Source organism: Spirosoma soli (assembly GCF_042684525.1).
GTDB lineage: Bacteria > Bacteroidota > Bacteroidia > Cytophagales > Spirosomataceae > Spirosoma > Spirosoma soli.
The window spans coordinates 1-56,920 of record NZ_JBHULN010000025.1 but is presented as its reverse complement, the minus strand read 5'-3'; the positions used below and the strand labels follow the sequence as shown (position 1 = coordinate 56,920).

53 protein-coding genes and 2 pseudogenes are annotated in these 56,920 nt (G+C 49.1%); 23 read left to right on the top strand and 32 right to left on the bottom strand.

Going from position 1 to position 56,920, the window contains the following annotated elements:
* Positions 1–57: 57 nt before the first annotated feature.
* Positions 58–1,368 carry a serine hydrolase domain-containing protein gene (locus tag ACFSUS_RS26540; protein WP_381527654.1) on the bottom strand — a complete coding sequence of 437 codons (1,311 nt, stop codon included), beginning with the start codon at positions 1,366–1,368 and terminating at the stop codon, positions 58–60.
* 34 nt (positions 1,369–1,402) lie between these two features.
* Positions 1,403–1,906, bottom strand: coding sequence for a hypothetical protein (locus ACFSUS_RS26535; RefSeq protein ID WP_381527652.1), 504 nt, complete (start codon positions 1,904–1,906; stop codon positions 1,403–1,405).
* 397 nt (positions 1,907–2,303) lie between these two features.
* Between ACFSUS_RS26535 and ACFSUS_RS26530 the strand changes: the two genes are divergently transcribed.
* A complete protein-coding gene (locus tag ACFSUS_RS26530) occupies positions 2,304–3,395 on the top strand; it encodes a hypothetical protein (RefSeq protein WP_381527650.1) in 1,092 nt (363 codons plus the stop codon).
* Between the two features lie 10 nt (positions 3,396–3,405).
* Here ACFSUS_RS26530 and ACFSUS_RS26525 read toward each other — a convergent pair whose 3' ends face one another.
* A complete protein-coding gene (locus ACFSUS_RS26525; RefSeq protein ID WP_381527648.1) occupies positions 3,406–3,876 on the bottom strand; it encodes an RES family NAD+ phosphorylase in 471 nt (156 codons plus the stop codon).
* A 4-nt stretch (positions 3,877–3,880) separates the two neighbouring features.
* A complete protein-coding gene (locus ACFSUS_RS26520; protein ID WP_381527645.1) occupies positions 3,881–4,183 on the bottom strand; it encodes an antitoxin Xre/MbcA/ParS toxin-binding domain-containing protein in 303 nt (100 codons plus the stop codon).
* A 191-nt stretch (positions 4,184–4,374) separates the two neighbouring features.
* Here ACFSUS_RS26520 and dnaE point away from each other — a divergent pair, with 191 nt between their 5' ends.
* On the top strand, positions 4,375–8,010 hold the full coding sequence (gene dnaE, locus ACFSUS_RS26515) for a DNA polymerase III subunit alpha (protein WP_381527643.1): 3,636 nt from the start codon (positions 4,375–4,377) through the stop codon (positions 8,008–8,010).
* Between the two features lie 140 nt (positions 8,011–8,150).
* On the opposite strand, the gene ACFSUS_RS26510 is transcribed toward dnaE, so the two are convergent.
* Positions 8,151–9,092: a glycosyltransferase family 4 protein gene (locus ACFSUS_RS26510; RefSeq protein ID WP_381527641.1), complete on the bottom strand. Its 942-nt coding sequence runs from the start codon at positions 9,090–9,092 to the stop codon at positions 8,151–8,153.
* Between the two features lie 394 nt (positions 9,093–9,486).
* On the opposite strand from ACFSUS_RS26510, the gene ACFSUS_RS26505 reads away from it, so the two are divergent.
* Both ACFSUS_RS26505 and ACFSUS_RS26500 read left to right on the top strand, forming a co-directional pair.
* Positions 9,487–10,539, top strand: a complete 1,053-nt coding sequence (locus ACFSUS_RS26505) for a glycosyltransferase family 4 protein (protein ID WP_381527639.1) — start codon at positions 9,487–9,489, stop codon at positions 10,537–10,539.
* 67 nt (positions 10,540–10,606) lie between these two features.
* On the top strand, positions 10,607–12,445 hold the full coding sequence (locus ACFSUS_RS26500; RefSeq protein ID WP_381527637.1) for an ABC transporter ATP-binding protein: 1,839 nt from the start codon (positions 10,607–10,609) through the stop codon (positions 12,443–12,445).
* Positions 12,446–12,496: 51 nt separating this feature from the next.
* Here ACFSUS_RS26500 and ACFSUS_RS26495 read toward each other — a convergent pair whose 3' ends face one another.
* Positions 12,497–13,726 carry a glycosyltransferase family 4 protein gene (locus ACFSUS_RS26495; protein ID WP_381527635.1) on the bottom strand — a complete coding sequence of 410 codons (1,230 nt, stop codon included), beginning with the start codon at positions 13,724–13,726 and terminating at the stop codon, positions 12,497–12,499.
* A gap of 457 nt (positions 13,727–14,183) precedes the next feature.
* Between ACFSUS_RS26495 and trxA the strand changes: the two genes are divergently transcribed.
* Positions 14,184–14,528, top strand: coding sequence for a thioredoxin (trxA, locus tag ACFSUS_RS26490; protein ID WP_381527633.1), 345 nt, complete (start codon positions 14,184–14,186; stop codon positions 14,526–14,528).
* A gap of 124 nt (positions 14,529–14,652) precedes the next feature.
* On the opposite strand, the gene ACFSUS_RS26485 is transcribed toward trxA, so the two are convergent.
* Positions 14,653–16,479: a pyruvate dehydrogenase complex dihydrolipoamide acetyltransferase gene (locus ACFSUS_RS26485; protein ID WP_381527631.1), complete on the bottom strand. Its 1,827-nt coding sequence runs from the start codon at positions 16,477–16,479 to the stop codon at positions 14,653–14,655.
* A 239-nt stretch (positions 16,480–16,718) separates the two neighbouring features.
* A complete protein-coding gene (locus ACFSUS_RS26480) occupies positions 16,719–17,915 on the bottom strand; it encodes a class I SAM-dependent rRNA methyltransferase (protein ID WP_381527629.1) in 1,197 nt (398 codons plus the stop codon).
* A gap of 146 nt (positions 17,916–18,061) precedes the next feature.
* On the opposite strand from ACFSUS_RS26480, the gene ACFSUS_RS26475 reads away from it, so the two are divergent.
* Positions 18,062–18,931 (top strand): sugar phosphate isomerase/epimerase family protein, encoded by an 870-nt coding sequence (locus tag ACFSUS_RS26475; RefSeq protein ID WP_381527627.1) that lies wholly within the window; start codon positions 18,062–18,064, stop codon positions 18,929–18,931.
* Positions 18,932–19,020: 89 nt separating this feature from the next.
* Here the strand turns inward: ACFSUS_RS26475 and ACFSUS_RS26470 are convergent, their stop codons facing one another.
* Positions 19,021–20,049 (bottom strand): zinc dependent phospholipase C family protein, encoded by a 1,029-nt coding sequence (locus tag ACFSUS_RS26470; protein ID WP_381527625.1) that lies wholly within the window; start codon positions 20,047–20,049, stop codon positions 19,021–19,023.
* Positions 20,050–20,152: 103 nt separating this feature from the next.
* Between ACFSUS_RS26470 and ACFSUS_RS26465 the strand changes: the two genes are divergently transcribed.
* The 3 genes from ACFSUS_RS26465 (at position 20,153) to radC (ending at position 21,809) form a co-directional block, all read left to right on the top strand.
* Positions 20,153–20,551, top strand: a complete 399-nt coding sequence (locus tag ACFSUS_RS26465; protein ID WP_381527623.1) for a Dabb family protein — start codon at positions 20,153–20,155, stop codon at positions 20,549–20,551.
* A 104-nt stretch (positions 20,552–20,655) separates the two neighbouring features.
* Complete coding sequence (rpsT, locus tag ACFSUS_RS26460) at positions 20,656–20,922, top strand: 30S ribosomal protein S20 (RefSeq protein WP_381527621.1); 267 nt, start codon at positions 20,656–20,658, stop codon at positions 20,920–20,922.
* Between the two features lie 191 nt (positions 20,923–21,113).
* On the top strand, positions 21,114–21,809 hold the full coding sequence (gene radC, locus ACFSUS_RS26455) for a RadC family protein (protein WP_381527619.1): 696 nt from the start codon (positions 21,114–21,116) through the stop codon (positions 21,807–21,809).
* A 21-nt stretch (positions 21,810–21,830) separates the two neighbouring features.
* Here radC and ACFSUS_RS26450 read toward each other — a convergent pair whose 3' ends face one another.
* From ACFSUS_RS26450 to ACFSUS_RS26425, 6 genes are all read right to left on the bottom strand, one after another.
* The gene (locus tag ACFSUS_RS26450; RefSeq protein WP_381527617.1) at positions 21,831–22,421 is read right to left on the bottom strand and encodes a pseudouridine synthase; all 591 of its coding nucleotides are present in this window, start codon (positions 22,419–22,421) and stop codon (positions 21,831–21,833) included.
* Between the two features lie 4 nt (positions 22,422–22,425).
* Complete coding sequence (locus tag ACFSUS_RS26445) at positions 22,426–22,866, bottom strand: DUF29 family protein (RefSeq protein ID WP_381527614.1); 441 nt, start codon at positions 22,864–22,866, stop codon at positions 22,426–22,428.
* Positions 22,867–22,896: 30 nt separating this feature from the next.
* Positions 22,897–23,679, bottom strand: coding sequence for an exodeoxyribonuclease III (locus tag ACFSUS_RS26440; protein WP_381527611.1), 783 nt, complete (start codon positions 23,677–23,679; stop codon positions 22,897–22,899).
* An 11-nt stretch (positions 23,680–23,690) separates the two neighbouring features.
* Positions 23,691–24,044 carry a hypothetical protein gene (locus ACFSUS_RS26435; RefSeq protein WP_381527609.1) on the bottom strand — a complete coding sequence of 118 codons (354 nt, stop codon included), beginning with the start codon at positions 24,042–24,044 and terminating at the stop codon, positions 23,691–23,693.
* A gap of 124 nt (positions 24,045–24,168) precedes the next feature.
* On the bottom strand, positions 24,169–24,366 hold the full coding sequence (locus ACFSUS_RS26430) for a hypothetical protein (RefSeq protein WP_381527607.1): 198 nt from the start codon (positions 24,364–24,366) through the stop codon (positions 24,169–24,171).
* 75 nt (positions 24,367–24,441) lie between these two features.
* Positions 24,442–25,662 carry a nucleoside permease gene (locus tag ACFSUS_RS26425; protein WP_381527605.1) on the bottom strand — a complete coding sequence of 407 codons (1,221 nt, stop codon included), beginning with the start codon at positions 25,660–25,662 and terminating at the stop codon, positions 24,442–24,444.
* A gap of 190 nt (positions 25,663–25,852) precedes the next feature.
* On the opposite strand from ACFSUS_RS26425, the gene ACFSUS_RS26420 reads away from it, so the two are divergent.
* Together ACFSUS_RS26420 and ACFSUS_RS26415 are read left to right on the top strand one after the other, a co-directional pair.
* Positions 25,853–26,590, top strand: a complete 738-nt coding sequence (locus ACFSUS_RS26420) for a LolA family protein (protein ID WP_381527603.1) — start codon at positions 25,853–25,855, stop codon at positions 26,588–26,590.
* A 125-nt stretch (positions 26,591–26,715) separates the two neighbouring features.
* Positions 26,716–28,908, top strand: a complete 2,193-nt coding sequence (locus ACFSUS_RS26415; RefSeq protein ID WP_381527601.1) for a M28 family peptidase — start codon at positions 26,716–26,718, stop codon at positions 28,906–28,908.
* A gap of 72 nt (positions 28,909–28,980) precedes the next feature.
* On the opposite strand, the gene ACFSUS_RS26410 is transcribed toward ACFSUS_RS26415, so the two are convergent.
* The 5 genes and pseudogenes from ACFSUS_RS26410 to mutS all read right to left on the bottom strand — a co-directional run bounded on the left by ACFSUS_RS26410 (position 28,981) and on the right by mutS (position 33,138).
* On the bottom strand, positions 28,981–29,481 hold the full coding sequence (locus ACFSUS_RS26410) for a Rad52/Rad22 family DNA repair protein (RefSeq protein ID WP_381527599.1): 501 nt from the start codon (positions 29,479–29,481) through the stop codon (positions 28,981–28,983).
* A 42-nt stretch (positions 29,482–29,523) separates the two neighbouring features.
* Positions 29,524–29,724, bottom strand: a pseudogene (locus ACFSUS_RS26405) (DUF2442 domain-containing protein); the annotation flags it as partial.
* Between the two features lie 54 nt (positions 29,725–29,778).
* Positions 29,779–30,135, bottom strand: coding sequence for a helix-turn-helix domain-containing protein (locus tag ACFSUS_RS26400; protein WP_381527597.1), 357 nt, complete (start codon positions 30,133–30,135; stop codon positions 29,779–29,781).
* The gene (locus ACFSUS_RS26395) at positions 30,132–30,473 is read right to left on the bottom strand and encodes a type II toxin-antitoxin system HigB family toxin (protein ID WP_456243010.1); all 342 of its coding nucleotides are present in this window, start codon (positions 30,471–30,473) and stop codon (positions 30,132–30,134) included. The genes ACFSUS_RS26400 and ACFSUS_RS26395 overlap by 4 nt, the downstream gene beginning before the upstream one ends.
* Positions 30,474–30,492: 19 nt before the next feature.
* On the bottom strand, positions 30,493–33,138 hold the full coding sequence (gene mutS, locus ACFSUS_RS26390) for a DNA mismatch repair protein MutS (RefSeq protein WP_381527595.1): 2,646 nt from the start codon (positions 33,136–33,138) through the stop codon (positions 30,493–30,495).
* A 107-nt stretch (positions 33,139–33,245) separates the two neighbouring features.
* Here mutS and ACFSUS_RS26385 point away from each other — a divergent pair, with 107 nt between their 5' ends.
* Positions 33,246–33,794, top strand: coding sequence for a PH domain-containing protein (locus tag ACFSUS_RS26385; protein WP_381527593.1), 549 nt, complete (start codon positions 33,246–33,248; stop codon positions 33,792–33,794).
* Positions 33,795–33,808: 14 nt separating this feature from the next.
* Here the strand turns inward: ACFSUS_RS26385 and ACFSUS_RS26380 are convergent, their stop codons facing one another.
* Complete coding sequence (locus ACFSUS_RS26380; protein ID WP_381527591.1) at positions 33,809–34,576, bottom strand: tyrosine-protein phosphatase; 768 nt, start codon at positions 34,574–34,576, stop codon at positions 33,809–33,811.
* 243 nt (positions 34,577–34,819) lie between these two features.
* On the opposite strand from ACFSUS_RS26380, the gene ACFSUS_RS26375 reads away from it, so the two are divergent.
* From ACFSUS_RS26375 to ACFSUS_RS26365, 3 genes are all read left to right on the top strand, one after another.
* Positions 34,820–35,359 (top strand): RNA methyltransferase, encoded by a 540-nt coding sequence (locus ACFSUS_RS26375; RefSeq protein ID WP_381527589.1) that lies wholly within the window; start codon positions 34,820–34,822, stop codon positions 35,357–35,359.
* Between the two features lie 62 nt (positions 35,360–35,421).
* Positions 35,422–35,904 (top strand): hypothetical protein, encoded by a 483-nt coding sequence (locus ACFSUS_RS26370; RefSeq protein ID WP_381527586.1) that lies wholly within the window; start codon positions 35,422–35,424, stop codon positions 35,902–35,904.
* 195 nt (positions 35,905–36,099) lie between these two features.
* Positions 36,100–37,026: a sensor histidine kinase gene (locus ACFSUS_RS26365; protein ID WP_381527583.1), complete on the top strand. Its 927-nt coding sequence runs from the start codon at positions 36,100–36,102 to the stop codon at positions 37,024–37,026.
* Positions 37,027–37,135: 109 nt separating this feature from the next.
* On the opposite strand, the gene ACFSUS_RS26360 is transcribed toward ACFSUS_RS26365, so the two are convergent.
* The 4 genes from ACFSUS_RS26360 to ACFSUS_RS26345 are packed head-to-tail and all read right to left on the bottom strand — an operon-like array spanning position 37,136 to position 43,468.
* On the bottom strand, positions 37,136–40,960 hold the full coding sequence (locus tag ACFSUS_RS26360; protein ID WP_381527581.1) for a PVC-type heme-binding CxxCH protein: 3,825 nt from the start codon (positions 40,958–40,960) through the stop codon (positions 37,136–37,138).
* Positions 40,961–40,973: 13 nt separating this feature from the next.
* A complete protein-coding gene (locus ACFSUS_RS26355) occupies positions 40,974–41,414 on the bottom strand; it encodes a GNAT family N-acetyltransferase (RefSeq protein WP_381527579.1) in 441 nt (146 codons plus the stop codon).
* Positions 41,411–42,529 carry a Gfo/Idh/MocA family protein gene (locus ACFSUS_RS26350; RefSeq protein WP_381527577.1) on the bottom strand — a complete coding sequence of 373 codons (1,119 nt, stop codon included), beginning with the start codon at positions 42,527–42,529 and terminating at the stop codon, positions 41,411–41,413. The genes ACFSUS_RS26355 and ACFSUS_RS26350 overlap by 4 nt, the downstream gene beginning before the upstream one ends.
* A 57-nt stretch (positions 42,530–42,586) precedes the next feature.
* Positions 42,587–43,468: a sugar phosphate isomerase/epimerase family protein gene (locus tag ACFSUS_RS26345; RefSeq protein WP_381527575.1), complete on the bottom strand. Its 882-nt coding sequence runs from the start codon at positions 43,466–43,468 to the stop codon at positions 42,587–42,589.
* A 137-nt stretch (positions 43,469–43,605) separates the two neighbouring features.
* Between ACFSUS_RS26345 and ACFSUS_RS26340 the strand changes: the two genes are divergently transcribed.
* Complete coding sequence (locus tag ACFSUS_RS26340) at positions 43,606–44,508, top strand: AraC family transcriptional regulator (protein ID WP_381527574.1); 903 nt, start codon at positions 43,606–43,608, stop codon at positions 44,506–44,508.
* A 56-nt stretch (positions 44,509–44,564) separates the two neighbouring features.
* On the opposite strand, the gene ACFSUS_RS26335 is transcribed toward ACFSUS_RS26340, so the two are convergent.
* Positions 44,565–45,443, bottom strand: a complete 879-nt coding sequence (locus ACFSUS_RS26335; RefSeq protein WP_381527572.1) for an alpha/beta fold hydrolase — start codon at positions 45,441–45,443, stop codon at positions 44,565–44,567.
* A 106-nt stretch (positions 45,444–45,549) separates the two neighbouring features.
* On the opposite strand from ACFSUS_RS26335, the gene ACFSUS_RS26330 reads away from it, so the two are divergent.
* Positions 45,550–46,053, top strand: a complete 504-nt coding sequence (locus ACFSUS_RS26330; protein WP_381527570.1) for a DinB family protein — start codon at positions 45,550–45,552, stop codon at positions 46,051–46,053.
* On the opposite strand, the gene ACFSUS_RS26325 is transcribed toward ACFSUS_RS26330, so the two are convergent.
* Complete coding sequence (locus tag ACFSUS_RS26325; RefSeq protein WP_381527568.1) at positions 46,030–46,806, bottom strand: NRDE family protein; 777 nt, start codon at positions 46,804–46,806, stop codon at positions 46,030–46,032. The two genes, ACFSUS_RS26330 and ACFSUS_RS26325, sit on opposite strands and share 24 nt — an antisense overlap.
* A 10-nt stretch (positions 46,807–46,816) precedes the next feature.
* On the bottom strand, positions 46,817–48,202 hold the full coding sequence (gene radA / locus ACFSUS_RS26320; RefSeq protein ID WP_381527566.1) for a DNA repair protein RadA: 1,386 nt from the start codon (positions 48,200–48,202) through the stop codon (positions 46,817–46,819).
* A 215-nt stretch (positions 48,203–48,417) separates the two neighbouring features.
* Between radA and ACFSUS_RS26315 the strand changes: the two genes are divergently transcribed.
* Positions 48,418–49,092, top strand: coding sequence for a porin family protein (locus ACFSUS_RS26315; protein ID WP_381527564.1), 675 nt, complete (start codon positions 48,418–48,420; stop codon positions 49,090–49,092).
* A gap of 160 nt (positions 49,093–49,252) precedes the next feature.
* Here the strand turns inward: ACFSUS_RS26315 and ACFSUS_RS26310 are convergent, their stop codons facing one another.
* Together ACFSUS_RS26310 and ACFSUS_RS26305 are read right to left on the bottom strand one after the other, a co-directional pair.
* On the bottom strand, positions 49,253–49,672 hold the full coding sequence (locus tag ACFSUS_RS26310; protein WP_381527562.1) for a LytR/AlgR family response regulator transcription factor: 420 nt from the start codon (positions 49,670–49,672) through the stop codon (positions 49,253–49,255).
* 254 nt (positions 49,673–49,926) lie between these two features.
* Complete coding sequence (locus tag ACFSUS_RS26305; RefSeq protein WP_381527559.1) at positions 49,927–50,358, bottom strand: LytR/AlgR family response regulator transcription factor; 432 nt, start codon at positions 50,356–50,358, stop codon at positions 49,927–49,929.
* A 368-nt stretch (positions 50,359–50,726) separates the two neighbouring features.
* Between ACFSUS_RS26305 and pheS the strand changes: the two genes are divergently transcribed.
* The 5 genes from pheS to ACFSUS_RS26280 all read left to right on the top strand — a co-directional run bounded on the left by pheS (position 50,727) and on the right by ACFSUS_RS26280 (position 56,097).
* Positions 50,727–51,767: a phenylalanine--tRNA ligase subunit alpha gene (pheS, locus tag ACFSUS_RS26300; protein ID WP_381527557.1), complete on the top strand. Its 1,041-nt coding sequence runs from the start codon at positions 50,727–50,729 to the stop codon at positions 51,765–51,767.
* A gap of 108 nt (positions 51,768–51,875) precedes the next feature.
* The gene (locus tag ACFSUS_RS26295) at positions 51,876–53,087 is read left to right on the top strand and encodes an exodeoxyribonuclease VII large subunit (protein ID WP_381527555.1); all 1,212 of its coding nucleotides are present in this window, start codon (positions 51,876–51,878) and stop codon (positions 53,085–53,087) included.
* A 112-nt stretch (positions 53,088–53,199) separates the two neighbouring features.
* Positions 53,200–53,388: an exodeoxyribonuclease VII small subunit gene (xseB, locus tag ACFSUS_RS26290; protein WP_381527553.1), complete on the top strand. Its 189-nt coding sequence runs from the start codon at positions 53,200–53,202 to the stop codon at positions 53,386–53,388.
* A 167-nt stretch (positions 53,389–53,555) separates the two neighbouring features.
* Entirely contained in the window at positions 53,556–54,926 is a 1,371-nt protein-coding gene (locus ACFSUS_RS26285) for a DUF937 domain-containing protein (RefSeq protein WP_381527551.1), read from the top strand.
* A gap of 130 nt (positions 54,927–55,056) precedes the next feature.
* Positions 55,057–56,097: an SDR family NAD(P)-dependent oxidoreductase gene (locus tag ACFSUS_RS26280; RefSeq protein ID WP_381527549.1), complete on the top strand. Its 1,041-nt coding sequence runs from the start codon at positions 55,057–55,059 to the stop codon at positions 56,095–56,097.
* 160 nt (positions 56,098–56,257) lie between these two features.
* Here ACFSUS_RS26280 and ACFSUS_RS26275 read toward each other — a convergent pair whose 3' ends face one another.
* Entirely contained in the window at positions 56,258–56,773 is a 516-nt protein-coding gene (locus tag ACFSUS_RS26275; RefSeq protein WP_381527547.1) for a hypothetical protein, read from the bottom strand.
* Positions 56,774–56,810: 37 nt separating this feature from the next.
* Positions 56,811–56,920, bottom strand: a pseudogene (locus ACFSUS_RS29190) (IS982 family transposase); the annotation flags it as partial.

Sequence of the window (56,920 nt, the reverse complement as noted above, 5' to 3'; positions counted from 1 at the left end):
GGTAAACTTTGAACAGAATCTGCTCAATCCATAAATCTGTTCAATCCCGGTTCAGCCTTATTTCACAATCGCCTGGTACACCAGCACCTTAAATTTATCGGTTAAATCACCGTAGCTGTTGGGTACTTTCTGGGTGTATAGCAAGGCCACAATGCCTTCTTTAGGATCAGCCCAGTACGTGGTACCGAAGAACCCACCCCAGTCAAACGTCCCTTCTGACACAGGAAGCCGGGCCGCGCTCCGCTCCGAGGTGATGGCGAAGCCCAAACCGAATTTATTGAGTCCCTGATTCAGATCGCCGATTTGGTTCGTCGTGATCAGGCGCACGGTGGTCGGGCTAAGCAAACGCTTACCACCGTATTCCCCGCCGTTCAACATCATTTGCAGGAAAATAGCGTAGTCGTACAGGGTGGAGGATAAACCAGCGCCACCGGAATAATACGTTCCGGCTTGTTTCGGATAATCCTCCGAAATTCCCCCTTGTGCGGGTAGCCGCCGGAGCGCCCTGGTCGAGTCCTCGGTGTACACGCGAGTCAGCCGATTTTGCTTGCCAGCAGGTAAATAAAAATACGTATCATTCATACCGAGCGGCTCAAACAGTCGGGTTCGTAAAAACTGATCGAGCGACTGACCCGATAAGACTTCAATCAATCGACCGACTACATCAACACTCAGACCGTAGGTCCAGCGATCGCCGGGCTGGTGCATAAGGGGCAAAGCCGCCAGTCGATTCATGGCGTCTTCGAGCGTACCGCCTGGCGTACCGATGCCACTGGGAATTTTGTACTTAGCGTAAATGGCCACCGCTTCTTTAGTGCCAATGGCCGGGTAGCTTATACCCGAAGTGTGAGTTAACAACTGACGAATGGTGATTTCCCGTTTGGCGGGAACGGTGGTGAACGTCGTATCTTTTTCGTTAAACTTATCCAGCACCTTGGGGCTCTTAAACGCCGGAATATACTTCGAGATTGGATCATCGAGCAGGAATTTGCCTTCCTCGAACAGCAGCATTAAACCAATGCTGGCAATGGCTTTGGTTTGGGAAGCAATCCGAAAAATGGCATCGCGTTTGAGCGGTGTTTTCGCCTGAACATCGTCCTGACCATAGGCTTTATGATAGACGATGCGCCCATTACGCGCCACCAGCACCCCAACACCTGCCTGCCGACCGTTAGCGATATATTCGTTGATAACAGCGTCCATCCGCTGAAGCCGTTCGGTGCTCATGCCAACCGTTTCGGCCGAGCCTTCCTGCAAAACAGTTTGATTGGCAACATTGGCGTTGCGAGCCGAACGAGTGGTGGGTGTTTGGGCAGGGGCCGACAGAAAAAAACCGACCATCAGGCCGGTTAGTACAAATGATTTCATATAAACCGGAAGTTAGGAACCGGTGCGAAGGTAGCTATTTCTTCGTACCTGTAATGTCACCTCGCTTTGTCAGTGTAACCCCTAATTGAAGCGTTTCTGCGGTTGTATTGAGGGTTATTTTGTTGTCTTTCCGAACGAATTGCCCTTGAGCGGTGTATTGAGCGTCGTATGTCTTGCCACCAAAGGCAAGTGGTTCGCTTTTCTTATCAATAACTATGAAAGTTGAATCCGTAAGCTCTGCGGTCAGATTTTGTTTTGTCGTGTTATTAAACAGGAGTTCGAGATACATCTGCTTTGCGGTCTGGGCTTTTGTGACAGTGATTTGGACTATACCGGGCTCTGGATCACTGGCAGGAAGACTGTTGTTAATATACGTTGTAGACGTGTAAGAACCATCGTAAACCCCTACGTATTGATCACGCGGGTCAATGTCGGAATCGGGGCCACCAGATTTTTTACAAGCTGTTGTTAATGAGCCAACGACAAGCAGAGCAATAAGCAAATTAAGGAGCGACTGAACGGCATTACGCGTAGCCATGGTTTTGTTAAGAAGTGGGTCTAAGTTCTCGTATCTTCTATCAAACGCCGTGCCGGGTTTGTGAAGTATAAACATACAAGAAAAGGGCTGATTTGCGTAGGTTTACACGGGGTAAAGACGATATAAAGTTAAGACCCAAAGGATTAGATACAGTTTGAGTTGGCGAACTTAGTACCCCGTAGGGGTTGAACAGCATAGCGTTGGTAGCCCAGGAAAAGAAGGGGCTCTCTCAGCGTGCCGTAGGTACTGTTAGCGTACCTACGGCACGCTGGGGAGCCTACGAGACTATTGGTGCTACCAACGCTATGCTGTTCAACCCCTACGGGGCGCGAAGCAGAAACTCAAATAGCGTCTTGGCTTCTTCACACATTCTTCGGATTATACACTTAACTACATTATGGCAACCAGTGAAAATCGTCCGAATCTTTTCTCATACGCAACCAGTGAACTGTCACAGGATGCTTTCATATGCTGGCTTGCAGCCTGGGCTGATCCAAAGTGGAAGAATGCGGATACCAATTTGCATCAAACGGCCATTGAGTTTGTCGTTTCTATGATTCGCAAAGTGAAGCCAGATTATAATTTGGCAGCTATCAAAACTGTCGAGGTACGTCGGCAGGTTGAAAAGCTAGACATTTTAATAGAAGTTAATAAAAACTTACGAGAGGACAGACTAGCAATTCTAGTTGAAGATAAGACGCATACTGATCATCACTCGGGTCAGTTGCAGCGTCATTTCGACAATGCTGAGAAACATTACCCAATTGATCAAATCATTCCTATCTACTTCAAAACAGGTTATCAGTCAAAGTTCGATGTTAGTCAATATAAAACGTACTTGCGTAAAGAGTTCTTACAACTATTGCAGAAAGGTAGCCAAACCGTAAATAATGCCATATATAGTGACTTTTTAACCCATTTAGAAGGGATGGAAGCAGCTGTTAGCCAGTTCCTTTACAAACCACTAATATCAGATAATGGCGAGTCAGCATGGGGCAATAATGACCGCCGTGGCTTTTTTATGCATTTGTATAATATTTTCAGCACAACCGACAGCAAAGCAGACTGGGGTTATGTGGCAAATGCATCTGGCGGTTTTTTCGGCTTTTGGTGGGATTTTGAAGACCATGACCAGGGAGATTATTGGACTTATTTACAATTAGAAGGCGATAAACTGTGTTATAAAATTGGCTTCTCAGATAAGGCGTACAATACTGAAAATTGGAAGACCAAAGCCCAAGCGCTTAAATTAGCGTGGGCAGGTATCTTAATTAAACTTGATCATGAACTAACTGATAAGTATACAAAAATTGGTAAGACTATGACTATCGCTAGAAAGGCAGACGGAGTCAAATACCTCATTGTAAAAGCTGACGGTACGTTGGACTTAGACAACACCGTTGGAAGACTACGTAAAGCACAAGAAATTATAAAAAAAGCGCGTCAATCATTTACGATTTTCCTACAGCAATGGCCAACTGATTCCTAATTGCCTAGTATCATTTCAACAACACTTTCCCAAACGCCCGTTTATCAAAACTGAATGGATTGACCGATTCTAGAACGGCTTCGGTAAATAGCGGATGCGCTGGATTGATTAAATAATTGCTTTCCTGCTCAATAATAGCTGACGGCACCTGCATTACTAAATGCTCATTTCGCTCAATCCAGTCGTCGGTCAAGGCATGTAGTCGGCTGTTGTCCTGTCCCTGAAGTTGAGCGGACAGTTTGGGGGCGATTTTCAAAACTGAATGGTCAGGGATTTGAATAGTAGCGACAGAGAAGGCATTTTGCTTCAACGTAACCGTGTCAGGCAGATGGACCCAGTACTCCCAGGCACAAAGAGCAATGCTGCTTCCGGTATACAGCACAGCAACGCCTTCGCGGTTCCAGCGTCCGCCGTTGAGTTTTGCACCATAGCCCGATAGATCGTGAACGAACTCGTTTGTAGCAATCCGGTAAACAAGCATCCTCTTACGCCATGATGCCGTGTTCCAGACGACCTAACAGTTTGTTCACCACCTGATGACCTTCTCCGTCGCCGAGCATACTTATAGGAGTACGTTGCTGTATGGCCTGGTTTGGGGTATTCAACCACAAGCTAAAGTCCGACTCGGATGCGAACAATTTGTGGGCTTTTTCCCGCCAAAGTACACCGGTACGCTCCTCAACCAAGCTTCGCTCGCTCTGCTTAATTTCCTGAACGAATGAAAACTTCTTCAGCAGTTCGATCACGAATGGCCCTTCCTTATCCTCTACCTTTATCGTCAGCTCCATATATGTGTTAAAAGCGTAAAATACGATTATTCCACATATAATACAACAGCCAAGAAAGCTCCTTAGTTACCCAGCCTACATTTACCCTTTCAGGGTCAGCCGCTTACCAATACTTATTTAAAATTTCCCTTACATCGTTACCTGTTGCCGACTTATAGTACCTATTTTTAAGCCAGTAAACCGCGTAACGTATGCAATTCTCCCACCTCCACTGCCATACCCAATACTCCCTGCTCGACGGACAGGCCGATATTAAGAAGCTGGTTAAGAAAGCAAAAGCCGACAATATGCCCGCCGTTGCCATTACCGACCACGGCAATATGTTCGGGGTGTTTGAGTTCGTAGCCGAGGCCAGTAAACAGGGCATCAAACCCATTGTAGGCTGCGAATTCTACGTTGTGGACGACCACCACAAGAAGCAGTTTACCAAAGAACAGAAAGACATTCGGTATCACCAACTGCTGCTGGCCAAGAACCCAACGGGTTATAAAAACCTGACAAAGCTTTGCTCGCTGGGCTATATGGAGGGGCTGTATGGCAAGTACCCGCGCGTTACGAAGGAGTTGATCGACAAGTATAAAGAAGGTCTGATTGCTACGACCTGCTGCATCGGGGCCATCGTTCCAAAAACTATTCTGAAAAAGGGCGAAGAAGCCGGGGAAGCTGAATTCAAATGGTGGCTCGACCGGTTTGGTGACGATTATTACGTTGAATTACAGCGCCACGAGATTCCCGACCAGATCAAAGCTAACGAGGTGCTGGTCAAGTTTGCCAAGAAACATAACGTCAAGATCATTGCGTCGAACGATTCGCACTATGTAGATCGCGACGACTGGGTAGCTCACGATATTCTGCTGTGTGTGAACACGGGCGAAAAACAGAGTACGCCGTCGATGAAGGAGTTCAACGACGAGGAAGCCATGCCCAAAAACACGCGCTTCGCCTTCTTCAGCGATCAGTTCTATTTCAAGAACACGCAGGAGATGTCGACGCTGTTTCAGGACATGCCCCAGGCGATCGACAACACCAACGAGATCGTTGATAAGGTCGAAACCCTGAAGCTCAAGCGGGACATTCTCCTACCTAATTTCCCTATTCCGCAGGAGTTCCAGTTGCACACCGACGACGTAGCGAACCAGTGGGAATACCTGAAACACCTGACCTACGAAGGAGCCCGAAAACGTTATGGCGAAATCGAAAGTCATGTACAAGAGCGCCTTGACTTCGAGTTGTTTACCATCAAAACGATGGGCTTCGCGGGGTATTTCCTCATCGTAGCCGACTTCATCAAGGCCGGGCGTGACCTCGGTGTGATGGTGGGTCCTGGGCGCGGTTCGGCGGCCGGAAGCGCCGTGGCCTATTGCATCGGCATTACGAACATCGACCCCATTAAATACGACCTGCTGTTCGAGCGATTCCTAAACCCCGACCGGAAGTCGATGCCCGATATCGATACGGACTTCGACGATGAAGGCCGTCAGCGGGTTATCGATTACGTCGTGCAGAAGTACGGCAAACAGCAGGTTGCCGCCATTGTGACGTATGGTACAATGGCCGCCAAATCGGCCATTAAGGACGTATCGCGGGTGATGGATTTGCCGCTTAACGACGCCAACGCCCTGGCCAAGCTTGTGCCCGACAAGCCGACCTATAACATGACCCTTCGCCGAATATTCGAAGATCCGATTGACGGTCCAGGTGGCTTAGCGAACATTATTCAACCCGAAGAGGTGGATAACGTCAAAAAAATGCGGGCGCTCGAATCGGGTGATCAGAACGTGGGACGGGCCATGAAACTGATCGATACCGAGAAGGTACAGAACGTACTACAGCAGGCGCGTCGGCTGGAGGGAACCGTACGGAACACGGGCGTTCACGCGGCTGGAATCATCATTGCTCCCGACGACCTGTCGAACATCGTTCCCGTTTCAACCTCGAAAGATACGAACCTTATTATTACCCAATATGAGGGGAAAGTCATCGAGGATGCAGGCGTTATCAAGATGGACTTTCTGGGGTTACGTAACCTCACTATCATTAAAGAATGCCTGCGGCTCATCAAGCAAAATCACGGCGGGTTCTTTGTCAACGGCGTCGAAACCGACATTGACGATATTCCATTAGACGATCCTAAGGCTTACGAGCTGTTCCAACGGGGCGAAACGAACGCTATTTTTCAGTTCGAATCCGACGGCATGAAAAAGCACATGAAGGACCTCAAGCCCGACCGCTTTGAGGACCTCATTGCTATGAACGCCCTCTACCGGCCGGGGCCAATTGCCTATATCCCGAACTACATTGCCCGTAAACACGGCCGCGAAGAGGTTAAGTATGACCTTCCTGAGATGGAGGAATACCTGGCTGATACCTATGGCATTACAGTGTATCAGGAGCAGTTAATGCTGCTTTCGCAGAAGCTCGGCAACTTTACCAAAGGTGACGCCGACGTACTGCGGAAGGCAATGGGTAAGAAGCAGAAAGACGTTCTCGACAAGATGAAAGGTAAGTTCATGGACGGCTGTGCCGCCAACGGACTAAACCTGAAAATCTGCGAAAAGGTCTGGACCGACTGGGAAGCCTTCGCCAGTTACGCCTTCAACAAGTCGCACTCCACTTGCTACGCTTTCGTGGCGTACCAGACAGCCTACCTGAAGACGTATTACCCATCCGAATACATGGCGGCCGTTTTGACGAGCTGCTTAGGTAACATCGAGAAAATTACGTTCTTCCTCGAAGAGTGTAAAAATCTCGGCATTCCGGTACTCGGTCCCGACGTGAACGAATCGGAGCGCGTATTTGGCGTCAATCAAAAGGGTGAAATTCGTTTTGGGCTCGGTGGTATCAAAGGCGCAGGCGATGCGGCTGTGGAAGCCATTATTGAAGAGCGACGGGCGGGTGGTTTCTACAAAGATATTTTTGACTTTGCGATTCGGGTTAACCTGCGGACAGTCAACAAGAAAACGTGGGAATCGCTGGCCTACGCGGGTGCCTTCGACAGCATCGATGAATACCACCGGGCGCAATATTTTGAAATGGCCGATGGCGATACCTCCCCGTTCCTGGATAAGGTAATCCGATACGCCAACAACTACCATGCTGAGAAGGCCGCTGCGCAACAGTCGCTCTTTGGCGCCATGATGGGCGGTGAACCCATGATTGCGCGCCCGAAAGCGCCAACCGTGCCTGAATGGAACCAGATCGAGAAGCTTAAGCACGAAAAAGACGTGGTCGGCTTTTACATTACGGGCCATCCGCTGGACGAATTCAAGCTGGAGCTGGATGGCTTCTGCAACTGTACACTCGACAAGATTTACGAGGTAAAAACGCCCGAGATTAAAGTGGCGGGTATCGTTTCCTCGTTGCAAACAAAGGTGGCCAAGAACGGAAATCCGTTCTGTATCTTCAAGATTGAGGATTACAGCACCTCTATTGAATTGGCGTTGTTCGGCGATGATTACGTTCGGATGGGTCAGTACGTTGAAGTTGGGCGATTCCTGCACATCACGGGCAAGACGCAAAACCGCTGGAACTCCGAACAGCTTGAATTCAAACCAACCAATATCCGGTTACTATCGGAGATGCGCGAAAAGTTCTGCAAAGAGTTGCGTGTGTCGTTAACATTGGATGCCTTAAACGCTCAATTCGTCGCCAAAATTAACGAACTGGTCAACGCGCACCCCGGCACCTGTACACTGTCCTTGAACGTGGTTGACCCAAATGAGCGCATCGAAGTATTTATGCAATCGCGTACGCTGAAGATCTTCCCGGCCAACTCACTGCTACGAGCGCTCGAAGCGATGGATGGGGTAACGTGTAAGGTGGCGTAGGCGGTTATCCTGCTGCTATTTAATCAATTAAACTTTCTACAGTCCCGCAATCGAAGCGCTTCGATTGCGGGACTTTGACTTACAGATGGATAGTACCCCCATTAGCCAGTTGTATAATTGACGTTCCAGGAAACAATCTATTACATAAGCGACTCATAAACAGACAAGTACTGCCTGGCACTTTCCCGCCAGTCGAAACGTGCTGCGTTCTTAACAATAGCCTCAGCCAGCGCTGGGTTTTCATACGCTTTCATACCTCGGCTATATATCTCCTGAATGGTGTCGGGGGCGAAGTCAGGAAAGTAAAAAGCGGCCTCTCCCCCTATTTCGGGCAACGAAGTAAGCGTCGATAAGAAGACAGGCTTACCAAATTGCATGGCTTCAATTACGGGCAAGCCGAAACCTTCTGCCAGGGAAGGATGCAACAGCGCCTTGCAATGGCTTAAATACCAGCTCTTCTCTTCCTCGGAGACGGTACCCAACAAGTGTACCCGCGTTTCTACACCCAGGCTCTGCGCCCGTGTTTTCATTTGTGTTACGTATTCCGGATCGTCGTGACGGCCAATTATAATCAGTTCCAGATCGGGGTTGGCCTGTAGTAAGGGGAGCAGCACGTGAAAATTTTTTTTACTGTTCAGATACCCTACCCCTAACAGAAACTCGCGCTCAGGCTGAAAGGAGGGCGGCTCACTAACCGAGTTTGGCGCTTTGTTAGCACCATTATAAATCACATGCAGGGGTTTATTACCGACGTTGCAGTTAGCCAGTACATCTTTCCGAGTAAATTCTGAAACACAGACGATTGCGTCACTTTGATCAATCAATGACTGGGTATGGGCAAGACTTTTTTGCTGATACGCTTCGGGTTTGCCTTCATGCAGTACGTTCAAGTCGTGGATTGTCAATACGACTTTCATGTTAGGGTACCTCTTTTTGTTAGGCACAATCCGTCCGGATTGGAAAGGAGCATGCCATACTCGACAGTCGTTGAGGAATGGGGTAAACAGTTTGTGCCACCGTTGCTCGACCAGATGATAAGGTTCGGGGGGTAGTTTTAGCTTCCTCCGCGGAGGAAGGTACATTTGTAGTAAGGGTTGGTGCTCCTCAACCAGCAGCTTGTTGATAGTCTCTCCCAGATTCTGACAATAGTAATACAAACCAGAATGTGGGTATTTCATCAAGTTGCAATCCAATATTTTACGGAACATAAATCAGGATCGTGCGTGAGCCATAAGCTCTACATCACTTTTTTTCAATTAGGGCAACATTAACTTTATAGAGCAGGTATTATACATAGCTATTCGAACCCTCTGCTCCATTAATCGGTCCTTCATTTAGCATGAACAGCATGAGATGTTTCGCTAGTGGGCAAGGGACACATCTATTGAACCGTTATAAAGGTGCATTTATTTTTTGTGCGTACGCATGCGTTAAACTTTTCTTTCAGCTAAAACAACCTTGTAAGGGGGTTCTGTTATGAATCAAATCATCTTCGATTGCGAGCGAATGAAGTATGCCAACACCGGACTGTACTACTTTTGTCTCAATTTGGGGAGAGCCCTTCAGCAACGTATGGCTCAGGAACGATTAGCGGTATTTATGCCCCGTCATATTCCGTCAGCGTTTGGCTCCTCAGTACCCGTTTTCCCTCAACATTCTTTGCAGAAGTTTTTTATGCCATCAGTCAGTCGATTTCAACTATGGCATTGTACCTACCAGAACTCTAACTATGTACCACGGCGCAACAGAAAAATAAAAGTGCTGCTCACTATACATGATCTTAATTTCCTTTATGAGGATAAGCCCCAGCGAAAGAAAGAGCGATCACTGAGGCATCTACAGGAAAACATAAACCGCAGTGACGCTATTGTCTGCATTTCGGAGTTTACCAAAAACGACGTACTAACTCACTGCAACCTCGGAAATAAGCCGATTCATGTCATCTATAACGGAACGAACGGGCTGCCTCATCCGGCGCTGGAAGAAAAATCGTACCGGCCAGCGGTTCCCTTTCTGTTCAACATTGGTGCCATTGCCCGCAAAAAGAATCAGCATCGAATTTTACCTTTGCTGCAGAGTAACCCGAGTTTAGAACTGGTGCTGGCTGGCCGACATGAGGATAAAGCTTACGCCCACTTTATTAAACAGCACGCATCGGACCTGAACGTAGAGGACCGGACGCATCTGGTGAACGAAATTACGGAAAACGAGAAGTCCTGGTATTACCACAACTGTCAGGCGGTGGTGATGCCATCGCTGGCCGAAGGATTTGGCTTACCCATTACCGAAGCCATGTCTGTTGGCAAACCAGTGTTTATATCAAAGCATACCGCCATGACCGAGATAGGCAAGGACTTAGCCTTTTACTTTGATGATTTCGATACTATGCACGACGACTTTAGGATTGGAATGCAGCATTATAAAAAGGCAGGTAGCCAACTCAAAGAAGCACTGAAAGCCCACAGTGCTACGTTCAACTGGGAGGACTCTGCTAAAAAATACATTGAAGTGTACCGCTCACTGCTTTAATAATCCGGGGCGTTCAGGCCTGTTTATTAATAGCAGAGAGGGTTCTTATTTATGTTAACGTCGACGAATGAAGATTTACAGGCGATTAATGGTCTACGCCAGGCCTTATGGAAAGTTTATCATTCCATTTTTTATTTTCACTATCATTAGTGTGTTTTTCAACGTCTTTCAGTTTACGTTGATCATTCCGCTGCTTAATTTCTTATTTGATCCGATCAACACGGCCGATGCCGCAAAGTACGCGGTCACCCCAACCTTCCGGCTATCGCCCGAGTATTTTAAAGATGCGTTTTACCATCTGATTTACACCTTCAAGACCACCAATCCGGTTCACGCGCTGTACTTTTTGGCGGGTATGATTGTGGTGGCAGTAGTCCTGACGAACCTGTTCCGGTTCCTGGCGCAGCAGTGCCTCTTGGGAGCCAGAACCTTGTTGGTCAAACGCCTTCGCGAAGCCCTGTTCGAAAAGATTAACCATCTGCATCTGGGGTATTTTACCAAAGAGCACAAAGGTGACCTGCTTTCCCGGCTCAACGGCGACGTCTATGCCATAGAAAGCGTAGCGGGCAGTTCCATTGAAGTCGTGTTCAAAGAACCCTATATGCTCATTGGCTATTTTGTGGCCTTGTTCCTAATCTCCGCTAAGCTGATGTTGTTTACGCTGGTCATTATTCCGATTTCTGCCGTCGGAATAGCGGCCGTAACTAAAAAGCTCAAAAAAGAAGCGAAAGACGTACAATCATCCATGGGGCGCATGCTTACGCTGATGGACGAAACGCTGATGGGCATGCGCATCATTCGTTCCTTCAACGCGACCCCATTTGTGCTTCGGCGCTTTAGTACCGAAAATGACTTTTACCGGCGGGCCAGTCTGGAAGGCTTCAAGCGCCGGGAGCTGGCCCCTGCCTTTTCCGAAGCCTCGGGGGTGTTTGTGGTAGCCTGCATTCTGGTGTACGGAGGCAGTTTAGTGCTCAGCAACGAGAGCAACCTACAGGCGAGTTCATTTATCGCCTTTATCGCTATTTTCTCACAGGTCATTCGTCCGGCCAAAGCCATTGTAGTGGCCCTGACCAACATTCAACAAGGGCAGGCCGCCGGGGAACGTATTCTTGAACTCTTGGATAAGCCAATCGAAATTCAGGACAAGCCAAATGCGATTGTAATGAAGCCTTTCCAGCGGGATATTGTTTTTGACAATGTAAGCTTCCAGTACGGCGACAAACCCGTTCTGAAAAACATCAGCTTCCGGATGGACAAAGGCCGAAAAATCGCGTTGGTGGGCCCGTCTGGTGTTGGTAAATCGACCATTGCCGACCTCATCCCCCGCTTTTACGAACCCACGCAGGGAAGCGTCAGGATCGACGGTGTTGATGTTAGCGACTACACAATGGAGTCGCTACGTAAGCAAATGAGTTTTGTAACCCAGGAGATTATCCTATTCAACGATACGATATTCAACAACATCGCCCTGGGTCAACCAGATGCCCGGCTGGAAGACGTCATAGAAGCGGCTAAGGTGGCCAATGCTCATGCCTTTATCATGGAAACCGAAGATGGCTACAACACCAACATCGGCGACCGGGGCATACGGTTAAGTGGCGGTCAGCGCCAGCGATTGAGCATTGCCCGCGCCGTATTCAAGAAACCGTCTATCCTGATTCTGGATGAAGCCACGTCGGCGCTGGATGTCGAATCAGAAAAATCGGTCCAGGAAGCCCTCGATAACCTGATGGAAGGCCGAACTACGCTGGTGATTGCCCACCGCCTGAGTACAATTAAAGAAGCCGATGAAATTTTGATTATGGAGGGTGGCCAAATCATAGAACGAGGCAACCACTACGACTTGATCAACCGGCACGATAGCGCTTACAAACGCCTGAATATGATGCACGAAGTTGTTAGGTAGCAGCTTCTCATCCGCTATTCATTAAATAGTGCGACTACGAACGTTTCCTGCTTAGCTTGACACGTAGTCAACGGCTTTGGTAAACGTAGCCAGCACGTTGTTCCAGGTGTAATACTGGCGGACATAAGCCTGCGCATTAGCTGCCATTACCGACGAGTCCTGTTGTATGACCAGATCGACGGCCTCGGCAAAGTCAGTATAGTTGTGAAACAGGAAACCGGCTTTACTGGAATCGATATGGTCGCGGAGCACGGCACAGTCCGCGTTGGCAATAACCGGAATACCAGCGGCAAAACTTTCCAGCGTCACCATGGACAGGCTTTCGTAGGGCGACGGCATTATGAGCGCTTTTGCCCCCTTCAGTAAAGTTGCTTTCGTTGGCTCATCGACGAAGCCAACCGCCAATACGTCAGGATGCTCAGGTATAGGCATAAACGCTTGCCCAACCAACACCAGCTTCAACTCTGATGGATTCGCGTCTTTGTAGCGTATGAAATTGGCGAACAGCATATCGCAGCCCTTCGCCGTGTCGATTCGCCCGATGTACAGCAAATAATCAGCGCTAGTACCAAGTATGTCTTTAACAGACTTATCGGCTACAGCATTAGCGGGTTCAATGCCTACACCGACTACGTCATTATAGATCGTTTCATTGTGAAACAACTGATGAACAAAGCGTTGCTCGGCCGGGGTCAGGAATAAGATTGCTCGGGGCTTCTGGAATACCGGTCGGAACACCGGCAGGTAAATAGGCACTTCGTCGTGCGCCGTTGGAATAAATATGGACTTTTTAGGTGCAATGTTTAACCCGGCCGTAGTAGGATAATACAGGTACGTAATGAAGATCAGAGCGTCATACTGGTGGTGGTTCCGTTTCAGGTACGCAATAAGGTCGGGGGTATAGGGACCTTGATACATGGACCACAACCGACTGTAGCGCCGGATGCTCTTGCCTACCAGTGCACGAGCCCACATTTTGAGTCGGCCCAGTCCCTGCCACTGCTCGGGTCGGGACCATTTTTTCAGTTTATGCTCAACTCTTGACGCTTGCTTTACCTGCCGCTCGAATTGCGTGGCAAAACGGTGGACCCGCACGCCGTGTAGGGTTGTGGTCTCGGCCGGATACCAGTTGGCCCAGACAACGTATTCCAGTGCGCAACTGGTCAGCACATCAACTTCGTACGTACCGGCCAGCCGTTCGGCCATCAACCGACAGTAATATTCGGCCCCACCATTCACCTCTTCGCCGTACCGCTGAACTATAAACGCTATTTTCTTCATGTACTCAAAGCTAACGGATAAGGTAACGTACAGGTATATGCCAGGACCGTTTTGGCATAAAACGACTCACTCGAACGAATTGTATCATTAGCAAGCCTCTTCTACTGGTTAGTGGCATCCATGCAAATCAGACAAAAATATCGGTTAACCTCAGTCATTCAGCAACTCAATACGTCTTCATGGCTTTTTTCCAGTTGATGGTCTGATTTAATCTAAAGCTCCAAGCTTAGTCCTGGAAAGTTGACTATGCACTAGCTTTTATTTTTCAGTCTCATTGCCGCTATATAATCTACCACTGGTAGTTAATTAAAACGCAAATGAGCTATCTAATTGAAAGTAAGGATAGGTTCAAGCCCCGAGCAGCAGAATGGGCAAGCCAGTATAATTTCGGAACTAATCCGCTCCTATCTGGTTTATACGTCTGAAACAAGTTCAACTTAATAAACTCATTTCACCCATGGCAGCAGGATCACTTGCCGTAGAAGCGACCGACGCGAACTTCAACGAACTTATAAATTCAGATAAACCAGTATTGGTAGATTTTTGGGCCGAATGGTGTGGTCCTTGTAAGATGATTGGCCCCGTTGTTGAACAACTCGCTAATGACTACGATGGTAGAGCCATTGTTGCCAAAATGGACGTTGACCAGAACGCTCAGGTGCCCGCCAAATTCGGTATCCGTAGCATTCCAACGCTGATGGTGTTCAAGAATGGTCAATTAGTTGACAAAGTAATCGGTGCCGTTCCGCGCAACGTGTTAGAGCAGAAATTACAAGCTGCTATGGAGCCGGCTGCGTTATAATTCTACTTTACTCCTACAAAAAAACCTCCCGAGTACTCGGGAGGTTTTTTTGTGTGTCTTGGACGGCTACGTCTGGGTATGGGTAGCAAAACTATCTCACGCCCGGACGTAGCCGTCCAGGATACTAAACAAGCATACGCATTGGGTTTTCCAGCAGTTCCTTAAACGTTTGCAGGAAAGCAGCTCCGGTAGCTCCATCGACAACGCGGTGGTCGCAGGAGAGCGTTACTTTCATAACGTTCGTTGGTTTTGCAACTTCGCCCTCAAACTTAACGCTCGGCTTGATAGCGCCAATCGCCATGATACAGGCATCAGGTGGATTGATGATAGCCGTAAATTCGTCGATGCCAAACATACCGAGGTTCGAGATCGAGAACGTGCTGCCTTCCCAATCCTTCGGTTGCAGCTTCTTCTCCTTCGCCTTACCCGCCATTTCCTTTACTTCCGCAGCAATCGTCGATAGCGTTTTCTGATCAGCGTTACGTACAACCGGCACAAGTAAGCCCTCATCAACCGCAACCGCTACGCCGATGTTGACGTATTTATACCGCCGGATTTTGTCGCCCAACCACGACGAATTGACATTCGGGTGTTGCTTGAGTGCTACAGCAGCGGCTTTAAGCACAAAGTCATTGAACGAAATCTTCACCGGGCTGATGCCGTTGACCGTACCACGTAGCTCCATGGCCTTGTCCATGTTGATTTCCATGGTCAGGTAGAAGTGCGGAGCGGTAAACATACTTTCGCTCAGTCGACGGGCAATTGTCTTCCGCATCTGGCTAACGGGCACATCCTCAAAGTCGCCCTGGGCAACAGGGGCTGGGGAGGGCTGAGGAGTAGCCGAAGCCTGGGTCGGTGGGGCGGCTGGTTGTGCTGGAGCACCAGCCGGTTTTTGCTGAGGTGTAGCTGGTACGTATGACTCAACATCACTTTTCACGATGCGGCCTTCGGGTCCAGTACCTTTCACCTGATTCAGGCTAATGCCTTTTTCCTCGGCAATACGTTTAGCTAATGGTGAAGCCTTTACACGGCCATTTGATTCGGTTTCCTGCTCGCCTTTTTCTCCGCTATAGGAAAGGTCGGTGGCGGCATTGGCGGGTTGGTCGGCCTGAGGATTCTGCTGAGCCGTTGCGTTACCACTCGGTCCTGTTGCCGCTGGAACTCGACCGGTTTCTGCATCGCTACCGGTTGTCTGTGCTGGAGCAGCGGCTGCTCCGGCACCACCGCTAATCAATACTTTAAAATTAGCACCTTTTTCGCCGACAACCGCAATGATATCGTCTACGGCTACTGATGATCCTTCTTTTACGCCGACGTACAGCAACGTACCTTCTTCGTAAGCTTCAAGATCCATCGTTGCTTTGTCGGTTTCGACTTCAGCCAGAATATCACCCGATTTAACCGTATCGCCTTCTTTCTTGTGCCAGGTAACAATGGTGCCCTCGGTCATGGTGTCGCTCATCTTCGGCATCCGAATGACTGAGGCATTGACATTCTCGGCGGGAGCCGCTGAAACCGCTTCTTTATCGGGCAGGTTTGTGGCTACCTCGTCTTTCTTGGCGTTACCACTCGGCGCGGGTGCCCCACCGGATGGTGCCCCACCGGATGGCGCAGCCCCGTTAGAAGATGGTGCTGACTGAGGAGCTTCAGCCGCGGGTGCTGCCTCCTGGCTACCTCCGCTCGACCCATTGAGCAACGCTTTGTAATCTTCACCATCGGCGCCGATTACTGCCAGCACTCCATCGACTGGTACTGACGAACCCTTCTCAACACCAATATAGAGCAACGTACCTTCCTCGTAGGCTTCGAGGTCCATTGTTGCTTTATCGGTTTCGACTTCGGCTAGTACATCGCCACTTTTCACCTTATCGCCCACCTTTTTGTGCCACTCTGCAATGACGCCTTCGGTCATGGTGTCACTCATCTTGGGCATTCTAATTAATTCAGCCATATTCAGCTATGTATGTATCGGGTTATACAAAGAGACAGATTGGAGGTACTGATTTCTCCAGCGGCACAATATCATCAGATGAATTGGGCAAACAACCGGCCAAAATTAACGGAAAGCGGCCAAGGTTGTATCGTTAGAGATTGTTTTCTCTATCAACAAGCAATGTGGGTGTTCGGTTAATTGATTATCTCCAACCAGGGGCACAAACAGAAACTTCTTTTGTGCAACGTCACCCGCCCCTATTCAACCCAGAGGACCAGACCTTTGAGATACCCCCCCTCTGGATGAAATAAGCTGACAGGATGATCTGCCGGCTGACTTAGGTGATGCAAGACCCGTACTTGCCGTCCGGCTTCAATGGCGGCCGCCACAATGGTGTTATAAAACAGCTCACGGTCAACTACCTGCGAGCAGGAGAACGTAAATAAAATACCTCCTTTAGCCACCCGACGCATTCCTTCGGCGTTTAGTCGTTTATATCCCTGTACCGCCCGGTGCCGTGCTGATAAGCTTTTAGCATAGGCTGGCGGATCAAGGACAACAACGTCATACTGATGATCATGAGCTTTTAAGTACTGCATTACGTCTTGGGCGAAGGCTTCATGATTACCGCCATCAGTCCCAAAGTTGGCGGCAATGTTCTGATTGGTAAGATCAATGGCCTTTTGCGACACATCTACTGAGTGCACCTGGCTAGCTCCGGCTTTAAGCGCATACACCGAAAAACCACCTGAATAACAGAAAGCATTTAAAACCTTTTTCCCTTTGGCATACTGAGCCAGCAGTGCCCGGTTATCGCGCTGATCGAGAAAGAACCCCGTTTTTTGGCCGGTGATCCAATCAATCAAAAACGTATTGCCGTTTTCCTGAACAGGATGAGGCACGGGAGTTCGCCCAAACAGGTATCCATTCGTTACGGTAGCTCCGTATTCGTCGGGCAACGTATCGGCACTTTTATCATAAACGGCCTTTAATTCTTCGCCAAAAACCGCTTTGAGGGCTTCGGTGATCACTTGCCGCTCGCGATGCATGCCAATTGAATGAGCCTGAAAAACAGCAACGCCATTATACATGTCCACAATCAGGCCGGTACAGCCGTCGCCTTCGCCATGAACGAGCCGATAGCAGTTTGTATCGCCAGTGACAATGGCCTGACGTATGCTCCGAATGTGCGTTAGTTTTTGCGTCCAGTACGGCAAATCAGGGGTAACGGGTCCGCCAGCGGTGGCTCCAAACGAGAAGATACGAACCGCAATGCTACCGTCGTGATAGTGGCCCGTGGCTAGATATTTTTTCTTACTGTCAAATACCTCAACTACGTCGCCGTCATTTAAGTCGCCCTCATAGCGGCCAATGGCCCGTGAGAATACCCAGGGATGAAAGCGTCGAACTGCTTCATCGCGACCGGCTTGTAGAAATAATTTAGAAAATGTCATTCGTATTAATGAAAGCAACAAAGATACGTCGGTGGCTACGGTTTGTCATGCACGGTTTCGCACAAGCAACTTGAAACAAAAAAGAAGTCGTCTATTACGTAGAAGCGGCCCATCTTTGCGTTTTAGTGTAGCAAACCTTTTACATCATGCAACGACGCAGTTTTCTAAAACAATCTGGCCTGCTCACGGCCGGCGCTTTTACCCTTAGCCAAACCGGTTTATTAGCCAACGCCCCTGCGAAAACAATCGACCCATTTGGGGTCCAACTGTACAGCGTACGTGACGTGCTGCCCAAAGACCCTAAAGGCATTATGACCCAGTTAGCTCAGATGGGCTACAAACAATTTGAAAGCTACAGCGGTCAGCAGGGCTTTTTGTGGGGCATGGAACCTAAAGAAATCAAATCGTTCCTGGGCGATTTAGGCGTAAAGATGATCAGTACGCACTTCAACTATGGCGGGCAGGCCGGAAAACCAGCCGAGCTACAGAAAAGCATTGATATGGCCAGCGAAGCCGGACTGACGTATCTGCTTTGCCCTTACATCGGTGCTCAGAAGTCGTTTGACGACTGGAAACGTATTGCCGATGGCTTTAATACGACGGGCGAAATGGCTCGCAAAAGCGGATTGAAATTTGGTTACCACAACCACGATTACTCGTTTAAACCACTTGATGGTAAAATCCCGCAGGAGTATCTGTTAGCGAACACCGATCCTCAGAACGTAATGTTTGAGTTAGACCTGTGTTGGATTGATGTAGCCGGTCAGGATACGATTGCTCATCTGCAGAAATACGGCAAGCGTTACGAACTGTGCCACATTAAGGATTACAAGAAGGAGAATGGCAAACCTGTCCAGAATGACCTGGGCAAAGGAGACGTCGATTTCAAAAAGACGTTACGTGCTGCCATGGACAATGGCATGAAGTATTTCATTGTCGAACAGGAAGAATACCCGCAGGCCGTCATGACCAGCATGAAGAACGATGCGGAGTATATGAAGACGTTCAGCGTCTAAACAAGTCAGAACCGGGATTTAGCTGATTTTGCTAATCGTTGCTGTAAAAAGCAAAATCAGATTAATCCTAAAATCAGCTAAATCCCGGTTCAGAATTCCTCCCTCGCCGAGAACAGGCGCTTTAGCCAGCTTTTCTTTTCCTCGGCTTCCTCTTTTTGCTCCTGCTCAGTGAGTTGGTATTTGGCTAAGGCCCTCAAGTCAGGCTGGCCAGCATCGACCCAGCAAGTGTACCAGAAGTCGCCAACCATTTTTACCGACGCCCGCATCTGGCGTTCAACCTGTCCGCGTAGCTGTTCATGGTACTGCCGCGAAAAATCGGCGGAATATACCTTGGTGGTAATACCGTTACGCTCTTCAAACCCGTACTTACGGGTTTCGCCCACCTTTTCGGTAAGTTGACGCTCAAAGCGAAGCACCGAATCTAACGCCGTGTGTGCATTAAACACCGCTCGCCAGGCGGCTTTCTGCGGTGAATACACGTATTCCGCTTGCCCCGTCAGGAAGTCATAATCAGCGCTGAACAACTCCGGCAAGCGAGATTCCCAAAATCCGTGAATTCCCTGTTGGTTCGTCAACTGACCATTGTAATTACGCGTGGTGTGAAGCGGCACATTTGCATCGGCAATGTAATGACCTAAATCAGCCGCTACGCGCAGAATCCGCCGAACATCGCGCTGCTTAAATGCTTCTGTCAACTGGTATTTTGTAAACTGAATATGCCACGGCACGAGCCCATGCAAGGCTAACGTATCTTCCCCGTAGCGGTCAGCGGCATCTTTATAGTAACGGGGCAGTGTTGCGGCTGACGTATCGGCGTAAGCATCCAGATCAATAAAGTGACGAGGAGCCTCCCCTACTACTGCATATCGGCGCCGGTCAGGGTTAACAGCATTATCGGTTAAGAAACCAATATGCTTCTTAAAAAACGGCATCATCTCGGCAGGTAAGGTGAAAACCGCCAGCCGATTTATCTGCTGATGCGCATAGAATCCCCAGACAGGACGCTGCTTCTGAACTCGATCGCGAGCAGGCCATTCGGCATAAGCGCACGTACCGATCAGTAAACTTCCACAAAAAATAATACAGAAAACAAACTGCCAAATAAATCTGTTGTACATTTGACAAATCATGGTACTTTATAAGCAATAAATTTAACTATTCAAATTAAAGTGCCACGTAAATAAAATAAAATTTGGTTTAATAAATAAAACGCAAATAATCATGAATGGTAAGTCACGGGGCTATGCCTTAATTGTTGTGCTGATGTGTGCTTTCGCTTTAACAATATACGGTGCGTATTCACCCGCAAGAAAAGCCCAAAAACAGCAAATTGTATGCATAAAATTCAAAAATGGGGTTGAAAGTGCAGCAGTTGAACAGCATATGAACGGTTTTGCAGCCCTAAAACACGAAATTCCACAGATCGTAGGTTATACGTCGGGCAAGACAATTTTGCCAAATCAGGCCGTTGCCAGCTACGATGTTGTGCATTATTTAACGTTCCAGAGCGAAGCTGATATCAAACTATTTGAGCAAAGCAAAGCCTACAAAGAGTTTGTAGCTCAGAATAACGGTGTTTGGGAAAAGACGTTGATTGTCAACGCCGATATTCGGCCGTAAAGGGTAAAACTTAAGAGAATTTCGGGGGGAACTATTGGTTGTTTCATCCGAAATTCTTATTTTTGCGCCCTCTTATCGCGACAACGATTTCATTTTACATACCGATGGCAAACCATAAGTCAGCAAAGAAAGCAATCCGGTCGAGTGCCAAGAAGCGGCTGTTGAACCGCTACCAGCACGTAACGACCCGGAACATGGTGAAAAAACTACGTACTACAACCGACCACGCAATGGCCGTTGAACTGTTCAAATCTGTATCGTCAGCTCTGGACAAGCTTGCTAAGCGTAACATTATTCACAAAAATAAGGCTGCTAACAACAAGTCGAAACTGGCTCGTTTGGTGAATAGCCTCAAGCCAGCAGCCGCTTAGTACAACTACTTCGGCTCACAGCAATCAGGAAACCTTACCTTTTTCAGGGTGAGGTTTTTTTATGCCCTAAAATATCAGATATTGCCTTGTTTGATCTTAAAACACAGAAGCACTGGGACACTGGGCATATCCATTTTACGAGCTCTGAGGGTTCTGTGTCTCTGTGGTTAACTTTTATAATTTCCCCCGTAATGACCTACGAAACTTCTGGAAACATTCAAAGCTGGGCCGAAGAAGATCGCCCCCGCGAAAAACTCATGCTCAAAGGCAAAGCAGCCCTGTCGGAAGCTGAGCTTATTGCTATTCTGATTAACTCGGGCACTGTCGATCTGACCGCCGTCGACGTGGCCAAAATCATTCTTAAGAGCGTTGGCAACAACCTCAATGAACTGGCCCGACTCAGCATTAAAGACTTGTCAAAATTTCGGGGTATCGGTGAAGCCAAAGCCATTAGTATCGTGGCAGCCCTCGAACTAGGCCGCCGACGAAAGGAGCAGGATCGCCCGCAACGTGCTCGCATCACCTGCTCTCGAGACGCCTACAACGAGATGATTCCGCACCTGATTGACAAACCGCACGAAGAGTTCTGGATTTTACTCATGAATCGCGCCAACGAGGTGCTACGACCGGTGCAAATCAGTGCCGGGGGCGTATCGGGTACAGTAGCCGACCCTAAGATTATTTTTAAGCAGGCTATTGAGCATCTGGCTTCGTCAATGATCTTGCTGCACAATCATCCGTCAGGAAATCTCACGCCTTCGCAGGCTGACAAAGACTTAACCCGCAAGCTTAAAGATGCCGGCCGTCTGCTGGACATTCCCGTCCTCGATCACCTTATTTTCACGGATAAGGCATACTACAGTTTCGCCGACGAAGGAATATTGTAATAACGGGCGAGACGCACGTTATTACAACTTCAATCCCTGCATAACTTCTGCCCAGCTCAGTTCACGGACCTCACCAGCTATCATGCCTTCGGCGGTGAAATCTTCAATAGCCCAGCGCACAAGCCGGAGCGTCGGAAAGCCTACTGCCGCCGTCATTTTGCGAACCTGACGGTTTTTTCCTTCGTGCAGCGAGATAGATAACCAGGATGTTGGAATAGTAGCCCGATAGCGAATCGGTGGATTACGCTCTGGCAATGTTGGTTCCTCAATGGGCTGTGCATTGGCGGGCAATGTATGGTAGGATTTACCGTCTACCGATATACTGACGCCCTCCGAAAGCTGACGACATGCTTGCGGAGTCAGTGCTCCATCTACCTGCACATAATATGTCCGGTTGTGGCGAAACTTAGGATTGAGCAATCGGTGGTTGAGTTGCTTATCGTTGGTGAGTAACAGCAAACCCTCACTGTCGGCATCGAGCCGGCCAACTGGATACACATCACTGGAAAATGTATAGTCCAGATCCGCTAGTGTTGGTTTCTCGCCCTCCTTGGAGAACTGCGAGAGCATCAGGTAGGGTTTGTAGATCAGGAAATAGCAGGAAGTGCTCAATCGTTCAATTTTTGGTTAAAACTGAGTACTCTTCCTCAAATACTTCTTCCCAGGTTAGCGTGGTTAGGTTGGTACGGCATTGCGTTTCTTCTTCTGCCTTACGAATAGCCTGTTGTACTGTTTTATCCCAAATTTCTTCTATAAAACGTCGGTTGAGGCTTGGCTTTTCCTGGATGATTTCTTCGATGTTTTCACGGGCATCTAAAATTGACACAGCCCAACTACCTGACCGCTTTGCGGGCTGAATTTTCCATTTGATCACATGCATCATCAAGCGAGACAATTGGCTACGTAATGCCCGCTTCAATTCCTGCGACATACTATCTAGTAACGTTTGTAAGCCCTCCGAAACTTGCTCATAGTCGTTTTCGGCTAGGGTACTTTGCAGTTCAGCCACTGTATCGATATAAGAGGTTGCCGTTAATTCTTCCCAATCCCGTTTCATAGCAAGGGGTATTTAGTAAGCTAAGATACGTTAAAAAACGGGTTGCTTTTTTATGTTCAACGTCAGCCAGACCGGACAGTGGTCGGCGTGGACGGCGTCGGGAAGCATCCGACAGTCTATAATCTGATCGCGGAGGTTATCGGTTACCGATGCGTAATCAATCCGCCATCCTTTATTCCCGCTGCGGGCACCAGCGCGGTAACTCCACCAGCTATAGGCTACTTCTCCAGGGTGTTTGAAGCGGAAGCCGTCCGTCATACCTGATGCAAACCAGCGATCCATCCAGGCTCGTTCGTCGGGCAAAAAACCCGTGGTATTCTTGTTACGCACGGGATCGTGAATGTCAATGGCATTGTGAGCAATGTTGTAGTCACCCACGACGATCAACTTGGGTCGGGTTTGGCGGAGGTTCTGAACGTAATCGTAAAAATCGCTCAGAAACTCCATCTTGACGCCCTGACGCACTTCGCCAGTCGTTCCAGACGGAAAGTAGCAGTTAAGCAGCGTTACGTCGTCGAAGTCAGTACGAAGAATTCGTCCTTCACAGTCATACGCCTGAATACCGCAGCCGAGTACGACATTGGTAGGCATAATTTTAGAGAATGTAGCCACGCCCGAATAGCCTTTCTTTTCGGCAGCATGCCAGTGGTATTGATAGCCAAGAGCCTCAAACGGCTTCAGATCCACTACGTCTGTGGTGGCTTTAACCTCCTGAAAGCAGAGAACATCAAATGAGTGTTGCGCCAGCCAGTCAATCAACCCGTTCCTCATGGCAGCCCGGATACCGTTTATATTGTAAGAGATAAGTTGCATTAAAATGAAGCTCAATCTAGTGAGTTGCCCTGCTTTTTAACCTCCTCAATGATTTCATCAATCATAACAATGTCATTCAGATCTTTTGTGCGACGAGCTAGGACTTTAGTCTCACGCAGATCATTGATGTGTAGGAAGTAAATGGTTTGACCGCCAGGCATTACAAAAGCTTTTGCCCGTTTACGACATTCCATGTAGTTCAACCGGAAATGTATTCTTGTTAAAATATCAACGCCTTCCTCTAAGCGAACAATTTGAGGTTGTGTAAAGTCAGCTGATTCAAGAGGTTCTAATTCTTCACTGGTAAACCCCAGCTCTCGTAGCGTATCCAACAACCGGCCACGATTTTCGTTAGAAGGCTCCATCCATACATCAGCTTCTTCTGTATATAGAAGCCACCATTCAGAATTAAAGCCATCCCCCCAATCAGCACGTAATCGAGTTTATTATGGTCGGCGGCCGTAACAAACCTAACGAATCCATCATCGTCTATATCCATGTTGGCGTTTCTATCGAAATTCGTCTGGCGATTTTTTTAGCAGGACCGAACAAACTGTAGTGACGCCGTTTCATACGCAAAAACACCTGCCACCGTTCTTCAGGAGTCATTGCAACCTGCTCGCGAACCTGATCTTCATGCGGTCCATTCAGATCCGTGTAGAAAGTGATGCGTCGTTTACCGTTCATAGTTGACGAACAAAATTAAAAGCAAGCGAAGTCCTATATAAAGTAGCCTATATTTTGCTTTTTCAGCCTCTTCAATTACAGCGGCCCCGTCACCAATTCATCCTGGGCTGGAACTAACTTTTTCTTATCCGTAAACAGCAAGACGAACACAATGAGTACAGCAGCAGCAATACCAGCCGGCACCAACCAAACTGACAGCCAGTCTTTGGTACCGTCGGGACGAGTGTACATGTCCAGCACAATCCCCGACAGCTTCGAGCCAATCCCCATGCCAATACCGTATGTCGCCAGAGTAATCAGCCCCTGTGCCGACGATTTAATTTTCTCACCGGCTTTGTTGTCGGTGTAAATCTGCCCCGTCACAAAGAAGAAGTCGTAACAAACGCCGTGCAACACAATGGCTAGGTAGAGCATCCACTCGGTAGACGCGTTTCCGTAACCAAAGCAGATAAAACGTACAATCCAGGCCACCAGACCAACAATCAGCATTTTTTTAACCCCCAACCGTGTGTAGGCTAAGGGAATCAACAGCATGAAGATTACTTCCGATGCCTGGCCTAACGACATTTTGTTCTCTACGTTCTGCATACCCCCATCGGTGAGCGAGGGGTTCGCCATGGCGTAATAAAATGACAGCGGAATGCAGATCAGCACCGACGACAAGAAGAAAATGGCGAATGAACGATCCTTAAACAGTTTGAAGGCATCGAGCCCCAAAATCTGCGAGAATGATGTAGATGTGGTGGCTTTGGGTGGCGTATCGGGCAAAAAGAAAGCAAAAATGCCTAACACAATCGCTGAATACATCGATAACTGGAAAATCGTTACCTTATCACCGAAGCCATAGTAACCGACGATGTTCGTCACTATGATCCACGCTACCGTGCCCAACACCCGAATAGCCGGAAACTCTTTTTCGGGACTGTTCATTTGCTGCATGGCGATTGAGGTGGTCAGCGCCAGCGTTGGCGCGAACGTAATGCAGTACCCGAGAATCAGATAAAAAAAGTTATCAGGGTCGGTGTTCTGCGTAATTAGATAAAGCACTCCTGCGCCGAGCAAATTTAGTACACCCAGCACTTTCTGAGCGGCAAAATAACGATCGGCAATCATGCCAACGAAGAACGGCGCAATGATCATGGCCAGGGAGAATGCCGCGTAGGCATTACCGACCTGATCGCCAGTGGCATTAAGCTGGGTTAGCAAGTATTTACTCATCTGTCCGTACCACGCGCCCCACACAAAGAATTGCAGGAACATCATGGCGGAAAGTTTGACACGAGTGGTAGTCAACATCGTAGAGTGGGAATATTAAGATTTGAGTGGATGAAGGTATAAAACGCTTGTCAGGCTTGCAAGCCGACAAATGTGTAAAGCTTACCGATCGTGTAGAGTTTATACTACTGATTCAGCTTTTATGCCGAACCTTACACGAGTTTACCGGACCAATTCATTATCTTTGATCTAGTTTCTGACTAACTTTTCCATGAAAAAACAACTCATCAATCTTGTTGCCTTGTTGGCAATTCCGGCCTTTACGTTTGCTCAGACGGCAAACGATATCCTCGACAAGAACATTGCCGCCATCGGTGGCGCCGATAAAATTGATGCCATCAAAACGGTTCAGTACGACCAGAATATGAGCATTATGGGCATGGACATGACGGGAAAATCATCTGTTGTGGTTGGCCAGTCGGCCCGTACGGATATTTCAGCAATGGGTCAGCAGATTACCAACGTAGTCGACGGCGACAAAGGCTGGTCAATCAACCCCATGGCCGGTGGGTCTGGGGCACAGGCCTTGCCCGAAGACCAGGTAAAACAGCAGAAAGGAAACGCGTATGTAATTGGTACTGAGCTGGCTACGGCAAAATCCAAGAAATATCCCGTTGAGCTGGTAGGTAAAGAAAAACTCAATGACAAAGATGTTTTCAATCTGAAAGTGACCCGCCCCGAGGGTGTCATCAACTACTTCGTTGATGCAGCTACGTATCAGTTGGCAGGCGCTAAAGCCACTGTCAGTATGCAGGGGCAGTCAGGAGAGATTTCTACCCGATACGCGAATTATAAAGATACTCAAGGTTTGCAACTTCCGTCAACAGTTGAAATCAGTAGCCCGGCTATGCCCGGCCCGATTACGTTGACCGTTTCAAATGTTGTATTCAATGGTAAAATAGACCCGGCCATTTTCGAAATGCCTAAACAAGGAGCAGCTAAACAATAAGAAGACTTTATTGAACATAAAAAAGAAGACCCGGCTGGCTGGGTCTTCTTTTTTATTTATACTCCTCTCAGTTAGGCTTTTACGCACGAATTGCTGACATTTAGTAGGCATATAACCTGAACTTTATGACGAACAGCTCCGTACGTATCCCCCTCTTTTGTTGCCTGGCGCTATTGACTTCCTCCCTTACCGCTCAGACACTAACCGGTTTCACACCCGCCCGGCAAGCGAACCAGCTTAAACTTGAAACGGAGTTTAAGACAAAACAATCGTCGGCCGCTTTCAAACAGCACCTCGAAAAGTTAAGCAGCGTGCCACACATTACGGGAACGCCCGAGAACGAGCGCGTTCGCGATTATATCGCCGAGACGATGCGTAAAGCGGGCTGGCAGGTTGACATTTACCCGCATGACGTACTCCTCCCCAAAGGACCGGGTGAGATTGCCGTTGAGCTGGTTGAGCCAATCCGGCAGCCGCTCAACATTCGGGAATTCATTTTCAAAGAAGACAAATACAGCAGCGACCCGCGTCTTACGCCGGGCTACAACGCCTGGTCGGGTTCTGGTGATGTGACGGCGGAGGTCGTATACGCCAATTACGGCCGAAAAGAAGATTTTGAGCAACTGAAGGCAATGGGCATTTCAGTGGCCGGTAAGATTGTGCTGGCTCGCTACGGTGGTAATTTTCGGGGATACAAAGCCCAGTTTGCCCAGGCGGCCGGTGCCGTCGGTGTCATCATATTCACCGACCCGGCCGACTCGGGTTATATGCGCGGCTTCACCTTTCCCGAAGGACCGTACTATAGTGAGAGTATCATTCAGCGTGGGTCGTTGCTCACGACGCCCTACACCGGTGATCCGCTCACACCGGGCGAGGCAGCCTTACCGCTGGATGCTAAAAATACTCCGAAACGGCTGGCGGAAAAAGACGTAGCGCTGCACAAAATTCCAGTTACGCCCCTGCCCTATGGCTCAGCGGTTGATATATTAAAACGCATGACGGGTGTGAAGTCCGTACCAGCGGGTTGGCAGGGCGGTTTACCCTTCACATATCGACTAGAAGGAGGATCAGCTCTAAAAGTACGCTTGATGGTGAAGCAGGAAAAAGCAATTCAACGCATTTATCAGGTGGTCGGCACACTAACCGGCAGTGAGTTTCCGGACGAATGGATTATTGCCGGGTGTCATTACGATGCCTGGTCGTACGGGGCTACCGACCCCAACTCAGGAACGGCCATGTTATTGAGCATGACGGAGTCACTGGGCAAACTAGCCAAAGCGGGTCAGAAACCACGGCGCACGATTAAAGTATGCCACTGGGATGCCGAAGAGCCAGGGGTAATTGGCTCTGCCGAGTGGTCAGAACAGTTTCGTGACGAACTAACGCAGAAAGCCGTAGCCTACATGAACTACGATGCCGCCGTCTCGGGGCGGATATTTGGGGCATCGGCTTCGCCATCCATGAAGAGGCTGATTATTGAAGCCACTCAGGCCGTGCAGTATCCGGACTCAAACAAAACGGTGTATCAGCACTGGATGAGCCACACCGCAGCAGGCAATCCGACCCGCGTGACGGGCTCTTCAGCGCCGGCTGTTGCTGCGGGAGAGCCTACGATTGGTAATCTTGGCGGTGGCTCCGACCATATCGGGCCGTATATGCACGTTGGCATCCCGTCGCTGAGTGCTGGCATGGAAGGCCCAACGCTGTACCATTCTCAATACGACGACCTTTATTTCTACGATAAGTTTGCCGATCCGACTTATAAAATGGGGCCTATGATGGAGCAGGTCGTAGGCACAATGACGCTTCGGCTGGCCAACGCTGACTTAGTCCCTTACGACGTTGCCCGTTACCCAGCTGACCTAGCGGTTCACCTGAAAGCGGCCGAAAAAGCGATACAATCCTATGCCCCAACATATTCAATCCAGCCGCTACTCAATGCCGTCGCTGATCTGAAAAAGAACGCTGACGCCTGCGAAACGGCTCGTCAGGCTTATCTGCAAACTGGCCGTACGGATAAACTGGTGGAGTTAAATAAGGAACTGCGTTTACTGGAACGGGCATTCATTGATCCTAAGGGCAATGCGTTTGGGTCATGGTACCGGTCACTTTACGCATCATCAGACCCGAACAGCGGTTACGCATCCTGGATGTTGCCCGGCCTGCTTTACGAAGCCTCGCTGAAATCTACCGCCAATTTGCCCGACCTCGAAGCCCGGTACAAAAAAGCGATTAACACACTCAGCGACAAATTGCTGGCCTTATCTCAAGGAATGAGTATGTCATTACCTGCGGCAGTGAGTGGTAGTAAAAAGTAAACTGACTAACGCCGAAAAGGGCTCCGCTTTCTAGCAGAGCCCTTTTCGTGTTGTTTAATAGTAGCCAGATTTCTAGGTAGATGTCTTAGTCTTGGCATGTTCAGGCTTCAGCACGACCACATCACGTACCGTCCCTCCGCCGTTAATCTTGTCGACCATTTTATCCAGCAAGGGTGTCGCCCAGTTGGGGATGTATTTGTCGGTTGTTTCTACGAACACCTTAGGAAAGTCGTAAAGCGCCCGTCCCAGGCCGAATTGCACAGCACACCGCTTCATAGCGTCGCTGATACCACCTTTTACGGGCTCAATACCGGTGCGGCTGGCTCCATCCGTTTTCCTGACAATTTCGCCCCCTGGCAGTACGGCTGTGATTGTGCACAAGAAACCTCCTTCGATTTCCTTGATTTCATTCTGCCAGCCTGCCCAACCGAACTGTTCGTCGAAGCGCTGCATGACACAGCGGTTGGTGATATAGGGCACGACAATAATTTTCTGACCGTCTTTGGTCTGGCTCTGCACCCGCCACTCAATTTCCTGTGCTGTCAGCGGGGCGGTTAATACGTTCAATTCCATTATTTGTTGTTTACTTATTCGTTTCACAAAGTAAGGCTGTGCTTACAAATACAACTTGTTTCCATAAAGCACATTCTCAACGCCAATTATGTCGCCACTATCATCCCAGAAGACATTGAATGCGCTTAACGTATAGTTTTGTCGTTGTGTTAATGATGCATGTTGGAGTCGTTCCGACCAAGTCAATGGAATACTAATTTCACGTCCATCACTCAGTCCAAACCACACCCGCTCTTCGTCTACTCGAACGGTCGTAAATGTGGCACATCTTCTAGAGCAGGCCGTTGCCGAAAAGGCTTATACACCTACCAAACGTTGTATTGGAATATTCAAACCCTTACTTAAGCGCTTAATCATAGGCAGCGTTAAATCTCGTTTATGATTTAACACCTTTGATACTTGAGTCTTATCTCCAATGAAAGGCACCAGATCTGACTGATGTAGGCCTAGTTGTTGCATTTTGTTCTTAAGGTATCTGACTGGGTCCGATGCTGTCATTGGATAGTGTACAGCTTCGTACGCTTCTACAAGCGTAACCAGTAAATCCAATTCATCGCCTTCAGGTGTATTAAGTGCTGGATGCAATTGCAGCAGTTCGTAAACTCGTTCAAGAGCATCATCATACTGCGCTTCGGTACGAATTACTTTAATCATTTTCGTTTAAATTCAATGGTTCGGGCATTCACCTTATCATACTGTTTATGCGTACCTATCCAAAGAATAAATACCATTCCAAACAGGTAATCTATATGCGTAATCAAGCGATAATCATTGCCCTTGATGTTAAAAATAACCCGATTAGATTCTATGATGCTGGCGCTGCCATATGTTTGCTTCACGTCGTTAGGCGAACGCCAGTCCTGCAGCACAGCTACATCGTACCAGTCCAGCAGAGGTTGCTCAGCATCTGGATGTTCCTCCCAAAATTCCCGTAAAGTACGCTTAGCAATAATCCGCATAGAAGACATTGCAATAACGCCAGAAGTTGCCATTTTGACAACTTCTTCATGATCACTCCGCCAACTTCAGCAACTCATTCAACTTCAGCAACGCTTCAATTGGCGTCAGGCGATTTACATCAATGGCGCGGAGTTTGTCTTTGATCATTTCGGCTTTAGGATCACCCGCTTCAAAGATCTTCAGCGCCAGCTCAGGCTGGGCCGGTGCTGCTTCCCGAATCTTCTCGCGGTTGGCTTCTCTTCCGTGCGATGACTCTAACTGCTTTAAGATTTCACCAGCCCGCGTAACGATCTGAGCGGGCATCCCGGCCATTTGTGCGACGTGAATACCGAAACTATGCTCCGAACCACCTTCTTTCAACTTCCGCAGGAAAATGACCTTGTTGCCCATTTCCTTCACCGCCACGTTAAAATTTTTGATCCGGGGGTTGTCGGTTGCCAAATCATTCAATTCGTGGTAGTGCGTGGCAAACAGCGTCTTGGGGCGGCAATCCGTTTTGTTGTGCAGATATTCCGTAATCGACCAGGCAATCGACACACCGTCGTAAGTGCTCGTTCCCCGCCCGATTTCATCCATCAAGACAAGACTCCGTTCGCTGAGGTTGTTCAGGATGCTGGCGGTTTCGGTCATCTCGACCATGAACGTACTTTCGCCCCGCGAGAGGTTATCCGACGCCCCTACCCGCGTAAAGATCTTGTCGACCAGGCCAACTTCCGCCGATGATGCCGGTACAAAACTACCCGACTGTGCCATGAGCACAATTAAGGCCGTTTGGCGCAACAACGCTGATTTACCAGCCATGTTTGGCCCGGTAATGATGATAATCTGTTGCGTTTCGTCGTCCAGATAGATATCGTTCGGGATGTACGGCTCCCCCGGTGGCAACTGTTGCTCAATTACGGGGTGGCGGCCGTCCTTAATGTTCAGCACCTTGCTTTCGTTGATCTGTGGTCGAACGTATTTGTTCTTCACCGCCACACGGGCAAACGACGCCAGGACATCCAGCACGGATAAGACGCGAGCGTTCTGCTGAATAGCTCCGACGTATTCACCAGCGGCAATGACCATATCGTTGAACATCCGGGCTTCGATCTGGAAAATCTGTTCCTCGGCGTTCAGGATTTTTTCTTCGTATTCTTTGAGTTCTGGCGTGATGTAGCGTTCGGCGTTCACGAGGGTCTGCTTCCGAATCCAGTCCTCGGGCACGCGATTCTTATGGGCATGTGTCACTTCAAGATAGTAGCCGAAAACTTTATTGTAGGCCACTTTAAGCGAACTTATGCCCGTCCGTTGCACTTCGCGTTCCTGCAACTGAAGCAGGTAGTCCTTACCCGAATAGGCAATAGAAGTTAGTTCGTCCAGCTCAGGATTGATCCCCGGTTTAATCATGCCGCCCTGGTTCGAGAGCGTCGGCGGGTCTTCGCGCAGTTCGGCTTCAATACGGTCGAGCAGAAACGCCACCGGGTTAAGCTGGTCGGCGTATTTCTTCAGCGACGGCGCTTCGTTCTGTGCCAAAGCTGTAATTAGCATCTCTTTAATCGGCAGCACGTGCTGGAGCGACCGTTTGAGTTGCAGCAACTCGCGCGGGTTGATGCGCCGAACGGCTACTTTTGATACCAGTCGTTCGAGATCACCGATTTGCCGGAGGTGATTGACCATGGTATCGGCCAGATCAATGTCGTCTACCAGCAATTCGACCATGTTCAGACGCTCGTCGATCAAGGCTTTTTCCTTAAGCGGCAGGCTTAACCATTTGCGTAGTAAGCGGGCCCCCATCGGCGTAACGGTTTGATCCAGAATCTGAATCAAGGGGACGCCACCTTCCTGCTGCGCGGCCGTCAATTCAAGGTTACGGATCGTAAAGCGGTCAAGCCATACATACCGGTCTTCTTCAAGTCGCGTTACCCGCGTTATGTGCTGAAGGTCTTTGTGCTCCGTCTCGTTCAGGTAATGCAGGATTACTCCAGCGGCAATGATGCCATCGGGCAAGCCTTCAATACCAAACCCTTTGAGCGACGTAGTCTGAAAATGCTGCTTCAGAAAGTTGTAGCCAAAGTCATACGTAAACGCCCAGTCTTCGAGCGTGTAGGTATGAAATTTATCGCCAAACAACGCGCCGAACTCCTGCCGATTGCGCTTGCAGTACAGCACCTCCGACGGGTTGAAACTTTGCAGTAGTTTATCAACATAAGCCGCATTTCCCTGCGATGCTAAAAACTCACCGGTTGAAATGTCCAGAAACGAGACGCCAAATTCATCTGAGCCTTTGCCAAAATGCACAGCCGCGAGGTAGTTGTTGCGTCGGGTGTCAAGCACATTATCGTTAAACGAAACGCCGGGTGTCACCAGCTCGGTAACGCCCCGCCGGACAATACCCTTGGCCACAGCCGGATCTTCTAACTGATCGCAAATGGCGACACGTTCGCCCGCCCGAACGAGTTTGGGTAAGTGCGTATCCAACGAGTGATGCGGAAAACCGGCGAGTTCTTCATTCGACCCGCCGTTGTTACGTTTGGTCAGCGTAATGCCCAGTATTTTACTGGCCTTAACCGCATCTTCGCCGAAGGTTTCGTAAAAATCGCCAACGCGAAAGAGCAGCAACGCGCCGGGGTACTTCGCTTTAATCTGATTATATTGGCGGTTGAGGGGCGTTTCGTTAGTCTTCTTCTGAGGCTTTACTGCAGTGGCTGGTTTCACTAATCGGAGGCTATTATTTTAAACAAAAATACCAAATTTTACCGAGAAAGTGGCTATTTTTTGCCCTGTATCTAAGCCTGGCCTCATCCCTAAATTCTCTGCTTGTGATGACTCATTCCGAACCTTCTCTCCCGTTTAAAGCTCAGTTTAACCCGATCATCAGAACGTATCTGCTGCTGTATACAGCGGCTATTCTGGTGGCGACCGTGTTTGGTATCGTATTACTTCCGTTCTGGTTACTGGGCGTTGGGCAGTGGTGGAGCCGACATTATTTTCACAAACTCGATTGTGAGTTGACGGAACGTTCGTTACGCTTTCAAAAAGGCATCATTGTGCAGGTCGAGAAGACCATTCCGCTCGAAAACATTCAGGATGTTACGTTTGTGGCAGGACCACTATTACGTTACTTTGATCTGTGCATCCTGAAGTTTGAAACGGCTGGCCAAAGCCCCAATCAGGCGCACAACATGGAGTTAATCGGTATCATTGATGCGCAAAACTTTCGTACACAGATTCTCGAGCAACGGCAAAAACTCATTAATGCCCGAACTGGCCAACAGCCAATAGACAGCGATCAGGCCCTGCTTATTGACATCCGCGATGCCTTACACGACATTCGTCAGTTGTTACGGGATACCCTCAGGCAAACAGTTTAAGAGCGAATTTTTGATTAGCACAGAGATTCGTTCAGAAGCGGCTGACTTTTTAACTGCTCATATTCGGGCATTTTAAATAAGGTTGCCAACGCTTTCAGATCGGTAGGGCGATGCAAATCGCTTCCCAAAAAATCGACCCATCCTTTCTTTAGTAAAAAGCGGGCCTGAGCCTGCACACGTTCTCCATAACGTCCCGTTAGCGATCCCCAATTGAGTTGAAACAGATAGCCGTTCTCGTGCAAATGCGCCAGCGCTGAGGGGTTATCATGATAATACGTATATCGCTCAGGGTGAGCCAGTATAGGCGTATAGCCTTTTGCGCGTAGGCGAAATAGCAGATCGTCCAGATATAACGGAGCAGCGGCCCAGCCAAGTTCAACCAGCACGTAACGCGCCGGGCCAAAGGTCAACAAGGCATCAGTATTCAGCAATTCCGGGAAAAACTCATCAAGGAGATACTCTGCCGCCACTTCAACCTGTAAATCAAGACCATTCTCATTGGCTAATGCCTGCAACATCGCCTGACTGGCCTTCAACTGAGTCGATTCATTGGGGTACCAATCGCCACTGACGTGGGGCGTTGTAATTACTTTGCGGATGCCCCAGGAGGCCAGCTGCTTTAAACACGCAACCGTCTGCTCCAGATTACTAACGCCATCGTCGACGCCCGGTAATAAATGAGAGTGCATATCGACTCGCCAGAAACAAGGGTCTATAACCTCCTCTTCGTGTTGGAACGAGCGAGAAGCAATAACTCTGCGAATCGTTTCCAAAATGTCCATAGTCCGTTACTAATAATTCACGTAGCAGGCGCATTCACTGCCAGATGCCATACCTGGCAGATAGACAATTATAAGGCCAGAAGCGTGCTTACTACAATCTATTTTTGGCTATCAAGTCACATACCTTCAGTAGATTAGCCATTATCTGCATCACTAAACGCCTACTGAATCCTGCCCAGATTAACGTATCTTCTGTTGGTAACCGCTTACTTTTGCGTAAAAATTATCTGGTCACCCCACGCGATGCCTGTTCGAAAACTTTCCCTCGACGAACTAAACCGTCTATCTGTCTCCGATTTTAAAGATGCTCCTAAGTTTCCCTATTGTCTGATTCTGGACGATATACGTAGCCTGAATAACGTAGGATCTGTGTTTCGAACGGCTGACGCTTTCCGGGCAGAGAAACTGTATCTTGGTGGTATTACCGGTACTCCTCCCCACCGCGACATTACGAAAACAGCCCTTGGTGCTACTGAATCTGTCACTTGGGAGCACATACCTGACCTAGTGTCGCTGGTGAAAGATTTACAAAAAAATGGGTGGATCGTAGCCGCTGTAGAACAGGCTGATGGCAGTGTATCACTAAGCGATTTTGCCCCTGTCCTGAACAAACCCTATGCATTCGTGTTGGGTAACGAGGTGACCGGCGTACGGGATGAACTCATCAGTTTGGCAGACCTGGTCCTCGAAATTCCTCAGTTTGGCACTAAGCATTCATTAAATATCGCGGTGACAGCCGGCATTGTCTGCTGGGACTTCTTCCAAAAAGTAATAAAAACTTAACATTGGATTTTTGATTGTCACAGAAAAAGCGTATTTATTTGTAAATTTTTTCTTTCAAACCAATGGCAAATAAGACAAAAAAAACAAAGCAGAAATCACTGGCCACAGACATAGTGAGTTCAATTGAAGCCAAGCTAAGCGAAGCTGGCGAGGCCTCGAAAAAAATGAAAAAGTCCATCGAGAAGTCAGCCGAGAAGCTGGCGAAGAAACTGGCCAAATTGATGGACAAAGATGAAAAGCAGAAAAGTAAACCAGCCAAGCTAGCCGAGAAGCAGGCGAAAAAGTCTAAGAAGGACGAAGCTAAAGCGAAGAAGAACGCGTCGAAGAGCGAAAAGAATGCTAAACGCAAGGCTAACCTAAAAGCAAGCGAAGCTGGTGCCATTACAGCTTCTGAGCCTACTACATTAGCTCCCCGCGCTACGACAGCTCGCCCTAAAGCGACGCCTGCTAAGCCCGTTGCAGCCCCCAAGCCTAAGGCACCACGGCCAGCTGCCCCCACAACGAGTACCCCAGCCAGCAGTGACACTCAGCCAGATACGTTGTAAATCTGCAAATTAAGTATACTACTTTTATGAGCCCGCCTTAGGCGGGCTTTTTTTGTTACTAACTGTTGCAGATGTAACGATTTTTTTCTGACATTTACATAAATATTTAGTCCACTAACTGAGTAGATAGTAAACATCTTTTTAGTAAAACCTACCGTATATAATGAACTTGACTCTTTTTACCAACTTGACTTTATGACCCAACGTTCTACTTTCCCATTCCTTACTGTAGCGCTTTTACTTTCTACACTCACAGGCGGGCTGATCTACTGGAATTGGTCTGTATTGTCAGAAGGCGTGCTTATAGTGCCACCAAGCTTACGCTGGCTGGCTCTCTTCCTGATGGCGTTAGCTTCTCAGGTATTGCTGGGTTATGCTTTGTGGCGGTTACTTCACCGTCGGCAACGTTCTATGGTGCAAACCGAAGTGTTGCATTCATTAGTGCATGAATTTCAGACGCCGATAACCGCCATTCGGATGGCCGCTGACATTCTCGATTCACCCATCGCGCGGAACCAACCGGAACGTACGGATAAATACATCCGTATCATCCGGGAAGAGACCGAACGGCTCCAGCACCAGGTCGAAACCATGCTCACCCTGGCTCGGGCCGACCGCAATACGTTGACGTTAAATCCCGAGCCCGTTCAATTGCACCAACTCTTACGCTCTGTGGCCGAACGGCATGGCGATTACCTACGTTTATGCCTGCTAGGGACCGATTTGCAGCTTTTGGCCGACCGATTACACCTGACCAACGTATTACATAACCTGGTTGACAATGCAGTAAAATACAGTACTAACCAGCCCGAAATCACGTTACATACCGAAATAAACGCCAATGGCCTGTTGATTGCCGTATGCGACCGGGGTGTAGGCATTCCTCCGCAGTTCATCAACCAGATTTTTCAGCCTTTCTTCCGGGTTCACGATAACAATCAACCCAGCGTAAAAGGGTTCGGCTTAGGGTTAAGCTACGTTCAGCGCATTATTCATGCGCATAACTGGAGAATAGATGTGAAGAGCCAGCCTGGGGAAGGCAGCGAATTTATGATTTGGGTGCCCAACAAAGCCTTACTTCCCTCCCGCACAGATAACGTATCCATTCGAGAGGCCGCTTAAATACCCCATTCATCTTAACCTAAACACGTTCAAAATAAAAGCGTCGTCGGTCCATCCTAAAAGATGTTTACCGACGACGCTTCTGTTTACCAGCAAGCTGTTAACCACCTTATTTGCTGAGGGTTGCCTGCGGACTGCTTACTACCTTCATGATTCCGTTCATGATGCGCCAGTGACCAGGGAAGGTACAGACGAACGGGTAGTCGCCGGGTTGGGCGGGCGCTGTAAACTTCAGCCGATATGTCTGATCCGGATTGACCAGGGGCGAAGCGGCAATGATCTGCGGAATACTCGGTACGTAGCTTTTGTCGGCACCGTCTTTGGCCGTAATCATCTTATCGGCAGCCGCGCCGATGATGTCCATGCTTTTTGGCTTACCAATCACTATGTTATGTTGCATAGCGTCCGGATTCTCCAGCACGAGTTCAACTTGCTTACCCGCCGTAACGGTGAATGTCTTCTTATCGTACCGCATTTCTTCCCGCACCGTTTTCAGACGTACAACCTCGACGTTAGGATCAACAGGTTCGGCTTTGTTGATGCCCCAGGCTTCGTAAAGGCGATTTAAACGTTCGCGGTTATCAGACGAAACTGAGCTGGTCAAGCTGGCCAGAAAAGTTTTGTCGGCCTCGTTCACATTTGCCTTTTGCTTCAGGTTCCAGCCTTCCGATACGCCTTTGACTATGGCCTCACTCTGAGCAACATCGAGCTTCTGGGCTTGCCGAAGCAACATAACAACAGAGTCGACAGGTGCCGTAGATGCGTAGCTGCGCGTTGCTCGTTCCAGTACATAAGCACTTAAGCTTTGCGGAGCACGATACGTAAGCGTGTGTGTGACGTTGTTGTTCTGTTCGTTACCTTCTGCAATCGTGTTATCCCGGTCGAGCATTACGGTGATGGCGTACTTCCCAGCGCGGTCGAACTGCATCATGAAGTCAGTACTCCAGGGACCATTGTTGCCTTTGCTAATGGTTACCGTTTCGCCGGGTTTGATACCCGTGTTATGAACAACGCTCACGTAGTCAATCTTGGCAGCATCGGCTACGCCAGTTGGCCCTTCAATTCGGATGGATAATGGGATGGGCGTACCAGCCGGAATAGCTATTCCCCCCTGGTTCTTTACGTCGACGAACACTTGTGCTCGCTCCCGAACCGCGGGCGACTCGGGCGTGGTGCGGATGGCAGCTATGACCAGATCCGGTGCGTTCTCGCTACCCGGATGCATCTTGGTATGATCGTGTACAACATCCGGGGCGCTGGGGCCTCCGCTCTGCTTCATTCCAGACTGACTAGATCGTTGTGGTGCATCCGGCGACGAAGGAGTTACCGTTGAACGGGTTGGCGCATTGGCAGATACCTGCTTCAGGTAGGCCTTCATGAGCTGGCCATTGTTGTTGTTCAACACGGCGGCAAACGCATCGGGCATCCAGCGATCATCGACTTCATTGGCTTTATCGAGACGCGCCAAGATTGCTTTCTGAATGGGTGCCGTTTGAGGCATTTCGGAGAATGCCAAGAGGGCGTTTAGCACCACCAACGGCTCCTTATCGTTTAGTACATCCGCTTGTAATAACGCATTGGCCGATTCCTGGTTGCGGGGCATCACCTGTACGGCCGTTTTACGAACACCAGCGCAAGTATGCTTGAGTGCCGCTGTCGTTACTGACTGATCTGAACCATCCAACGCTCCTAAGCCTTTCAACGTCCACAGAGCGTGTATAGCGGCCGGATTGATACCGATTTCGTCTACCGACTGATCTTTCACTAGTTCAATCAGTTGGGGCACCACGTCCTTGTTGTTACGTTCGATTAAAAGCCGTTGGGCCGTTGTCCGCCAGAACATGTTTGTGTTTTTCAACGCGGCTACCAATTCAGCCGGGCGATCTTTGCTCAGCGCCATGGGTGTATAAGCCGGTGCTTTACCGTAGCCGACGCGATAAATGCGGCCGTGGGTGAAATCGCGCAGTGGGGTTTCGTAGGCATTACCCGACCCATTGCTAGCACCTTTAGGCGTCGGATTGTGCTGGATAATAAAGCTGTACCAGTCAACCACCCACACGGCGCCATCCGGGCCAACCTCAGCAAATACGGGCGCAAACCACTCATCGGCGCCCGCCATTAAATTGAACCCTTCAGCGTCTTCGTAGTCGGTACCTTGCTTCTGCATCACGTTCTGGTGCACAATGTGTCCGGTCGGCTCCGAAACGAAAGCGACCTTGTTCCAATATTTCTTCGGAAAGGCGCGGGCGGTATACAGATTATGCCCCGCTGCCGCCGTAAATCCGCCGAACACGTCAACCTGACGAACGCGGGGCGTAATGGGTTTCATATCCTTGTGAGTATCGGTACTACGACTACCGTTCTCGCGTAAGTGTGCTCCACCATGAAAATACCGGCTCGGAATAGCCATGTACCAGCCGTGCGAGTTATTGGCCGTACTACCGAAAACGTCTCCCGTTTCGTTGAAGGCCATCCCCCAAGTGTTGTTGGACGTGCTCGTCACGTATTCAAGCTGAGTACCATCAGGTTTAAAGCGGAAAAAACCCTGGCTAAATTTTACACTATCGGCCCCTACTTTACCCTTAAAACCAGCATAACCAACGCTGCCCCAGATCCAGTTATCGAAGCCATAGTGCAAGTTGCTCGGTCCGGCATGAGTGTCGTAAGTACCGAATCCGGTGAAAACAATCTTTTTGACATCGGCTTTATCATCACCGTTGGTATCCTGCAAAAACAGCATGTGTGGAGCCTGTGATACGTACAAACCGCCATTGCCAAATGCCATTCCGGTCGGAATACTCAGTCCCTCAGCGAAGTTCGTAAACTTATCTGCTTTGCCGTCCTTGTCAGTGTCTTCGCAGATAACGATGTAATCAGAGCCTCCTTCGGGTTTGCGTTCGTTTGGATAATCCTTCGTAATGAGGGCATACAGTCGTCCGCGTTCATCCCAGGCCAGGGCAATCGGGTGCATGACGTTTGGCTCATGGGCGAACAGATCCAGCGTGAAACCAGCCGGAATCTGAATGTGCTTCATGGATTCTTCGGGAGAGAGCGGTTTCTGTTGCAGCTGTGCACCGGGCCGTTTTTCGTAGTTAGGAAGATTGGCTTCCTGATAGGCAAACGGCTGTGGGTTCAGCGCATCATGTAGCTTCTTAACATTGTCGCCGACGGCCCATAAAATGCCGCGCTCCAGCAGTTGCTGAAATCCGGGCTGGCTCCAGGTGCGTTCATCGTGGCCATACGCCGTATAGAACACCCGACCTTTACCGTATTGGCGCGTCCAGGTGTACGGTTCCTCGGCTACGTTAGGCTTATCTTTCGCCTGGTCGGGCTTAATTGGACGCACAGCCAATACGTTGTTGTCAGCCTGCAAATGCGTGTGCAGATACGTTTCGTCGTAGGCCTTGAACGATGGCAATCCTGCCGTAAGAGGACTGTTCGGTTGCGTGAAGCGCGTTTGAATGGTGTCCATGCGGTGCCGCCAAAACTGCCCGCCCACCACTTTGTCGACGTATTCGGGCGAATTGCGGAAGCAGTATGACGCGCAATGCACTGGAATCAGCCCTTTCCCCGACGCTACGTAATCAAGCAAGGCTTTTTCCTGCACTTTAGGAATACTGTCCCAGTTGGCGTAGATCAGCAGCCCATCGTACTTGGCTAAATTCTCCGGGTTAATGTCTTCCAGCTTGTCGGTATAGGTAATGTTGATTCCTTTGTTACCTAATGCTGCCATCAGCTGAGGCACCCGCTCGATGGGTTTGTGGTGACCGTTATCGCCCAGAAACAGGATTTCGGTCCGGCGTGGGTGCAGACCTCCGGACTTATTAGCTTCGGCCGACAAATCACGTGTGCCATTTGACGGTCGACGGGCGCATTGGGTAAGTGCCGTGATAAGCGCCACAGCCAACACTATTTTCATTTGCTTAATTAACATAAGGGTAGTCGTTTCATATACTGCTTCCTATTAATTGCCATCGGTAGCGACACTTTTGTCGTTCGCCGTCCTGGTACATATCAATGTACTCTGGTATATCAACAATTTCGACCAATTCCGCACCGACGCGTTCACAGGTTCGTCGTGAAGGCCAGTTATCAGGATCACAGGTGATCCACAGCGTCGTAAACCGATGCTCAATCGCAATTGACTTCAATTCCAGGCAGGCATAAGCTGCGTAATGTTGGCCTCGAAAGGCTTCGTCTATATTATAACCGATATGCCCAGCATAGAACAGAATGTCCTCCTGATCGCTCAGACGAAGCCGAATAGCGCCTACATTGGTGTTTGACTTCTTTTCAACAATTATGTAATGTTCGGCTGGAACATGTCCGGTTTGCGGGTTACCCGGCACCGTTTTTTCCAGCCGTAACATCACGGGCGATTCATTCATGCCTTCGCAAAATCTGGCAACTTCATAATCTCGCCACCTCGCAGGGCCGACTCGTGGGCCAGAATACCAACGCTTGTCCAATTGGCCGACTGGGCTGCGTTTGGAAACGGCTCGCGGTCTTCGACAATCGCGCTAACAAACTCATGCACCATGTGCGGGTGCGATCCGCCATGACCACCGCCCTGCGTAAACGACAAATGCTGCTGCTCGTCGGCATCGTACACGCCCTTGGTTGTGAAGCGCTGGATTGGCTCTGGCAGCAAATGAGCGTAATCGGGCACCGTCACTTTCTCGGGAATTTCAGGCTCCGGCTTCTTGGCCGTATGGATGACGGGCTGCTCGTCTTCAATCAACTGCCATTCAAACGACTTCTTATCGCCATAGACTTCAAAACTCTCGCGGTACTGCCGCGCTACGTCGAACAGCGACCGATACACATAGGCCGATAGATCGCTGTCCTTGAACTTGATATGTGCCGACTCCACAGCAAACGGTGAGTTGTGAATTTTGGCCAGCTCTTCCCGAATCGTGCCCGACCCGAAACAAGATACGTAGTCGGCCTGAAGTTTCAATAGACCCGCTACCGGGCCAACGCAGTGCGTGGCATAGTGCATGGGCGGCAAACCAGGCCAGTAGTCGGGCCAGCCATCCATATCCTGCTGGTGACTTGCCTTCAGGAACTGAACTTTACCTAATTCCCCTTTTTCGTATAATTCTTTAACGAACAGAAATTCACGGCTGTATACCACCGTTTCCATCATCATGTACTTCTTGCCACTCTCCTTACAAGCTTTCACAATCTCCAGGCACTCCTCTACCGTTGTAGCCATCGGCACTGTGCAGGCAACGTGTTTACCAGCCCGCAAGGCTTTCAGGCTTTGCTCGGCATGGTTCGGAATTGGCGAGTTGATATGTACGGCATCTACAGCGGGGTCGGCCAGCACATCATCATAATTATTGTATCGGGTGGCAATGCCGTAGGCATCACCAATTTCATTGAGCTTTTGAACATTACGTTGGCAAATTGCGTACATATTCGCCTGCGGATGCCGCTGGTAGATTGGAATAAATTCGGCCCCAAAGCCAAGGCCAACAATAGCAATGTTAAGTTTCATAAAGAGTAAGAGAGTGAATGAGTGAAAGAGCGGTCAACAGCGAAATTAGCGAGTGAGTCACGCAAAAGCACTCTTTCGCTCTTTCACTAGTTCGCTCTTTAAAAATGCTAATCCATCGGCAGCCAGTTGCTCCGGCGAGTCGAACATAGGCCGGAAAATATGGGCGGCAGATGCCAGTGCTGCTGGCTTTACGCCAAAGGCTTCAATGGCAATTGGGCCTTCATATCCTATCTCGTTTAAGGTACTAAACACCTCATCGAAGTTAACGTGGCCTTTTCCCGGCGTTGAGCGGTCGTTCTCCGAGATCTGCACATGCACCAGGTGGGGCGCGATGGTTCGTAGGGCTTCTGCGATACTTTTCTCCTCAATGTTGGCATGAAACGTATCAAAAGCGGCCCGGCAATTCGGGTGGTTTACTTCGTCAATGTACCGCGCCAGATCGTCGGCGCAGGTGAGCAGATACGTTTCAAACCGATTCAAGTACTCCATCGCCAGCACAACGCCCTGCCTTTGAGCATGTTCGGCTACTTGGCGCATACCCGTCACCGACCAGTCCCATTCCTGCTGGGTGGCGGGCTGCCCGGTGAACAATTTAAAACCGGCGTAGAACGGGCCCATCAGAATCGTTGCACCAGCGGCTGCTGTGCAGTCAACTACACGTTTCAGGTAATCAATGGCGTTGCGACGAATGCGCTCGTCAGCACTGATCAGACTTTGCTCCGGCCCACAAAGTGTACAGGCTTGCACATCCAGCTCCAGTTCGCGAAGTTGGTTACCAATACGCTGCCATTTTTGGACGTAGTTTGGGCTTTCGCCGGACTCATTGATGGGTATTTCAACAAAGTCGAAGCCGCTTTCTTTCAGAAACAAGAACGTCCCCGACAAGTCTTCATCCATTGTCATTGTCCAGGCAAACAAGTTCATTCCCAGCTTATTCATATCGAGTCAAAAAATAATTAAACAAATGTATCTAATTCGGCCCCAGTCTACTCTGCGTTTTTTGCCTATTATTGACTCTATATTTGCATAAAATCAGAAAATACAGTGTTTCTTCAGTTAAAATAAACAGACTAGCTATGAAACAAGCGCTTCGTAAGGACCTTGAGCCAGTCGGAGCTTCGTTTACGGTAAAAGAACTGGTTGAACCTCATTTTGACCCAAACTGGCATTTCCATCCGCACTACCAGTTATTCCTGGTGGAAGAAGGAACGGGTACACGATTCATTGGGGATTCTATCAAGCCGTTCGGCCCTGGAGATCTAGTTTTCCTAGGCCCTAACCTGCCGCATCTCTGGCGTAGCGACCAAGCTTATTTCGACAAGCGGACTGACCGTGCCACCGCCTTAGTAGCGCGGGGCATTGTCGTCTATTTTTCGGAAGACTTCTTAGGAAGAGAGTTCTTTACTAAGCAGGAAATGGCGTCGCTACGCCAGCTGTTAGATCATGCCCGGCGTGGTCTCGAATGGAATAGCACCACGCGTAATCAGACCGAAGCCAGCCTTCGGAATCTAACTACTCAACCAGCGGGTTTTGGCCGTGTGCTTCGTTTACTGACCTTGCTGGACGATCTTTCGCACGCTACTGACTACCGTTTTTTGACCAGTCCCGGTTATACAAATACGGTAAAACCAGCCGAAACGGATGGGGCGGCCTACCGTCGTATGCAACAAGTGCACGATTACGTACTAGAGCATTTCCCCGACGATCTTAGCTTAGACACCGTCGCTGATTTGGCAGGCATGACGCCCCCGGCTTTCTGCCGTTACTTTAAGGCACGGGCCAACAAGACCTTCTCCGAGTTTGTGTCAGAAGTACGTATTGGCCATGCCTGCAAACTGCTCATGGGCGGTAAACTCAACATTACGCAGATCAGTCTTGAAAGCGGGTTCCGAACGTTATCGAACTTTAACCGACAGTTCAAAGACATTACTGGTCAGACTCCATCGAGCTACGTAAAAACATATCGTCAGCTTTACTGAAACAGAAAACGGCCTGCTCTCAGAAAGAAAACAGGCCGTTTCATAACAGATTAAATTTAATAAATCGTCGTCGTACCGGCCGATTGCCCAGCGGGTATACCTTCTTTCACAAAGGCTATCAGGTCTTGATTCAGCCGATCGCGTTCGGTGTAGAACAACCCGTGCGGAGCGCCATCATACACAATGTAATGTGCATTCGGCAAGGCATCGGCGGTTCGTTCGCCCGACGCTTCAATGGGCACCGTCTTATCGGCATCCCCGTGAATAATGAGCGTCGGCACATTGATCTGCGTTAGATCATTGCGAAAATCGGTTGTAGAGAAAGACGTAGCGCAATCGATGGTTGCTTTGGGCGATGCCAGGTATGCCCGCACAAAATCACCTTCAAGATGCGCCTGACTCACCGGATGACTCACCAGGTTGACACCGTAGAACTGCTTGGCAAAGGTTTGGAGGAAGTCAGCGCGGTCTTTTTTCATACTGCTCAACATGTCGTCGAACACACTTTGGTCAACTCCATCCGGATTGTCGTCCGTTTTCAGCATATAAGGCGTTACAGCTCCTACCAGCGCTACGCGGGCTACCCGCGCCCCACCGTAGCGGCTCATGTAGCGGGCTACTTCGCCCCCACCCATCGAGAAGCCGACGAGGGTTACGTTTTGCAGATCAAGCGCATCCAGAACAGCTTTCAAATCGGCGGTCAAGGTATCGTAGTCGTAGCCGTCCCAGGGCTTCGACGATTTGCCGAAGCCCCGCCGGTCATAGGCGATAACCCGTAGGCCATGTTGCGGCAGCTCAGTCATCTGATAATCCCACATTTCGTGGCTCAACGGCCAGCCGTGTATCAACACAACGGGGCTACCCGTACCCCAATCCTGGTAGAATAGATTAACATCGTTGCCAGAAGCATCGACGCCAGCTTTGATGTAACTCATAACGCAAGTATTTTTTTAGTGATGGTTTAGTTAACCAGTAAGTTAACTAGAGTTACGTAAAATGGTTCTTAACAAGTTGCGGGGTTGATTCGTTGATTGCTTGACTATGAAACAATCCCTTCTTAATCGACTAGCGGGGCAGCCTGACGCCCTTACTCACCTGCTGTATGGCCTTTCGGAGGAGCAGATTTACCAAAGACTTTCAAATGACAAGTGGTCTATTTTTGAAAACCTAGCGCATCTGGGTCGATACCAGGAAGTTTTCCTGGATCGTATGCAGCACATCAATGCCGATGAGGCCCCTACATTCAGTCGTTACGTTGCCGACGATGACCCTGGATTTCCGGATTGGACCCGGTTGTCGTTTGAAGAGCTGACGGAGCGGATGCGGGGAGAACGGGCAGCCCTGAATGCATTTATCAGCATCATGCACGAGGAACAGCTCATGCGGATTGGACTCCATCCGGTTTATGGACCAATGACGCTCCTGGGCTGGACGGAGTTTTTTCTGCTCCACGAAGCGCATCACTTCCTTACGATTCTTAAGTTGGGTGGTTCGCTGCGAACGGCTGACCGGCCCATGGGCCTACCGGCTATTCAGCCACTGTGAGGGAGAAACCGTTGTTTCATCACCTGAGATAAGATCGCGATACCGTACTGTTAACTCTGTTTTCGAGTTCGTTATCTGCGTTATGCTTACTGTCCGAACGCCATCTCGAGGGTTTGGTTCGCCACCAGCAGGCCCATCGGCGCGATTCATAACAAAATCATGGTCGGGATTACCATCGCCCGCTGACTGGTGAAACGCGAAAAGTTCAGCGGCCGTATAGCTGGGATGTTGACGCAAAAAATCAGCGAGCCAACTTTTCCGTAGCTCGGCGGTAGGCATGGTGTAAAGCGTCACTGACGACCAGATATGCGGTTGATTATTTGATATAGGCCGGAGATAAACCTGGTGCCCATTCCAACGCAGCTCGTAAATTGTCAACGAACCCGGTATGTTCTCAACGACCAATAACGTAAACGGCTCAATGCTGCTAAAGTCGTATCGATCAGCAAACTGCCGGGGAGTTGCATAGCCAAAATAATCCAGCACGACCAGCCCCCGGCTTTTCCGGGGGCCGCCTTTAAATACTAGTTCATTGGGTTGGTCTAAAAAAGCACCGTTCAGCAGGCACACGGTTGTCGGTCCGGACGTAGCCAGCCACGTCCCACCACCTTGTGGATCTTTAGGGAAAATAACTAGTTGGTGATTAACTTGATAAGTCTGGGGCTGGGTAGCTCGCGGACGGCTGATGTGCTCGTCACGGTTGGAGGTAAGCACAAAGCCCCCTGGAAGCGGCAATAGGGTTACGACGCACATAGTCAATCAATTACATAAGTACGCCCTGAAACACCTCGTCTAACCGCGAGACAGGTTTGATGTTAATCTTGAATCCTTTCGTATCCAGACCTTTCATGTTGTATTTGGAAATAAACATCTGCTTAAAGCCCAGCTTCTCGGCTTCAGCAATGCGCGACTCAATTCGGCTGACGGCCCGAACTTCGCCCCCTAACCCGACTTCGGCCGCAAAGGCTACCGATGGCGGAATCGCAATGTCTTCGTAGCTCGACACGACGGCCGCGCATACAGCCAGATCAATCGCCGGATCTTCGACACGTAACCCGCCGGCTATATTCAAGAATACGTCCTGCTGCCCTAACCGGAAACCACCGCGTTTTTCGAGCACCGCCAGTAGCATGTTTAACCGCTTGGCATCAAAACCGGTGCTACTCCGCTGGGGCGTACCATAGGTAGCCACGCTCACTAAAGCCTGCGTTTCAATCATTAAGGGTCGGTTACCTTCCAGCATTGACCCGATTGTTACGCCACTCAATGCCTCGTCGCGTTGCGAGATCAGGATTTCCGAAGGGTTCGTTACTTGCCGAAGCCCCGAGCCCAACATTTCGTAGATGCCCAGCTCGTCGGTACTACCAAACCGGTTTTTGGTTGTGCGCAGAATCCGGTATGTTGTATGCCGGTCGCCCTCGAAGGTCAACACCGTATCGACCATATGCTCCAGCACTTTGGGGCCGGCCAGTGACCCTTCTTTAGTGATATGCCCGATCATGAATACGGGTACGCCACTTTCTTTGGCGAATTTCATGAACTCAGCGGTACACTCCCGCACCTGCGAAACGCTACCAGCGCCCGACTCTACCAACGACGACTGCATGGTCTGGATAGAGTCGATGATTAAGATCTCTGGCTCGAAGTGCTCAACCACCCGAAAAATGTTCTGCGTCGACGTTTCGGTCATGACATGGCAGTCGCTGGTGGGTGCGTCGAGTCGCTCGGCCCGCATCTTGATCTGCTGTTCGCTTTCTTCGCCTGATACGTACAAGACGCGCATACCGGCTAAACTGAGCGCGATTTGCAATAGTAATGTCGATTTACCGATACCGGGCTCGCCACCGATAAGCACCAATGACCCTTGCACAATGCCGCCCCCCAGCACTCGATTTAACTCAGCGTCGGTTGTGTGCACGCGGGGTTGCTCTTCGTAGTTGATCGCATGAAGAGCTTTGGGCTTGGCGGCTACTTTTATCCCACCGGGTCCGGCTGATGGACTCCGCCACCCCCCTTTTTCGGGTTCGTCTTTCTGAACAACTTCTTCAACGTAGGTATTCCACTCGCCACAAGACGGGCAGCGGCCTAACCATTTGGCCGACTGCTGGCCGCAATTTTGACAAAAATAGGTAGTTTTTAACTTGGCCATATGAATCGGTGAGCAACTAACAATGAACAGCCGTTAATAAAAAAATGACAGCGTTAAACCTGTAGGCTTTTCGAACATCCAACGATCAAATCAAGGTGCTGCTGGCTGTTAACTGTTCGTTATAAGAACGCCGTTTCCTCGAAATAAGTTGATTTTTACACCGGTTCCCGCTGATTTGCGTTTAATCAAAAGTCACGTTCATTTACACAAAAATTATGAAAAGAACCCTGCTTTTCGCGTCGTTTGTTATTTTACCCGCTCTCTCGTTTGCTCAGGGCGGTTTTCAAATTGGTATCAAGGGAGGGGTTAACCTATCCCGGCTTAGCTTTGGAAATTTCATATCAGCCGACGCTAACCCCAACGGCTCGCCTAATGTGAACATTGATGGTCAAACGTTTCGCAATAGCATCAATGACAGTTTTGCCAGCCGAACCGGTACGTCGTTTGGCATTTACACACGTTTTGGAAAGAATCTGTTTTTACAGCCCGAATTATTGTATTCGACCCGCAGTGGTTCGTTTGAGGTCGTTCGCAATGGCCAGGCGCAGCAGGTAACGGTTAAGACCACTAGTTTCGACATTCCAATTCTGCTTGGCCTCAAAGGAGGCCCTCTGCGGGTAATGGCTGGCCCGGTTGTATCGTTACGCGTTGATGATAACCAGCGGTTGGGCGAAGCGGTACGTCAGTACACGAATGGTACCCTCAACGATGCCTGGTCGAAGGCGTATTACGGGTATCAGGTAGGTGGCGGTCTGGATATTGGCTCATTTGGCCTCGACGTCCGTTACGAAGGTAACATTTCTGAAGTGGCTCAGATAAACGGAGATTCTGGCCGGTTTAGTCAGCGCTTTAGGTCATGGCAGGTCACGTTGGCCTACCAATTGTTCTGACCCATTGCTTGATAGAGAATAAAAAGGAGACAATAATTACTTGTCTCCTTTTTTATTGGATGAACTTTTAAAAAACAAACCGTTGCGATCCACCCCCTCTCGAGTTTGTAGCAACGGTTGTCTGTCAAATTAACCCACTAAATATATTTGATAGCTCAAGCTAGTTAAGCAACCGTTGCCAGTACTGAGTAAGTTGCACTGATATATCTTTCATGCGACGACGCGAAATAGCAACCTCACGCCCGTCGGCCAGCCGCACCTGGCGTTCCTTATTGAATACGCTTTGCTGCACGTAACCCAGGTTAACAATGTATGACTTATGGATACGCAGAAACATCGACCCGTCGAGCATTTTTTCAAATTCTTTGAGTGTCTTCGATACCAGATAGCGCTTTCGATCACGTGTATAGAGAAACGTATAGTTACCCTCGCCCTGTAAGCATAACACGTCATCCACAGAGATGAAAATGGTACGGTTCAAATACGGCAAAGCAATACGCTGCATACCCCGCTGATAAGAAGCTGGAAAATGAGGAGCAACGGCAACGGGTTGTAGGGATGAGAAAAGAGGAGCTTCCATGGTTAGAAATAGTTTTGTTTCAGTGTGTTAGCATCTGATTGATGAAACAAAACTACCCTACTGGTATTACTGGCAAAAAAACGGCCTGATCAACAAACGTCAGCATTATAAGCCAACCAATTGTTAATCAAGCCGTTATGCATTAAATATAAACTCTCTTTGAGTGGATTTACTCAACCTTTTACGTAGTTTTACGTATGCGGGGCGTATACTTACTCCTGACGCAATCCAAGGAATTTCCTCACTAGATTTAGCTAGCTAAGAGCTACAGGCTGAAACTCCCGAATACGATCCATGAACATTTGAGCCCGGCGACGCGAAATCTTAACCTGCTGTCCATCTGTCAATTCCAGCTCACCTTCCTTTTTAACAAAGAACTTACGCACGAACCCAAGATTAACGATGCAGGACTTATGAACCCGAACAAAGGCCTGTCCGTCGAGTAAAGTTTCGTACTCTTTCAGCGTGCGGGATACCAGCATTTTGGTACCGTCTTTAAGAAAGAAATTTGTATAATTTCCCGAACCTTCTAATCGTACAATTTCATCAACAGAGACTGTGCGTTTGCGATCATAAAACGGAATGAGCAGCTTTTGCAAACAAGTAGAATCGGTAATTTTTTCCACACTTTTGTGGAATGGCATAGACATAGGATCGAAAATCGAGTCGTTAGCAAATGCTTTCATAGTCGTTTTGAGTGATGATTGATTATAATGAGTTCGAGGCTGACATTCAGAAACTTATACTATCGATCTACCTACTGCGACCGCTGTTTTAAACGCATTCTCTTGCCCACTTACTCGCAAGAATCAGACCTAGTTACCCATTTGTACATATATCCGTTGCACTTATTATGTAACTATCTATTTATCAATCAGGTTCTGCCGCTTACTCAACGATGTTTTTTGCACATTTTCGCTGAACCCACTGTCTAAATTTTCCCCACTTTTGGGTAAAAAAGGCCACAATCCTTTCGTACGACGACAAGTCCTTTTCCAAGCTCTCCAAGGTTTTACGTACCTTTGCCTAAGTTAGAAAAGAGAAAGCGTAGCATATGCTGGACAAGGTAAAAGATATATATCAAGAAATTGAACAATACGACGTTCGGTCTGAAGAGCAGTTAGAACAGTTTCGGTTACGATTTATAAGCCGTAAGGGCATTATTACGGAGTTATTTGAAGGCCTGAAAACCATTCCGCAAGCAGATCGGAGAGCGGTAGGTCAGGAGCTGAACGGCCTGAAGAATTTCGCTCAGGAGCGGTTCGAGTCATTCAGCGGGTTGGTTGATGAGCAGCGGTCGGCGGCTAACAATGCCCCGCCTGTTGATCTGACCCTTCCGACCGTGCCGAATATGACGGGTACTCAGCATCCGCTGACACTAGTTCGGCAGCGGATCATCCAGATATTTGAGCGGATCGGCTTCAACGTCGCCGATGGACCCGAGATCGAGTCCGACTGGTATAACTTTGGGGCGCTCAACTTCCCTGACAACCACCCCGCCCGCGATATGCAGGACACGTTCTTTGTGGAGAAGAATGGCGAAAACTCGTCTGAAGACGTACTGCTACGTACGCACACCTCTAATGTGCAGATTCGATTGATGGAACACCAGAAACCGCCAATTCGATCAATTATGCCGGGCCGGGTGTATCGCAACGAGACCATATCAGCACGGGCCCACTGCATGTTTCATCAGGTTGAGGGTATATACATCGACCGGAACGTTGGGTTCAAAGATTTGAAAGATACTCTGTACCACTTCGTTAAAGAGATGTTTGAGCCAGGAACGCAGATTCGGTTTCGGCCGTCTTACTTTCCATTTACCGAACCCAGCGCAGAAATCGACATCTCCTGCCAGATCTGTGGGGGCACTGGCTGTAACATCTGTAAACATTCGGGCTGGGTTGAAATTGCCGGATCTGGTATGGTCGACCCACAGGTGATTGCGAATTGCGGTATCGATCCCGAAGCGTATACCGGCTTTGCCTTTGGTATGGGCATCGAACGTATTACCCAGCTGAAATACGTGGTGAACGACCTGCGCCTGTACACCGAAAACGATGTGCGGTTCCTGCGTCAATTTGAAGGGCTATAATTAATGAGTGAAAGAGCGGACCGCCAAAGCGGTGAAAGAGCGAATAAAACAGCTACTAAACTTTCACCGCTTCGGCGGCCCGCTCTTTCACTCTTTCACTCTTTATCGATGTCTCCCATTCGTCTTTCCGATTTAGCCTTTACACTCGAAGCCGTCATTGACGATGCCTTTGGGCAGAAAGCCGTTTGGGTAGTGGCCGAAACCAGCGACATAAAAAACTACCCTGACCGCGGCTACTGTTTTCTAACGCTGGTGGAACGGGAAAACGGCCCAACGGGACGGCATGAAACTTTGGCTAAATTAGACGCCTGCATCTGGCGGAAAAACTACCATACCATTCGTGATTTTGAGCAGGCAACGGGCGTAGCGTTTGCGCGCAATATTCAGCTGCTGCTGCTCGTGTCGGTAGGGTTCAGCCCGGTCTATGGACTTCGGCTGGAAATCCTGAAGATTGATCCGTCCTACACGCTCGGCAACATTGAACGCGAGCGACAGGCGGTCCTGGACGCGCTTGTACAAAACTACCCAGATCTGGTCTGGCAAGAAGCTGGCCAGTACATTACGGCGAACCAACTCCTCCCACGTCCAACCGTCATCCAACGCCTGGCGCTCATTGCCTCGCCGGGTTCCGATGGCTGGCGTGACTTTCGGCACGAACTGAAACAGAATTCATTTAGCTATGACTTCGTTGTGGATGAGTTTTTAACTCAGGTACAGGGGCAGGGAGCCGATCGAGCCATTTGCGGCCAGCTGGAACGAATTCGTTCTAGCGGAGTAGCTTACGATGCCGTCGTTATTGTGCGGGGTGGTGGCTCGCAGCTCGACTTTGGCTCATTCGACACCCTGTTGATGGGGCATACCGTAGCGGGCTTTACCATTCCTATTCTGGCAGGTATCGGTCACGAGCGGAACGTCAGCATCACCGACCTGCTTTGCCACGAAAGTGTGAAAACGCCAACCAAAGCGGCTGCGTTTTTAATCGACCACAATCGGTTGTTTGAAGAGGGTTGCCTTCAGCTCCGTGACCGATTAAGCGTGGCAGCGCGCGACGCCTTGCAAACGGCTCGGGAGCAGATTGACGTGGAAACCGAACGGCTGCGGTTTGTGACGTACACCTATTTCCGTGATCGCCACACTGAGCTGACCGAAAAAGCCGTAACATTACGTCACCTCGATCCAGCCAATGTGTTGCGCCGGGGATATGGATTACTGCTTCGAAACGGACGTATTCTGACACAAACGACCGACATACAATCGGGCGAAACGCTTCAGATACAAATGCACGACGGCACCATTACTACTAAAGTTGTTGAGTTGTAGAGTCATGAAGTTATAGCGTTGTTTATATGCACCAGTTCACTGTTTTGCCAGCTACAACTTAAATCTCTACAACTGTATTACTTTACAACCTTATAACTACACAACTTAAAAAATGACCTACCAGGATGCGTACGATCAACTAACGACGCTGGTGTATGAAATTGAAAACGAACAGGTCACTCTGGACGAGCTTCCCGGCAAAATAAGGCTGGCGACTGAACTCATCACATACTGCCAGGAGCGACTGCGAGCGGTTGAAACAGAGTACCAGGAAGTCATCGAGCGATTACCTAAGCGATAGAAATGGGAATTTTATCATTCAGTCTTATGTGACGTTTGATAAACCTTACCTAATTTTATCCCCGGGGTAGATGCCTCCGGGGTGCCCCCGTGCTGTTTTGGTCGGTATTCCGACCGGTTGTGTTGTAAGCTAAAGCACCCACTGCTACCTGATTGAGCCCATTCTATATGAATTTGTTTGCCACTATACATGAAGTACTAAATTCGGACGTTCTGTCGCGCATTGCTGCCTACATTGACGAACCTACCGAAAAAACTAATAAAGCCGTTGATGGACTGATTTACACGATTATTGGTGGGTTGATGAAACGAACAACCACCGAAATTGGTGTTAACCAGCTTTATAACCATATCCAGAAAGGGCGTTATGACGGTTCGCTGACGGAAAACCTGGCCAACGTGCTGCGCGACCCAACCCATACGAACACACTGATTACGCAGGGTAACGATGTGATCAGCCACCTCCTGCCGGCCATGAAGAGCTCCATTGGCAGCATGATCTCGAGCTATGCTGGTATCCGTAACTCTTCGGCCATTTCGTTGTTGGGCCTTACAACAACGATTGTGCTGCACGTATTAGGGAAACGCGCCAAAGAGCAAAAAATAGACGCCGACGGGTTAGCCGCATCGCTATTTTCCGAACGGGAAGCCTTCGTCAATGCGGTTCCGGAGGAGTTCATGCCCCGACTGGTCGAAAAAGTGGGGTTGCAGCAAGTTGTAGCGGGAATAGCTGCGCCCGCCCGACGCACCACGGTTGAATCACCGATTCGCCCAGTTGCCACTACCTCGAGTACGGCATCCCGCGCTACAGTTACGACCACTCGCCCGTCTGTTAGCTACGACCCGGTCGATGATTCGAATAACGACAACAATTCACTGGCGAAATGGGGGGTAGGTGCTCTGCTAGCGTTAGCCATTGGTATTGGTGGGTATTATGTTTACCAGAACACGCAGAAATACGCCAACAACGGCGAGGCTGTAAGCGAAATATCAACGATTGAGGGCGATACAGTACAAGCCGATACGGTTGCCCGTTCACTGGCAGTTCCTAAGGATAGCACCACTAAAACGCCCCCCAGATCCACCTCGGCCGTACCAAGCGCAACTACCGCAACCACGGGCCTTCCGACTAGTAACACACCGGGTAATCTGACTCAGGTAATGGCCCCTTACATTGGCAATGCCGCTTTACCTAAAGGTCGGGTGTTTCCTCTGACGGGCGTAACCTTTCAGCCAGGGTCGCTCTCAATGACGCCTGGATCGCTGGCGGCTGTGGGCGAATTGGCAACGTTACTCAAAACGTATCCCCAATTACAGGTTCAACTGATTGGCTACGCCAACGATGCGCAAGGGGCTCTTACTAACAAAAGTTTGTCGTTCAAGCGCGTCAATCAGATCAAGCAACAATTGATGTCGTCGGGCATCGATTACCTCCGCATTGACGCCATCGGGCGGGGTAGCGGGGTGAGCCTGCGCGATACGTCGGGGGCTCCCAAACCGACCTTACGCAAGATTGACGTGAAAGTCGTAGTAAAATAAGTGAAGAGAGTGGAGTAGGTAAAGAACAGCCGCCAGGGTTTGCGGCTACTCCACTCATTCCTATTTTAACAAACAACTTCGCCGTCGATGGGTTGAGTGAAAGATAACCCAATTAATTTACTCAACTACTATGACAACAGAAGTTGGAAAAACTGCCCTTATCACGGGAGCATCGAGCGGTATTGGTCGCGAGTTAGCGACATTGTTTGCCAAAGATGGCTACAACCTCGTATTGGTAGCTCGCAGCGAAGACAAGCTGCAGGACATTGCCGACAAATTCAAGCAGCAGTTTGGTACCTCGTCCATTACTGTGATTGAAAAAGACCTTTCCGACCCACAGGCTCCTCAAGAAATTTATGACGAAGTAACCCGGCAAAATGTTACGGTTAACACGTTGGTCAACAATGCTGGTTTTGGCGAGTATGGCAAGTTTGCCACTGAAACCGATTTGCAGAAGGAGCTAAACGTAATTCAGGTTAACCTGACAGCGCTCGTTCACCTGACGAAGCTGTTCCTGAAAGATATGGTGCAGCGGAATGAAGGTAAAATTTTGATGCTTGGTTCGATTGCTTCCATTATGCCAAATCCGTTGATGGCCGTGTATGGAGCGACGAAATCATTTATCTACTCGTTCTCAGAAGCCCTGCGCAATGAGGTCAAAGACACCAACATCGCCATCACGGTGTTGATGCCCCCCGCAACCGATACTGATTTCTTCAACAAGGCCGGCGCCAGCAATACGGTAGCCCAGGAGCAGGCCCGCTCGATGAGCCCCGCCGACGTAGCCAAAGAAGGCTACAACGCCCTGATGAAAGGGAAAGATAAGGCCATCGCAGGGTTTTCGACCAAGATGCAGGCGGCCGCCTTCCGCGTACTTCCCGACTCGGTAGTAAGCCAGGCCGCCCGGGCACAGATGAAAGATCGGAATGAAGCCGAAGAAGAAAAAGAATCGTCAGCATTAGCCCTGGGCATTGGTATTGCAGCCGTGGCTATAGCAGGCCTTGTGATTGCGGCTCAGTACCGAAACGCCAATGCCTACGATCGGTTGCTGTATCGCTATAAAGCAGGCAAAGCGCTCAGCTCGGCCAAAAACGCCGTTAAATCAGTGGCCGATTCGGTTAATGGTTCGGTCTTAAAAGGTAAAGCTAGCGTAGAACAAGCGCTGGTTTAGTATAGGTACTCTCTCAACCGCTCACCTGAAGCGGTTAACCGAACTGACCTATAAACGAAAAATAGACGCTCGTTAAAGCGTCTATTTTTCGTTTATATCTTCCCCAGTGGTCTTTTAGTTAATAAAACGTTGTAATCGGAAGAATGTGTCGCGTTGCTCATCATACTGCTATCCGATTCAGCTGGGTCATTGTCGACTCACAACAGGCCTGTGCTTTAGTTAGCTGGTACTGATAGTTAGCAATGATTCGTTGGTAATGGCTAATAAGTCTGAACCTCCTAACGCCGGGCGATATGCGTTCTTTGGTTTCCTCAAGTAGTCTTTCAAGCCTGTCAATAGTCAGGATACAATTATCTATCCTGGTCTTGTGCTGGCGGATACGCTGGTGAGTCAACAATATAAGCTCATGATCAGTACGTTGCTTAACAGGATTCGCTAAAGCCTCCTGCCATTGCTCCCTTAATTGTTGAATGGGCTCGATAAACGAGCTTCCATCAAATACTTCGACTGGCAAATCCATGTGCCCATCACCATCAATAACATGAGCTTTAATAATTACGTCTCCTTGAGATGTAATAGAGCTTATCACCTGAAAACCATCCTCAATAAGATTGAGCTGGCAAGAAAACTCCCGAAACTGAGTATACTTATCTATTGCTGTGAAGAAAAGCATCATAACGTAGCCTGATTTATTACTTAATCTAAGTTGTATGTCATAAGCTTGTTTCGAGGGCATAGGCCAACAGAAACAAGACAAGCTTAATCAGAAAACCCGCTTCCGTAACGGCATGAATCTTCTTGGGAAAGCGCATCGTGATCTGAC

Bases quoted from the DNA above. Each gene is read 5' to 3' on its own strand.
- ACFSUS_RS26540 (WP_381527654.1), bottom strand. From the start codon at position 1,368: ATGAAATCATTTGTACTAACCGGCCTGATGGTCGGTTTTTTTCTGTCG.
- ACFSUS_RS26535 (WP_381527652.1), bottom strand. From the start codon at position 1,906: ATGGCTACGCGTAATGCCGTTCAGTCGCTCCTTAATTTGCTTATTGCT.
- ACFSUS_RS26530 (WP_381527650.1), top strand. From the start codon at position 2,304: ATGGCAACCAGTGAAAATCGTCCGAATCTTTTCTCATACGCAACCAGT.
- ACFSUS_RS26525 (WP_381527648.1), bottom strand. From the start codon at position 3,876: ATGCTTGTTTACCGGATTGCTACAAACGAGTTCGTTCACGATCTATCG.
- ACFSUS_RS26520 (WP_381527645.1), bottom strand. From the start codon at position 4,183: ATGGAGCTGACGATAAAGGTAGAGGATAAGGAAGGGCCATTCGTGATC.
- dnaE (WP_381527643.1), top strand. From the start codon at position 4,375: ATGCAATTCTCCCACCTCCACTGCCATACCCAATACTCCCTGCTCGAC.
- ACFSUS_RS26510 (WP_381527641.1), bottom strand. From the start codon at position 9,092: ATGTACCTTCCTCCGCGGAGGAAGCTAAAACTACCCCCCGAACCTTAT.
- ACFSUS_RS26505 (WP_381527639.1), top strand. From the start codon at position 9,487: ATGAATCAAATCATCTTCGATTGCGAGCGAATGAAGTATGCCAACACC.
- ACFSUS_RS26500 (WP_381527637.1), top strand. From the start codon at position 10,607: ATGAAGATTTACAGGCGATTAATGGTCTACGCCAGGCCTTATGGAAAG.
- ACFSUS_RS26495 (WP_381527635.1), bottom strand. From the start codon at position 13,726: ATGAAGAAAATAGCGTTTATAGTTCAGCGGTACGGCGAAGAGGTGAAT.
- trxA (WP_381527633.1), top strand. From the start codon at position 14,184: ATGGCAGCAGGATCACTTGCCGTAGAAGCGACCGACGCGAACTTCAAC.
- ACFSUS_RS26485 (WP_381527631.1), bottom strand. From the start codon at position 16,479: ATGGCTGAATTAATTAGAATGCCCAAGATGAGTGACACCATGACCGAA.
- ACFSUS_RS26480 (WP_381527629.1), bottom strand. From the start codon at position 17,915: ATGACATTTTCTAAATTATTTCTACAAGCCGGTCGCGATGAAGCAGTT.
- ACFSUS_RS26475 (WP_381527627.1), top strand. From the start codon at position 18,062: ATGCAACGACGCAGTTTTCTAAAACAATCTGGCCTGCTCACGGCCGGC.
- ACFSUS_RS26470 (WP_381527625.1), bottom strand. From the start codon at position 20,049: ATGTACAACAGATTTATTTGGCAGTTTGTTTTCTGTATTATTTTTTGT.
- ACFSUS_RS26465 (WP_381527623.1), top strand. From the start codon at position 20,153: ATGAATGGTAAGTCACGGGGCTATGCCTTAATTGTTGTGCTGATGTGT.
- rpsT (WP_381527621.1), top strand. From the start codon at position 20,656: ATGGCAAACCATAAGTCAGCAAAGAAAGCAATCCGGTCGAGTGCCAAG.
- radC (WP_381527619.1), top strand. From the start codon at position 21,114: ATGACCTACGAAACTTCTGGAAACATTCAAAGCTGGGCCGAAGAAGAT.
- ACFSUS_RS26445 (WP_381527614.1), bottom strand. From the start codon at position 22,866: ATGAAACGGGATTGGGAAGAATTAACGGCAACCTCTTATATCGATACA.
- ACFSUS_RS26440 (WP_381527611.1), bottom strand. From the start codon at position 23,679: ATGCAACTTATCTCTTACAATATAAACGGTATCCGGGCTGCCATGAGG.
- ACFSUS_RS26435 (WP_381527609.1), bottom strand. From the start codon at position 24,044: ATGGAGCCTTCTAACGAAAATCGTGGCCGGTTGTTGGATACGCTACGA.
- ACFSUS_RS26430 (WP_381527607.1), bottom strand. From the start codon at position 24,366: ATGAACGGTAAACGACGCATCACTTTCTACACGGATCTGAATGGACCG.
- ACFSUS_RS26425 (WP_381527605.1), bottom strand. From the start codon at position 25,662: ATGTTGACTACCACTCGTGTCAAACTTTCCGCCATGATGTTCCTGCAA.
- ACFSUS_RS26420 (WP_381527603.1), top strand. From the start codon at position 25,853: ATGAAAAAACAACTCATCAATCTTGTTGCCTTGTTGGCAATTCCGGCC.
- ACFSUS_RS26415 (WP_381527601.1), top strand. From the start codon at position 26,716: ATGACGAACAGCTCCGTACGTATCCCCCTCTTTTGTTGCCTGGCGCTA.
- ACFSUS_RS26410 (WP_381527599.1), bottom strand. From the start codon at position 29,481: ATGGAATTGAACGTATTAACCGCCCCGCTGACAGCACAGGAAATTGAG.
- ACFSUS_RS26400 (WP_381527597.1), bottom strand. From the start codon at position 30,135: ATGATTAAAGTAATTCGTACCGAAGCGCAGTATGATGATGCTCTTGAA.
- ACFSUS_RS26395 (WP_456243010.1), bottom strand. From the start codon at position 30,473: ATGGCAACTTCTGGCGTTATTGCAATGTCTTCTATGCGGATTATTGCT.
- ACFSUS_RS26385 (WP_381527593.1), top strand. From the start codon at position 33,246: ATGACTCATTCCGAACCTTCTCTCCCGTTTAAAGCTCAGTTTAACCCG.
- ACFSUS_RS26380 (WP_381527591.1), bottom strand. From the start codon at position 34,576: ATGGACATTTTGGAAACGATTCGCAGAGTTATTGCTTCTCGCTCGTTC.
- ACFSUS_RS26375 (WP_381527589.1), top strand. From the start codon at position 34,820: ATGCCTGTTCGAAAACTTTCCCTCGACGAACTAAACCGTCTATCTGTC.
- ACFSUS_RS26370 (WP_381527586.1), top strand. From the start codon at position 35,422: ATGGCAAATAAGACAAAAAAAACAAAGCAGAAATCACTGGCCACAGAC.
- ACFSUS_RS26365 (WP_381527583.1), top strand. From the start codon at position 36,100: ATGACCCAACGTTCTACTTTCCCATTCCTTACTGTAGCGCTTTTACTT.
- ACFSUS_RS26360 (WP_381527581.1), bottom strand. From the start codon at position 40,960: ATGTTAATTAAGCAAATGAAAATAGTGTTGGCTGTGGCGCTTATCACG.
- ACFSUS_RS26355 (WP_381527579.1), bottom strand. From the start codon at position 41,414: ATGAATGAATCGCCCGTGATGTTACGGCTGGAAAAAACGGTGCCGGGT.
- ACFSUS_RS26350 (WP_381527577.1), bottom strand. From the start codon at position 42,529: ATGAAACTTAACATTGCTATTGTTGGCCTTGGCTTTGGGGCCGAATTT.
- ACFSUS_RS26345 (WP_381527575.1), bottom strand. From the start codon at position 43,468: ATGAATAAGCTGGGAATGAACTTGTTTGCCTGGACAATGACAATGGAT.
- ACFSUS_RS26340 (WP_381527574.1), top strand. From the start codon at position 43,606: ATGAAACAAGCGCTTCGTAAGGACCTTGAGCCAGTCGGAGCTTCGTTT.
- ACFSUS_RS26335 (WP_381527572.1), bottom strand. From the start codon at position 45,443: ATGAGTTACATCAAAGCTGGCGTCGATGCTTCTGGCAACGATGTTAAT.
- ACFSUS_RS26330 (WP_381527570.1), top strand. From the start codon at position 45,550: ATGAAACAATCCCTTCTTAATCGACTAGCGGGGCAGCCTGACGCCCTT.
- ACFSUS_RS26325 (WP_381527568.1), bottom strand. From the start codon at position 46,806: ATGTGCGTCGTAACCCTATTGCCGCTTCCAGGGGGCTTTGTGCTTACC.
- radA (WP_381527566.1), bottom strand. From the start codon at position 48,202: ATGGCCAAGTTAAAAACTACCTATTTTTGTCAAAATTGCGGCCAGCAG.
- ACFSUS_RS26315 (WP_381527564.1), top strand. From the start codon at position 48,418: ATGAAAAGAACCCTGCTTTTCGCGTCGTTTGTTATTTTACCCGCTCTC.
- ACFSUS_RS26310 (WP_381527562.1), bottom strand. From the start codon at position 49,672: ATGGAAGCTCCTCTTTTCTCATCCCTACAACCCGTTGCCGTTGCTCCT.
- ACFSUS_RS26305 (WP_381527559.1), bottom strand. From the start codon at position 50,358: ATGAAAGCATTTGCTAACGACTCGATTTTCGATCCTATGTCTATGCCA.
- pheS (WP_381527557.1), top strand. From the start codon at position 50,727: ATGCTGGACAAGGTAAAAGATATATATCAAGAAATTGAACAATACGAC.
- ACFSUS_RS26295 (WP_381527555.1), top strand. From the start codon at position 51,876: ATGTCTCCCATTCGTCTTTCCGATTTAGCCTTTACACTCGAAGCCGTC.
- xseB (WP_381527553.1), top strand. From the start codon at position 53,200: ATGACCTACCAGGATGCGTACGATCAACTAACGACGCTGGTGTATGAA.
- ACFSUS_RS26285 (WP_381527551.1), top strand. From the start codon at position 53,556: ATGAATTTGTTTGCCACTATACATGAAGTACTAAATTCGGACGTTCTG.
- ACFSUS_RS26280 (WP_381527549.1), top strand. From the start codon at position 55,057: ATGACAACAGAAGTTGGAAAAACTGCCCTTATCACGGGAGCATCGAGC.
- ACFSUS_RS26275 (WP_381527547.1), bottom strand. From the start codon at position 56,773: ATGATGCTTTTCTTCACAGCAATAGATAAGTATACTCAGTTTCGGGAG.